At 60.0% G+C, this 57,671-nt stretch carries 44 protein-coding genes and 6 pseudogenes; 32 read left to right on the forward strand and 18 right to left on the reverse strand.

The window, feature by feature from the left end; translation table 11 throughout:
* Positions 1-605: 605 nt before the first annotated feature.
* Positions 606-1,193, reverse strand: coding sequence for a c-type cytochrome (locus tag P3T40_RS38525; protein WP_429272992.1), 588 nt, complete (start codon positions 1,191-1,193; stop codon positions 606-608).
* Between the two features lie 364 nt (positions 1,194-1,557).
* On the opposite strand from P3T40_RS38525, the pseudogene P3T40_RS38530 reads away from it, so the two are divergent.
* Positions 1,558-1,638: pseudogene (locus P3T40_RS38530) on the forward strand (IS5/IS1182 family transposase); the annotation flags it as partial.
* A gap of 67 nt (positions 1,639-1,705) precedes the next feature.
* Here P3T40_RS38530 and P3T40_RS38535 read toward each other — a convergent pair.
* The 3 genes and pseudogenes from P3T40_RS38535 to P3T40_RS38545 all read right to left on the reverse strand — a co-directional run.
* Positions 1,706-2,752: pseudogene (locus P3T40_RS38535) on the reverse strand (GlxA family transcriptional regulator); the annotation flags it as partial.
* A gap of 88 nt (positions 2,753-2,840) precedes the next feature.
* A complete protein-coding gene (locus P3T40_RS38540) occupies positions 2,841-3,050 on the reverse strand; it encodes a hypothetical protein (protein ID WP_429272944.1) in 210 nt (69 codons plus the stop codon).
* Positions 3,051-3,157: 107 nt separating this feature from the next.
* On the reverse strand, positions 3,158-3,424 hold the full coding sequence (locus tag P3T40_RS38545) for a DUF3331 domain-containing protein (protein WP_429272945.1): 267 nt from the start codon (positions 3,422-3,424) through the stop codon (positions 3,158-3,160).
* Between the two features lie 871 nt (positions 3,425-4,295).
* Between P3T40_RS38545 and P3T40_RS38550 the strand changes: the two genes are divergently transcribed.
* On the forward strand, positions 4,296-4,694 hold the full coding sequence (locus P3T40_RS38550) for a response regulator transcription factor (protein WP_429272946.1): 399 nt from the start codon (positions 4,296-4,298) through the stop codon (positions 4,692-4,694).
* Between the two features lie 49 nt (positions 4,695-4,743).
* Here the strand turns inward: P3T40_RS38550 and P3T40_RS38555 are convergent, their stop codons facing one another.
* Together P3T40_RS38555 and P3T40_RS38560 are read right to left on the reverse strand one after the other, a co-directional pair.
* Positions 4,744-5,424, reverse strand: a complete 681-nt coding sequence (locus tag P3T40_RS38555) for a response regulator transcription factor (protein WP_429272993.1) — start codon at positions 5,422-5,424, stop codon at positions 4,744-4,746.
* A gap of 49 nt (positions 5,425-5,473) precedes the next feature.
* The gene (locus P3T40_RS38560) at positions 5,474-11,071 is read right to left on the reverse strand and encodes a trifunctional serine/threonine-protein kinase/ATP-binding protein/sensor histidine kinase (protein WP_429272947.1); all 5,598 of its coding nucleotides are present in this window, start codon (positions 11,069-11,071) and stop codon (positions 5,474-5,476) included.
* Positions 11,072-11,635: 564 nt separating this feature from the next.
* Here P3T40_RS38560 and P3T40_RS38565 point away from each other — a divergent pair.
* Positions 11,636-17,161: a trifunctional serine/threonine-protein kinase/ATP-binding protein/sensor histidine kinase gene (locus P3T40_RS38565; protein ID WP_429272948.1), complete on the forward strand. Its 5,526-nt coding sequence runs from the start codon at positions 11,636-11,638 to the stop codon at positions 17,159-17,161.
* Between the two features lie 142 nt (positions 17,162-17,303).
* Here the strand turns inward: P3T40_RS38565 and P3T40_RS38570 are convergent, their stop codons facing one another.
* Positions 17,304-18,917: a sensor histidine kinase gene (locus P3T40_RS38570; RefSeq protein WP_429272949.1), complete on the reverse strand. Its 1,614-nt coding sequence runs from the start codon at positions 18,915-18,917 to the stop codon at positions 17,304-17,306.
* A gap of 442 nt (positions 18,918-19,359) precedes the next feature.
* Here P3T40_RS38570 and P3T40_RS38575 point away from each other — a divergent pair, with 442 nt between their 5' ends.
* The 8 genes and pseudogenes from P3T40_RS38575 to P3T40_RS38610 all read left to right on the forward strand — a co-directional run bounded on the left by P3T40_RS38575 (position 19,360) and on the right by P3T40_RS38610 (position 24,221).
* Entirely contained in the window at positions 19,360-20,064 is a 705-nt protein-coding gene (locus P3T40_RS38575; protein WP_429272950.1) for a tyrosine-type recombinase/integrase, read from the forward strand.
* Positions 20,065-20,075: 11 nt separating this feature from the next.
* Positions 20,076-21,017: a tyrosine-type recombinase/integrase gene (locus P3T40_RS38580; protein ID WP_429272951.1), complete on the forward strand. Its 942-nt coding sequence runs from the start codon at positions 20,076-20,078 to the stop codon at positions 21,015-21,017.
* Positions 20,969-21,316, forward strand: coding sequence for a tyrosine-type recombinase/integrase (locus tag P3T40_RS38585; protein WP_429272952.1), 348 nt, complete (start codon positions 20,969-20,971; stop codon positions 21,314-21,316). The genes P3T40_RS38580 and P3T40_RS38585 overlap by 49 nt, the downstream gene beginning before the upstream one ends.
* A 32-nt stretch (positions 21,317-21,348) precedes the next feature.
* On the forward strand, positions 21,349-21,702 hold the full coding sequence (locus P3T40_RS38590) for a tyrosine-type recombinase/integrase (protein WP_429272994.1): 354 nt from the start codon (positions 21,349-21,351) through the stop codon (positions 21,700-21,702).
* 63 nt (positions 21,703-21,765) lie between these two features.
* Positions 21,766-22,125 carry a hypothetical protein gene (locus tag P3T40_RS38595; RefSeq protein ID WP_429272953.1) on the forward strand — a complete coding sequence of 120 codons (360 nt, stop codon included), beginning with the start codon at positions 21,766-21,768 and terminating at the stop codon, positions 22,123-22,125.
* Positions 22,058-23,072 (forward strand): annotated as a pseudogene (locus tag P3T40_RS38600) (tyrosine-type recombinase/integrase). Before P3T40_RS38595 ends, P3T40_RS38600 begins: the two are co-directional and overlap by 68 nt.
* A gap of 345 nt (positions 23,073-23,417) precedes the next feature.
* Positions 23,418-23,900 (forward strand): hypothetical protein, encoded by a 483-nt coding sequence (locus P3T40_RS38605; RefSeq protein WP_429272995.1) that lies wholly within the window; start codon positions 23,418-23,420, stop codon positions 23,898-23,900.
* Between the two features lie 48 nt (positions 23,901-23,948).
* The gene (locus P3T40_RS38610; RefSeq protein ID WP_429272954.1) at positions 23,949-24,221 is read left to right on the forward strand and encodes a hypothetical protein; all 273 of its coding nucleotides are present in this window, start codon (positions 23,949-23,951) and stop codon (positions 24,219-24,221) included.
* Positions 24,222-25,120: 899 nt separating this feature from the next.
* Here the strand turns inward: P3T40_RS38610 and P3T40_RS38615 are convergent.
* Positions 25,121-25,364: pseudogene (locus tag P3T40_RS38615) on the reverse strand (DUF1016 N-terminal domain-containing protein); the annotation flags it as partial.
* A gap of 1 nt (position 25,365) precedes the next feature.
* Between P3T40_RS38615 and P3T40_RS38620 the strand changes: the two are divergent.
* The 3 genes and pseudogenes from P3T40_RS38620 to P3T40_RS38630 form a co-directional block, all read left to right on the forward strand.
* Positions 25,366-25,833 (forward strand): annotated as a pseudogene (locus tag P3T40_RS38620) (DDE-type integrase/transposase/recombinase); the annotation flags it as partial.
* A gap of 201 nt (positions 25,834-26,034) precedes the next feature.
* A complete protein-coding gene (locus tag P3T40_RS38625; RefSeq protein WP_429272955.1) occupies positions 26,035-27,387 on the forward strand; it encodes a hypothetical protein in 1,353 nt (450 codons plus the stop codon).
* Between the two features lie 301 nt (positions 27,388-27,688).
* Positions 27,689-27,946, forward strand: a complete 258-nt coding sequence (locus P3T40_RS38630) for a hypothetical protein (protein WP_429272956.1) — start codon at positions 27,689-27,691, stop codon at positions 27,944-27,946.
* Between the two features lie 708 nt (positions 27,947-28,654).
* Here the strand turns inward: P3T40_RS38630 and P3T40_RS38635 are convergent.
* Complete coding sequence (locus tag P3T40_RS38635; protein ID WP_429272957.1) at positions 28,655-29,668, reverse strand: aldo/keto reductase; 1,014 nt, start codon at positions 29,666-29,668, stop codon at positions 28,655-28,657.
* Positions 29,669-29,831: 163 nt separating this feature from the next.
* The gene (locus P3T40_RS38640; RefSeq protein ID WP_429272958.1) at positions 29,832-30,740 is read right to left on the reverse strand and encodes a LysR family transcriptional regulator; all 909 of its coding nucleotides are present in this window, start codon (positions 30,738-30,740) and stop codon (positions 29,832-29,834) included.
* Between the two features lie 202 nt (positions 30,741-30,942).
* On the opposite strand from P3T40_RS38640, the gene P3T40_RS38645 reads away from it, so the two are divergent.
* The 5 genes from P3T40_RS38645 to P3T40_RS38665 all read left to right on the forward strand — a co-directional run bounded on the left by P3T40_RS38645 (position 30,943) and on the right by P3T40_RS38665 (position 34,803).
* Positions 30,943-31,737 carry a carboxymuconolactone decarboxylase family protein gene (locus P3T40_RS38645; protein WP_429272959.1) on the forward strand — a complete coding sequence of 265 codons (795 nt, stop codon included), beginning with the start codon at positions 30,943-30,945 and terminating at the stop codon, positions 31,735-31,737.
* Between the two features lie 51 nt (positions 31,738-31,788).
* Entirely contained in the window at positions 31,789-32,163 is a 375-nt protein-coding gene (locus P3T40_RS38650; RefSeq protein WP_429272960.1) for a DUF2255 family protein, read from the forward strand.
* Between the two features lie 39 nt (positions 32,164-32,202).
* The gene (locus P3T40_RS38655; RefSeq protein ID WP_429272961.1) at positions 32,203-33,015 is read left to right on the forward strand and encodes a shikimate dehydrogenase family protein; all 813 of its coding nucleotides are present in this window, start codon (positions 32,203-32,205) and stop codon (positions 33,013-33,015) included.
* Positions 33,016-33,167: 152 nt separating this feature from the next.
* Positions 33,168-33,926 (forward strand): glucose 1-dehydrogenase, encoded by a 759-nt coding sequence (locus P3T40_RS38660; protein WP_429272962.1) that lies wholly within the window; start codon positions 33,168-33,170, stop codon positions 33,924-33,926.
* Positions 33,927-34,038: 112 nt separating this feature from the next.
* The gene (locus tag P3T40_RS38665) at positions 34,039-34,803 is read left to right on the forward strand and encodes an SDR family NAD(P)-dependent oxidoreductase (RefSeq protein ID WP_429272963.1); all 765 of its coding nucleotides are present in this window, start codon (positions 34,039-34,041) and stop codon (positions 34,801-34,803) included.
* A gap of 177 nt (positions 34,804-34,980) precedes the next feature.
* Here the strand turns inward: P3T40_RS38665 and P3T40_RS38670 are convergent, their stop codons facing one another.
* Together P3T40_RS38670 and P3T40_RS38675 are read right to left on the reverse strand one after the other, a co-directional pair.
* On the reverse strand, positions 34,981-36,213 hold the full coding sequence (locus P3T40_RS38670) for an NADH:flavin oxidoreductase/NADH oxidase family protein (RefSeq protein ID WP_429272964.1): 1,233 nt from the start codon (positions 36,211-36,213) through the stop codon (positions 34,981-34,983).
* Positions 36,214-36,452: 239 nt separating this feature from the next.
* Positions 36,453-36,905: pseudogene (locus tag P3T40_RS38675) on the reverse strand (alpha/beta fold hydrolase); the annotation flags it as partial.
* A 134-nt stretch (positions 36,906-37,039) separates the two neighbouring features.
* Here P3T40_RS38675 and P3T40_RS38680 point away from each other — a divergent pair.
* From P3T40_RS38680 to P3T40_RS38700, 5 genes are all read left to right on the forward strand, one after another.
* A complete protein-coding gene (locus tag P3T40_RS38680) occupies positions 37,040-37,477 on the forward strand; it encodes a MerR family transcriptional regulator (RefSeq protein ID WP_429272965.1) in 438 nt (145 codons plus the stop codon).
* Between the two features lie 175 nt (positions 37,478-37,652).
* Complete coding sequence (locus tag P3T40_RS38685) at positions 37,653-38,552, forward strand: acetoacetate decarboxylase (RefSeq protein WP_429272966.1); 900 nt, start codon at positions 37,653-37,655, stop codon at positions 38,550-38,552.
* A gap of 86 nt (positions 38,553-38,638) precedes the next feature.
* The gene (locus P3T40_RS38690; RefSeq protein ID WP_429272967.1) at positions 38,639-39,091 is read left to right on the forward strand and encodes a MerR family transcriptional regulator; all 453 of its coding nucleotides are present in this window, start codon (positions 38,639-38,641) and stop codon (positions 39,089-39,091) included.
* Positions 39,092-39,164: 73 nt separating this feature from the next.
* On the forward strand, positions 39,165-39,854 hold the full coding sequence (locus P3T40_RS38695) for a type 1 glutamine amidotransferase domain-containing protein (RefSeq protein WP_429272968.1): 690 nt from the start codon (positions 39,165-39,167) through the stop codon (positions 39,852-39,854).
* Between the two features lie 23 nt (positions 39,855-39,877).
* The gene (locus tag P3T40_RS38700; protein ID WP_429272969.1) at positions 39,878-41,302 is read left to right on the forward strand and encodes a coniferyl aldehyde dehydrogenase; all 1,425 of its coding nucleotides are present in this window, start codon (positions 39,878-39,880) and stop codon (positions 41,300-41,302) included.
* A gap of 551 nt (positions 41,303-41,853) precedes the next feature.
* Here P3T40_RS38700 and P3T40_RS38705 read toward each other — a convergent pair.
* The 4 genes from P3T40_RS38705 to P3T40_RS38720 form a co-directional block, all read right to left on the reverse strand.
* Positions 41,854-42,132, reverse strand: a complete 279-nt coding sequence (locus P3T40_RS38705; protein ID WP_429272970.1) for an HU family DNA-binding protein — start codon at positions 42,130-42,132, stop codon at positions 41,854-41,856.
* A gap of 513 nt (positions 42,133-42,645) precedes the next feature.
* A complete protein-coding gene (locus P3T40_RS38710) occupies positions 42,646-43,497 on the reverse strand; it encodes an aldo/keto reductase (protein WP_429272971.1) in 852 nt (283 codons plus the stop codon).
* A 2-nt stretch (positions 43,498-43,499) separates the two neighbouring features.
* Entirely contained in the window at positions 43,500-44,153 is a 654-nt protein-coding gene (locus P3T40_RS38715; protein ID WP_429272972.1) for a flavodoxin, read from the reverse strand.
* Positions 44,154-44,164: 11 nt separating this feature from the next.
* Positions 44,165-45,154, reverse strand: a complete 990-nt coding sequence (locus tag P3T40_RS38720) for an aldo/keto reductase (RefSeq protein ID WP_429272973.1) — start codon at positions 45,152-45,154, stop codon at positions 44,165-44,167.
* A gap of 167 nt (positions 45,155-45,321) precedes the next feature.
* Between P3T40_RS38720 and P3T40_RS38725 the strand changes: the two genes are divergently transcribed.
* From P3T40_RS38725 to P3T40_RS38745, 5 genes are all read left to right on the forward strand, one after another.
* Complete coding sequence (locus tag P3T40_RS38725) at positions 45,322-46,293, forward strand: LysR family transcriptional regulator (RefSeq protein WP_429272974.1); 972 nt, start codon at positions 45,322-45,324, stop codon at positions 46,291-46,293.
* 1,008 nt (positions 46,294-47,301) lie between these two features.
* Positions 47,302-47,505, forward strand: coding sequence for a DUF3303 domain-containing protein (locus P3T40_RS38730; RefSeq protein ID WP_429272975.1), 204 nt, complete (start codon positions 47,302-47,304; stop codon positions 47,503-47,505).
* 748 nt (positions 47,506-48,253) lie between these two features.
* The gene (locus P3T40_RS38735; RefSeq protein WP_429272976.1) at positions 48,254-48,526 is read left to right on the forward strand and encodes an AbrB/MazE/SpoVT family DNA-binding domain-containing protein; all 273 of its coding nucleotides are present in this window, start codon (positions 48,254-48,256) and stop codon (positions 48,524-48,526) included.
* Positions 48,520-48,879 (forward strand): type II toxin-antitoxin system PemK/MazF family toxin, encoded by a 360-nt coding sequence (locus tag P3T40_RS38740; protein WP_429272977.1) that lies wholly within the window; start codon positions 48,520-48,522, stop codon positions 48,877-48,879. Before P3T40_RS38735 ends, P3T40_RS38740 begins: the two co-directional genes overlap by 7 nt.
* 90 nt (positions 48,880-48,969) lie before the next feature.
* Positions 48,970-49,389, forward strand: coding sequence for a DUF7706 family protein (locus P3T40_RS38745; RefSeq protein WP_429272978.1), 420 nt, complete (start codon positions 48,970-48,972; stop codon positions 49,387-49,389).
* A 115-nt stretch (positions 49,390-49,504) separates the two neighbouring features.
* On the opposite strand, the gene P3T40_RS38750 is transcribed toward P3T40_RS38745, so the two are convergent.
* Positions 49,505-51,844 carry a TOTE conflict system archaeo-eukaryotic primase domain-containing protein gene (locus P3T40_RS38750; RefSeq protein WP_429272979.1) on the reverse strand — a complete coding sequence of 780 codons (2,340 nt, stop codon included), beginning with the start codon at positions 51,842-51,844 and terminating at the stop codon, positions 49,505-49,507.
* The gene (locus tag P3T40_RS38755; RefSeq protein ID WP_429272980.1) at positions 51,834-52,397 is read right to left on the reverse strand and encodes a hypothetical protein; all 564 of its coding nucleotides are present in this window, start codon (positions 52,395-52,397) and stop codon (positions 51,834-51,836) included. The genes P3T40_RS38750 and P3T40_RS38755 overlap by 11 nt, the downstream gene beginning before the upstream one ends.
* A gap of 324 nt (positions 52,398-52,721) precedes the next feature.
* On the opposite strand from P3T40_RS38755, the gene P3T40_RS38760 reads away from it, so the two are divergent.
* From P3T40_RS38760 to P3T40_RS38770, 3 genes are all read left to right on the forward strand, one after another.
* Positions 52,722-52,871, forward strand: coding sequence for a DUF7713 domain-containing protein (locus tag P3T40_RS38760; RefSeq protein ID WP_429272996.1), 150 nt, complete (start codon positions 52,722-52,724; stop codon positions 52,869-52,871).
* 463 nt (positions 52,872-53,334) lie between these two features.
* Positions 53,335-54,888: a diguanylate cyclase domain-containing protein gene (locus P3T40_RS38765; protein ID WP_429272981.1), complete on the forward strand. Its 1,554-nt coding sequence runs from the start codon at positions 53,335-53,337 to the stop codon at positions 54,886-54,888.
* Between the two features lie 386 nt (positions 54,889-55,274).
* Positions 55,275-57,479 carry an EAL domain-containing protein gene (locus P3T40_RS38770; RefSeq protein ID WP_429272982.1) on the forward strand — a complete coding sequence of 735 codons (2,205 nt, stop codon included), beginning with the start codon at positions 55,275-55,277 and terminating at the stop codon, positions 57,477-57,479.
* The last annotated feature ends 192 nt before the right edge of the window (positions 57,480-57,671 follow it).

The following is a 57,671-nucleotide window of genomic DNA, read 5'->3' on the forward strand; positions in this document are numbered from 1 at the left end:
CGCTGATCGCCCGTACCATGCCCTCGTGACCGCTATCCACCCAGTCGACCGTGTAGCCGCGACTCTGCAGTTCGCGAACGATCTCATTGCCGGTGGTCTCGTCGTCTTCAATCGTCAGCACGCGCGACATGTTCATCTCGCGTGCTCCCCGGATGGATCACCTTCGTATCGCCAAGGGTCCTGTGACGGCAGCCTTCGCTTTGTAGGCCATGTCTCAAACAGGTGAGCAAATGGCGGACGTGTCGCCGACAACCGGATAACCGAATCAACGTGTACGAGAGCGGTGAAAGACGTCGGCCTGGGCGGTTCATTGGTCTCCCGGTACATTTCCGCCTTTGAGAATACTGCTGGAAGCGCCCCGCACGAGTCCATGCGAAGCACAGCAGTCTTTGCATCGGACGACATACTTGCGACGTCATCATTTAAAGGGCGCCGAACCAACCGTGGTCTACCCGACAAAGTCGCTGTCGTGCGATCGGACCGGCCAACGGGCCACCATCCACTGAACATTTTGCTGCCTCTCCTGTTTATCGGCCTATCGACGCAGGGCTGGCGCGTAGATAAAATCGGCGGCAGGCTCCGCGCAGATTGCCAATTGTCGGCTATCAAGGTTTGGTTACCGAAAGGTAAGCCGCGACCTCTTCAATCTGCGTGTCGCTCATCATCGCCGCGACCGCCGTCATCGATCCTGGCGGCGGCGTTTTCCCCTTCGCGCGTGACTGAAATTCGTGTACGCGGGCGACGACAAACGCCGCCGGCTCGCCGGCGATGCCTGGAAAGCGCGCGCCGTTGCCTTTTCCACCAGCCGCGTGACAGCTGAAGCAGGCCGGAACGTCGGGTCCAGCACCCGTCTCGGCAAGTTGCTTTCCGGCGATCACCAGGCTCTGCGACGGTGGAGTTGCTCCCGCGACAAGCGGGGGATTCTGCTGTGATAAGAAAATCGCCAGATTGTGTATATCGCTGTCGGAAGGATTGCGCGCGACCGATTGCATGGCGCCACTTGCGCGCGTGCCTGCCTTGAACATTGCGAGCGCATGCGCAAGGTAGTCCGGATCCTTGCCCGCAAGTCGCGGGCCGCCGTTGAGCGTGCCTGCGCCCAACCCACGGTGACACGCGACACACGTTGCGATGGATGGCGAATTCGGATCGACGCCGGTGTCCTGAGCTTTCGCTGCGGATTGCGCCTGACAAATACTGACGAAGCCAAGGAGAACCGCAACCTAAATCGAACGTAAGCCGTCGCGCAACTCTCGGGTAGAACGCAAGCTGAACATAAATGTCTTCCCAATATTCTGCCTAAAGGCTGCCAAGTCACCCGCCAGGCATTTTCGAGTCGCCTGCGCGTGCGAGATCGAATATCTCGCTCGCGAATTCGAATGTTTGGTCGTCGAGCTAGCTAGCGGGTGGGGCGTTGCGGACGCCGGACTGCACATCAGTACTCCTCTACATGGGACGGACGGAAAGTGACATTGAACGCTTCCAGTCTATTGAACCTCTGAGGCGCGACTAGTCGCCCAATACGGATGACACAACTCTACGAACCGATGTAGTGAGGGTGGCCTGGGGAGACGTCGCTGGACGGTGGAGCGTACTCACGCATGCCTCCACAACTTTCGTCGTCTTCGCATTCGCTTTGACATTGGAGGCGATACTGCTTAGGCGAGACCCCCATGGATCTTTGAATGACGCATCGCATGCGATCGGCACTTCCAAAACCACACTCATAAGCAACGGTTTTCAAGGGAATTGCAGTGTCCTTCAGCATTACGCGTGCTGCGTCCAGGCGGGCCTTCACGACATATTCGGCAGGCGAAATTCTCGCGTCCCGTACATACGCGCGGGCGAATGTACGAATGCTCATGTTCGCTACGCGCGCGAGAACCTTGACTGACAGGTCACCGGTAAGATTCGACAGTACGTATTGTTGGACTCGCGCAACCCATGGGCTGCCTTCCCCACATGGCGTAAAACGCGAACCCGATTGGGATTTCCCACCCACGCGTTGCATGAATGCGGAGAGCCGCTCGGCAACTTTCAACGCGACTTCACCGCCTTTGTCCAGTTTCAGCAGGTTAAGGGAGAGATCGACTGCTGCCGTTACGCCGGCCGATGTATAGAGGTTGCCGTCCTCAACAAAAGGCCGGTCGACTTCGACACGTGCGGTCGGGCACAATGCCGCCAGGTCGTCGGCATAGCTCCCGTGAGTCGTGACCATTCGTTGATCCAGCAAGCCGGCGCGCGCCAGAATGAAGGCGCCACTGCAGATCGAGCCGAAGCGTCGCGCCTGCCGGCTTGCGCGTTTAAGCCACGCGTAGAACTCGTCGGTGAATTCCCGACGATCCAGTCCGGGGCCGCCGGCCACAAGCACCAGGTCGTATGCTTCGTGCGTGTTACTGAAATGCCTGTCGGCGGAGATGATCATTCCGTTTGAACATCGTAGCGGCCCATGCTCCAGACCCACGACTTCCACCCGATAGTGCGAGTCCGCCAACAGGAAGCGGTTGGCTTCCGAGAAGACATCGAGCGGCCCGCAAACGTCCCGCGACTGGACACCGGGAAAAGCGACCAAGGCGACGGTTCTCATGTTCGTGTGGCTGCTCACATCCCCGAACGGCTGCAGGTGCGACAGCGTGGATGGGCTGATAGCGGTGAGGGTGTTCATGGAAATCTTCCTTGGCGTGGACGCGAATGCCGTAACTGATGTTTTCATCGTAGAAGCGCCGCTTCCAGAATAAAAATATCTGTTTGGCATTCTTCCGATATCAGTTTGATATAGATTTCACCCGGTGAATTGCTTCATCGAAAGTGCCCGGGCCGGCTGCGCAAGCGACGCTGCAGTGCTACTGCAGTTCGAGGGCGTCAAGTCGCACTTGGGCAATCTCGTTCGGGTGTTGCGAGTGGTACGCGTCGAACAGTTGTGAACATAGCGTGGCAAGTGAAGCAAGTCCCATGGCCTGGTCTGCATGCTCGACCTCGCCCGCACCGAGTACGTCATCGAGGACGGGGGCGAGACGGCGCAGTCGCGAAAACGTGGCGGACTCTAATTTCATGCTGAACCTCCTGCGGTCAGATAGTGGAGCGCACCGCTACGGTGGCCAGCACTCTGGCAATGCTTCACTAACGAGTTCGAATCGATATACACCAACCCCGGAGCGTCTCAGGCGCTTCTGCGGTCCTTGACCAGTTCGCTGGCCAGAATCTTCGCGTCGACGTTGAGTGGCCTCACCGGTCCGCGGACTCGGGGACGGTAGACCGGATCGCCGCGGCCGATGCGCTTGCCGGACAGAGCGCAATGCCCGGACGCGCGAGAGACAGACCGAGACCAAACCTGTTCCTGGTAGTTGCAAAGCGTCGGATCGTGCCAGCACAGGGAGAGGAGCGAATTGGACAACTCCTCCACGACCGTCACGGTATAGGTGCGCACGTTAGCGCCGTCCGTCTTGAGTGGACGAAACGCCCCATCACCGCCATGCTGAGGCCCGACCGGGTCTGAAGAAGTTCGCATCGGGTCAGGCGGGGAAGAAAGCTGATGGATGGTTGCAAGCATCGACGCCCATGGGTCTTGTCCTCCAGGCGCTGAAGCGGGTCGGGCCGGTCGATCCGATGACGGGTGATCGACTGCGGTCAGCACGGGATCAATTAACGCATGGTAAGCACTGCTATCTGGCAATGTGTCAGAAGTCGAAATGCGTTCAGCTGTCAACATCGTATTCCTCTCTTTAGCGAAGAGTGAGGCAGCAATCGAACCGAAGATCGGGTATTGACTGACCTGCGGCTACTGGATGCATATTGCGGAGAGGTACGACGGTACGGCGATAGATGTTCCTGCCAGGCCACGGCACGAATGTGTACTCCGCATAGGCGGTGCTGCCGATATCCAGTGGTGCAGGACGGCTGGCACGATTCCGGGAAGAAAAAAACGCGAGCGGGTCAGCCGGGCAGCCCGTAAGGCGATGTTGGTTCGGGCCAGACAGCGAGCTTTGCACTGTCATATCGGTGGGCGCCGCCTCGATGTGAGAAGAGTAGGTTTTGCCGAAGGGCAAATCTATTGGACGCCGGGATAGGCTGATGCTGCGTTGGCGTAACCCGCTTATACAGAGGTATAAGCGCGACGAGGTGGCTTCACGGGCGGTGTCGACCTGCGCGAAACTGGGACCACCGACGATCCTGACCGCGCCGCCGCGCGGCGCACAGGTGGTTCGATACGCCTATACGTTCGTATCATGTTGCCTGGCGCGGTTATAAGTTAATCTGCAGATTAAAAGAGATGCGCGGCACCGACCTCACGCCATCCCTTGAAACGAGAGATCAAGGGGCGCATTTTGCAGATTACGCCTGTTGTTTCGATTGTCGATGATGACCGAGCCGTTCGTCTTGCATTAGGTAGCCTGATCCGGTCGCTGGGTTGGCAGGTCCGCATGTATGAGTCCGCAGAAGAATTTCTTTCCTCAGGGGAGGCCGCGCATACGGCCTGCCTGATTTCCGATGTTCTGATGCCCGGTATGTCCGGTATCGAGATGTATGAGAGCCTGCGTGCTCAGGGGCATGCTCCAGCGACCATCTTCATCACCGCCTGTGCGACCGCGCCGTTGCAGGCGCAAGTGGTGAGTATCGGCGCGCTCGTGTTGCTGCCGAAACCTTACAACGCCGCAACTTTGGCTCACTGGCTCTCGGTCGCTCTTGGTAATCCTTAGCAAAGCGCCCGCACAATACACAAGTCAGAAGCGCCGGACACGATGGCGCTCAGCGATGGGCGCCGCGGGACAGAGAGGGCTCGATTCCCAGCGATTCGGCCTTGCGGACCAGATCCGGCATGGTGCGCGCGTTCATTTTGCGCATGACCTGTCCACGGTGAACCTTAACCGTGATTTCACTGACGTTCATCTCAGAGGCAATCTGTTTGTTCAGCAGACCGGAAAGCACAAAGCCCATCACCTCTTTCTCGCGCGGTGACAGAGACTGGTACGAAGCGCGCAGATCGGCTAACGCGGCTTCGGCCGCGAGCCGCTCGTTGTCGCGCGCCAGCGCCTGAGCCACTGCATCGAGCATGTCCTGGTCTTTGAACGGCTTGGCAAAGAAATCCTGCGCGCCCGTCTTCATTGCCTTCACGACCATCTCGATGTCTCCGTGACCGGTCATGAATACAACGGGAATACGCATGCCGCGATTCACTATTTCCTCATGAAATGCCATGCCGCTCTTCCCGCGAAGTCGCACGTCGAGGATGAGGCAGCTTGGCCCGGCGGCGGGAGGACAGCGGAGAAATTCGTCCGGGGATTCGAACGCTTCGACGCGCAAGCCTATGGAGCGCATAAGCGCGCCAAGGGAAAGCCGGATTCCCTTGTCATCATCGACGATGTAGACGACAGAAGCTTCGGTTGCTGCGGTTTCAGCCGTCGTTCGGCGGGTCGTTCCAGTAGTCATCCGGGCACCTCGCGAAGCCGGAACGCAGCCGCGTTCTGCTGGCATGTAATTATTCTACGCCCCTGAACAAAGCAGGAACTACCCCTGCTTCGCCCCGCCCCACAGGCACGGTGAACTGAAAGACGGCACCTTGTGGTTCATTTGTGCAAGCCCACAACCGCCCCCCGTGCGTCTCGACGATTGACCGGCAGATCGACAGGCCCACGCCCAGACCACTTTCCTTCGTTGTGTAGAACGGGTCGAAGACGCGCGTGATCTCCTCCGGAGGTAGCCCTGGGCCAGAATCCCGCACGGCGATAGACACGCCATTCGATGAATCCGCGGCCGTGCTGATCAGTACCTCGCGGGGACCCGTGCCCGTTGCGCCCATTGCTTCGATGGCATTGACGATCAGGTTGAGCATCACCTGCTGCAGTTGCACGCGATCTCCCAGGACGAGCGGCAAGGCATCCCCGAGTACTGTCAGCACCGAGACTTCGTTCTTCGCCGCTTCGCCCCGCGTCAGTTCGATCACCTCGAGAACCGCCTCGTTGATGTCCACCCTGTCCTTGCGTGGCGGCGCTTTCCTGACCAGATCGCGAATCCCGCTAATGATGCCGCCAGCGCGCGTTGCCTCATCGACGATGCCATCGAGCGCCTGCCTGACCTCATCAAGGTTCGCCGGTCTGGCGCCCAGCCAGCGCGAGGCGGCCGAAGCATAGGTTGATACCGCGGTGATCGGCTGCCTGATCTCATGGGCAATCGAGGCTGTGAGCTGCCCCATTGTCGCAGCCCGGTTCGAGTGCGCGAGCGCCATCTGCACTTCGCGGTAGCGCCGCTCGCTCTCGCGCGCTTCGGCTTCCGCCCGCTTGCGCCGGCTCAAATCGAGCACGAAGCCGACACCTTCACTCTCCCCTGCTTCGAACATCGCCACGCCGATCAGCACCGGCGCGCGGCTGCCGTCCTTCCTGAAGTACTCCTTCTCGAAGGGCTGTAATGTCCCTGTCGTCCTTAGCTCTGCGATTTGCTGGTTGTCGCGGTCGAGCCATTCGGGCGGGGTCAGGTCCGTCCAGCGCATCCGCCCCGACACGAGGTCGTCGCGGTCGTATCCCACGATCCGGAGAAACGCGTCATTGGCCTCGAGAATCCGGCCTTCGAGATGGAAAATGAAGATCCCCACAATGTTGGCGTCGACGAGACGCCGGATCCTCGCTTCGCGTTCGGCCAGATCGCGGTACAGGCGAGCATTCTCCAGGGTGATCGCGGCCTGCGAGGCCAGCAGTTCAAGCACGGTCACGCGCTCAGGCGTGAACACGTGGGTGACCAGCCTGTTCTCCAGATAAAGCAAGCCGATCAACGTGGAACGGCGCATGAGCGGCAGGCACAACACGGACTTCGGCTGCCAGCGGCTCAGGTATTCGTCTGCTGAAAAGGGATTCGGTTGTGTCGCATCGTCCAGCAGCACCCGCTCCTGGCAGCGCTGGACGTAATTGACGATGGAGCCCGGCAACGCCGGTTCAACCGTGCCTGATCCCGGTGGTGCCGAAACGTGCGGCAGCGGCTCGTCCAGATGCTGCCGCACGTGAATCGTCTGCTGCTCCACGCGTGCTTCGGCCGCGAGAGCCAGGCGAGCGTTGCGGGCGAGCAGCAACTGGCCGGTTTGAGCGCCGGCATTTTCGAGCAGGATGTGCATCAGCGTGTCGATCAGGTCCTCCAGCACGATCTGCCCCGAGATGGCCTGCGAGGCCTTGGTGACCGACAGCAGATCGAGCTGGGCGCCATCGCCCGGCGACTTGGCGGCGCGTGAGCCCGAGGCTTCGCGCAAGGGCGGCATGCGTGCGTCGAGTTGCCTGACCTTGCCGTGGGCGCCCCAGCGTGCAAAGCAGTTGCGCGCTTCGTCAAGATGGGCGTGGCTGGCGGTCGTCCATCCGCGCGCTATACAGAATCCCGCGGCCAGTTCATGTGCGATGCCTTCGTTATGGACGAAGCCGTGCTGATGAGCCGCTTGAATCGCTTCTTCGTACAGCCCCATGGCGTCAGGGTACCGTCCTTCGATGCGGGCGATCTCGGCCAAGACCAGGGCATGCTTGTCGGCAAACGTCGGCGGATAGGTGTCGGCCCATTCGCGCAGTTGTTCGCGGTGCTCGGCCAGCAGGTCGCGCGACGTAGCCTGCTCGTCGGTGGACGCGTTCTCGTAGAGTGCAGCTGCCGACAGCGCCGTGTAGTACATGTAGTCGAGCGACTGGAACATGCCGACTACGACTAACAACTGCGGTTTGGCCCGTCGGGCGGCGTCAAGCGCCGCGACGTAGTCGCCCGCCAGAAACCGTGCCTGCAGTTTCATAGTCCAGTAAGGGCAGCCCAGCAAGCTCATCCGGCTGCCCGTCAGCAGCGCCTCGAACTCCACCTCGTCGAACTGCGAATCGCTGAACGTGGACAATTTCGCGGTCCGGCCCTGCATGGCCGCAATGAAGCGCTGGTTGCACACGATGCCGTCCGCCATGTCGTGATAGCGGGCCTTGCGCACGAAGTCCAGAGTCTGCTCCGACTCGTGCCAGACCGCGTCCAGCGGATCGCCGCGCAGCAGGGGGCCTCTGGATAATTCGAACGCGCTGTAGCAAGCGGTCGTAAGATCGCCGGTCCCGGTCGCGGCGCGAAAAGCTGCCCGATGGAAGTCGATCGCGGTTGCGATCGGCTGCGTCCAGGCAGCAACCTGTCCCATCGTGTAATACACCTTGGGCTGGTAGGCGACAAAGTGATGCTTCTCGACCAGGTCGCATCCGAGCCTGGCAAAACGGTAACCGTCGCGATACCGGTGAAACACCGGGCCGAGGACGAACCCGACACCGGTCCAGGCGGACGAGGACGGGCCGCTCGCGCCGTGCTGCAGGCTGATGTGCACCTCCCGGCACAGGAGCAGGCAAAGCAACTGGAAGTCGGTAAAGTAGGCGGCTTCTGTCAGGATTGAAAGAAGACCCATCGCGGCGAGCAATTCCGGATCGGTGGTCAGCGGCAGGTCGATCAGGCTCTCGATCGGGCGTCCCCCCAGGTCCCGCCAGACCGCTTCAAATTCGGCCTGGACCTGCTCCTGGGAGGGGTGGGGCGGGAAGTCCATGCCGAACAGGCGCAGGCACGCAAGCGCGCTGTCGACGGCCTGCTGCTTCTCCGATTTCACGATATGTAACTGGACCTTCAGGTGGCAGATGGCGGCCTGATCGACTTTCGACCCGCAGCGCCGCAACAGCGCCTCGATCAATTGCTCAGCCTCGTCGAAGCGCCCGGTCAGAAACTCGCACTCCGCGCGTTCGAGCCGCAGGTTGAACATCAGGTCATGGTGGCTGCCCCAGTCGCTGTCGTCGAGCAGGCCCGTGCCCGCCGCCAGATACACGCACGCCGACGCATACGCCGTCGAGGACTTGGCCTGGCGCCCGGCCCGCAGGTCGAGCGCCGCCACCTGCGCTTTCTCATCGCGCCCGATGAGCAGGGTGGCGCCCCGATTGAACTGGTTCGCAACATCGAACACATGCCCGGCGAATTCGTCTGCAGTGAGGTTCGCCAGCAGCACGCGACCGATGTGCAGGTGGACACGGGCACGCTCCGCGTCGGGAATCAGCGCATAAGCGGCCTGCTGGATCCGGTCGTGCAGGAACTTGCCGCTGCCGTCGGTGCGCACGATCAAACCTGCACGCACCGCCGCCGCAAGCCCTTCCTCAACCTCGGCCTCGTTCAGGCGCCGCCGCCCCGGGGTCTCAGAATGCGCGCTGACCAGCGCGAGATGGCGCACGTCAAAGGTGTTGCCGAGGCATGCGGCGAGGCGCACCGCTTGCTGCGCTTGAACCGGTAACTGACTCAACTTGCCCACCACCAGCTCGACGACGTTGTCGGCAAAGTTCTTCGTCCTGATCTGATTCAGGTCCCATTGCCAGGCGCGGTGTTGGGCATCATGCCGCAGCAGTCCCTCCCGGTGCAACGCATTCAGGAACTGGATAAAGAAGAACGGGTTACCCTCGGTACGCTCGAAGACCAGCCGCGTGAGCGACTCGCAGGCGGCAGCAGATGGCGCATGAAGCGTGTCGGCCACTAGCCGGTTCAGATCCACGACCGACAGCGGCGCGAGTTGGAGGTTCATCACCGGCGTGCCACCGTGGCGGATGGTCTCGAGGGCGGTCATCAACGGATGCGCCGCGCTGACTTCGTTATCGCGATAGGCGCCGACCAGCAGCAGATAGCGTGTGTCCGCGTGAGTGATCAGGTCCTCGACAAGCTTCAGGCCGGCCGGATCGATCCACTGCAGATCGTCGAGGAAGAGGACCAGCGGGTGAGCCACGCTCGTGAACACGGTGGCGAATTGCCGGAACACCATGCGGAGCCGGTTTTGCGCCTCGGTTGGCGGCAACGCCGGCACCGGCAACTGCGGGCCGATGATCAACTCGACCTGGGGCAGCAGATCGACAATCAGCTGACCATTGACGCCGACCGCGGTCTGGATCTGTTGCCGCCAGCCGGCGATGCGCACCTCACTTTCCGCCAGCAGTTGCCGCACCAGTTCGCGAAACGCCTGCGCGATGGTGGCATATGGAATGTCGCGCTGATACTGATCGAACTTGCCCGAAATGAAGTAGCCACGTCTGGCGACAATCGGTCTGCGCAAAGCGTCGACCAGCGCCGACTTGCCGATGCCGGAGTACCCGGAGACGGTCGCCAGCGTTGCCTGACCGGTGGCCGCCATCCGCTCGAAGGCGCCGAGCAGCGTCGCTGCTTCGTGATCCCGTCCGTACAGTTTGTGCGGCACCTGGAAGCGCTCCGGGATATCTTCCGTGCCGAGCCGGAACGGCTCGATCCGGCCCGAGGCCTGCCATTGCGCGAGACAACGGTTGAGATCGGCCTGCAGCCCGTGCGCACTTTGATAACGGTCTTCCGGTAGCTTGGCCAGCAACTTCATCACGATATCCGACACCGGTCGCGGCACCTCGGGCGTGATTTCAGTCGGCGCGACCGGCATGAGGGCGATATGGCAATGCGTCCATTCCAGCGGATCGTTCGCCTGAAATGGCAACTGGCCCGTCAGCATCCGATAAAGCAACACGCCCATCGAATAGCAATCGGTCCGGTAATCCACCGGCCGGTTCATGCGGCCAGTCTGCTCCGGGGACACGTAAGCCCAATCGCCTGGGGGGGCGGCGACGTGCTTCGTCGATACGGTGCTGGCTTCGTTCGCCGTCGCCATACTGAAATCCACCAGCAGAACCCGGCCAGTCTCAGGCTCGGCGAGGATATTGGCGGGCCGGATATCGCGATGGATGACCTGCGCGGCATCGATGCCTGCGAACGTATCGGCCAGATACGCGCCGATGCGCAGGCAAACACTCAGACCCATGCGCGGCGTACGACCCAGAACGGCTTCGAGCGACTCGCCTGCGAAGTCTTCCAGGACCAGCACCGGCCCCCCTCGCCCGGCGATTAACGTGAGCGGTTTGGCTACGCCGGCGACACTTAACGATCGCAGCAGCAGGTATTCGCGCTTCAGAAGAGCGGATTGGGTGGAATCGGCGTTTTCCGCAGCGAACTTCAACATCACAGACGTTCCATCCGTCAAGAGGCCACGGTGGAGGTCGGAGCCCGCTGTCGTGCAGATCCGCTCAAGAATCTGACAATTCGCGATGGTCATGACCCCTCCTTTGTGACGCCTGCGACTTGCCTGCCACCTTTACGTTGTGTTTCCGCTATTGCCTGAAACGCAGGTCCGGGTGCGTGTTGGCCAATATTATCGCCGCGTGATCCGCAACGACTTGAAGACAAGTTTAGACGGTCGCAAATCAGATGCCGGTCTCGCCCCAGTCGCTAGTTGACTACGCCATGCGCTACTCCAGAGCAGGGTAGTATCCGTGCACCTATATCGATGTCGCACGGATATTCCGCGACCGTCCGTATCTGAGGTTCCTCAGCTAACAGTTGACCAATCCGGGCGGACAGCCGCTTAGACAGGCGCAGAGCGACGGTGCAACCGCGAAACAGACGGCCGGCCGCTATTGGAGACCGGTCTGCATGCGAACCAATACGGGTTCCTGAGAGTCGCCCGGAAACATCGAACCGTTCCCCTTCAACTGTGGCAGACTAATTTCCTACGGTTCTGATCTGCTGACGCGGATAACGCGCCTTCTTCGCTTGGCGTGGCAACTGGCTTGACGGCGGAGACCAGCGGTCGAACCTGATTTATGGGGTCGGTGCAGTCATGGATAGCAGCTTCGAGGCCTTGGGTAAGGACGGCGACCGTGCCTTATTCAGGCGGCGGCACGTAAACGCCGACGGCACGCAAACTTCCGTGCTAGCGACGTGGTCCATTGGCGAGCCCCCGACAGCTGCCAGCCAGAATCGACTGTCGCACGAATACGGCTTAAAGGACCAGTTGGATAGTGCATGGGCGGTGCGGCCGCTGGAGCTTGTGCGTCAAGGCGATCGGACCGTGCTGCTATTCGACGATCCGGGCGGCGAGCCACTCGAGCGGCTGCTGGGTGCGCCGTTCGAAACGGACCGCTTCGTGCGGTTAGCGATCAGCATTGCCGCGGCGCTCGGCGAGGTCCATCTGCGCGGCCTTGTCCACAAGGATCTCAAGCCGGCTCATATCCTTGTCGGCGAATCAATGCAATCAGTGCGGCTCACGGGGTTTGGCCTTGCCACACTGCTGCCACGCGAGCGCCAATCGCCCGCACCGCCCGAGACCATTGCCGGCACGCTCGCCTACATGGCGCCAGAGCAGACCGGCCGGATGAATCGCTCAATCGATGCGCGCAGCGACCTTTACTCGCTCGGCGTCACGTTCTACCAGATGCTCACGGGCTCGCTGCCGTTTACTGCATCTGAGCCGATGGAGTGGATCCATTGCCATATCGCGCGAAAGCCAATACCACCGAGCGAGCGGGTTGAACACGTTCCCGCGCAAGTCTCGCGCATCGTCATGAAGCTGCTCGCCAAGACGGCCGAGGAACGCTATCAAACGGCGATTGGCCTCCAGCATGATCTCCAGCGTTGTTTGACTGAATGGGAAGCGGGCCGCCAAATCAAACCATTTCCGCTGGGCGAGCGCGACATCCCCGATCGCCTGCTGATCCCCGAAAAGCTGTACGGCAGAGAGCGCGAAATCGCGACCTTGCTCACCGCCTTCGATCGTGTTGTCAATGAGGGTACTCCGGCGTTGGTGCTGGTCTCCGGCTATTCCGGGATCGGCAAGTCATCCGTCGTCAATGAGCTACACAAGGTGCTCGTGCCGCCACGCGGGCTCTTCGCATCGGGCAAGTTCGACCAGTACAAGCGAAATATCCCTTATTCGACGCTGGCTCAGGCCTTCCAGAGTCTTGTCTCACAGATTCTCGGAAAGAGCGACACGGAGATGGGCCAGTGGCGCGCCGCATTGCAGGAGGCGCTGGGCCCGAACGGACAGCTCATGGTCACGCTCGTCCCGGAGCTGGCTCTCGTCATCGGTGAGCCGCCGCCGCCACCTGAGCTTCCGCTACAGGACCAGCAGGCTCGGTTCCAGACGGTATTCCGGCGATTCCTCGGCGTGTTCGCCAGGCCGGAGCACCCTCTCACGCTGTTCCTCGATGATCTGCAGTGGCTGGACCCGGCAACCCTTGATTTGATCGAGCAACTGATTTCGCATCCTGACGTGCGCCACTTGCTACTGGTCGGGGCCTACCGTGACAACGAGGTCGGTCCCGCGCACGCGCTAGCGCGAACGCTCGCCAGACTCCGCGGCGCTGGCGGGCGGGTGCGGGAGATCGTGCTGGCGCCCCTTCGTCTGGAGGATGTGGCGAGGCTGCTGGCGGATGCGCTGCACATGGAGCCAGGGCGCGTACGACCATTGGCTGAACTGATGTTCGAGAAGACGGCTGGCAATCCGTTCTTCACGATCGAGTTCATGCTCGCCCTCGCCGAGCATGAACTACTGACATTCGATCCCGGCATGACGGCCTGGACGTGGGACCTGCCCCACATCCGCCTCAAGGGATTCACCGACAACGTCGCGGATCTCATGGCGGCGAAGCTGAGTCGCCTGGCCCGAGTGACTCGGAAAGCTTTGGGACAGCTGGCTTGCCTCGGCAACGTCGCAAACGCTGACACAATTGCCCTGGTGGACGCGGAGACAGAGGAGGCGACGCACGCGGCGCTTTGGGACGCGGTGCGTGCCGGCCTCGTCCTGCGCTCGGAAAGCACCTACAGATTCCTTCACGACCGTATCCGGGAGGCGGCGTATGCGCTCATCCGCGAAGACGCGCGGGCGATGGCGCATCTCCGGATCGGCCGCGTCCTAGCGGCCCGGACGCGCGCAGAGGACCTCGAGGAGAACATCTTCGATATCGTGAACCAGTTCGGACGCGGCGCGGAACTGATCGACACGCAGGACGAGCGCGAACAGGTAGCCCATCTCAACCTTAAGGCCGGCAAGCGTGCGAAGGCGGCAACCGCTTACGATGCGGCACTGCAGTATTTCACCGCCGGCCGCGCGTTGCTGGCACAGACCGGCTGGGAACACTGCTACTGGCTCACCTTCGACCTCGAGCTCAACTGCGCCGGGTGCGAATACCTGATCGGAGAATTCACATCGGCAGAAGAACGGCTCACCATGCTGTCCATTCGAGCACAGACCATGGTTGATGCTGCGGCCGTTACCTGTTTGCGCATCAATCTCTACACAACCGTGGACCGGAGTGACAGCGCGGTCGGGGTCGGCGTGGAATATCTCCGCCGAGTTGACGACGGGTGGTTGCCGCACCCAACGGTGGAGGACGTTCGCCAAGCCTATGATCGACTATGGCAACAACTGGGGGAACGCTCGATCGAAGCACTGCTTGACCTGCCGCTGATGAGAGAGCCAGAGCGATGCGCGACCATGGATGTGCTTACGATGCTCACATCGCCGGCCCTGTTCACGGATTTGAATCTGTTCAGGCTTGTCGTCAGTCAGATGGCGAGCCTCAGCCTGCAGCATGGCAACAGCGACGGATCATGCCTCGCCTATGCATGGTTGGGCGGCGTCATGGGGACGTACTTCGGCGAATATCATGCCGGGTTCCGCTTTGGCAGGCTTGGCCTTGAGCTGGTGGAGAAGCGTGGGCTGGACCGCTTCAGAGCCCGGGTTTACCTAGTCTTCGCCGTCCATGTTGCTCACTGGACTCAACCCTTGCAGACGTCTCTCGGCTTTTTGAGGCGTGCCTTTGAGGCGGCGCTAGAGGCCGGTGACCTGTCTTATGCGGCCTACAGCTGCATCGACGTGATCACAAACCGTATTGCCACCGGGGATTCGCTCAGCGACGTCGAGCAAGAGGCTGAGCATGGGCTCGAATTTGCGCGGAAAATAGGGTTTGGTCTCGTGTGTGACTGCATCACTGCGCAGCTCAGGCTCATCCGGATGCTCCGCGGACAGACGCCGGACTTCACCTCCTTCACTGACGCGGAGTTCGACGAGCATCGCTTCGAGCAACGCCTGGAGAACAATCCGCGGCTGACCATTGGCGCGTCCTACTACTGGATTCGCAAGCTCCAGGCTAGCATCTATGGCAGCGACGAGGCATCTGCCATGTCGGCTGTATCAAAAGCGGCTCCGCTGCTCTGGACGACTCCAACTCAATTCGAATCGGCTGAATATCATTTCTATGGGGCATTCGCCTGGGCGGCGTACTGCGATTTAAACGGAGCTGAACAGCGACCTCAGCACTTGGAGGCGCTGGCGGGTCATCACAAGCAGCTCGCGGTCTGGGCAAAGAACTGTCCCGCAACGTTCGCGAACCGCGCAGCATTGGTACGCGCCGAGATTGCTCGGCTCGAAGGACGGGACCTGGACGCGATACGCCTCTATGAAGAGGCTATCAGACTGTCGCGTGCGGATGGTTTCATCCAGAACGAGGCCTTGGCCCACGAACGCGCGGCAAGGTTTTGTACGGCGCGCGGCTTTCCGACGATGGCTGACGCGTTTCTGCGAAACGCCCGGCGTTGCTACCTGAGCTGGGGCGCCGATGGAAAGGTGCGACAACTTGACCAGCTCTATCCTCAACTCCGCGAGAAAGAGCCTGTAGCCGGGCCGACGAGCACGATCCGGGCGCCGGTCGAACATCTGGATCTCGCGACCGTGCTAAAGGTGTCGCAAGCCGTTTCGAGTGAGATCATGCTGGACAAGCTGCTCAACACGCTCATGCGCACAGCTATCGAGCATGCTGGGGCAGAGCGAGGCCTGTTAATTCTCTCCCAGGGGATTGAGCAGCGAATCACGGCGGAAGCCATAACGAGTGGCGACAAAATCGTCGTACGGTTGCACGACCAGCCCTTGACCACAACATTGCTGTCCGAGGCGATCGTCCAGACCGTCCTGCGTACGCAGGAAGCCATGATTCTCGACGATGCCGCGGCCGATCCCGCGTTTGCCACGGATCCTTATATCGGGCAGCGCCAGGCTCGGTCCATTTTCTGCCTGCCCCTGGTCAACCAGAGCAAGCTCATCGGGGTCCTCTACCTGGAGAATAGTCTGACTCCGGGCGTTTTCACACCGACCCGGATCTCGGTGCTGCGGCTGATCGCCTCCCAGGCAGCGATCGCGCTAGAGAACACGCGTTTGTATCACGACCTCGCAGAGCGCGAAGCAAAGATTCGCCGCCTGGTCGATGCCAATATCATCGGAGTTTGCTTTTGGGACATTGAAGGTCCGATTCTTGGAGCCAATGAGGCGTTTCTCCGGATCGTGGGATACGATCGCGAAGATCTCGTCGCGGGTCGCCTGCGCTGGACTGAGCTGACGCCCCCAGAATGGCGCGATCAGCATGAACGCAGGTGGACTCCAGAACTCAAGACGACTGGGAGCCTGCGACCCTACGAAAAGGAATACTTCAGAAAAGACGGCAGTCGTGTGCCCGTGCTCGTCGGCTCGACGAGCTTTGATGAAGTCCGAAACCAGGGTGTCTCGTTCGTGCTGGATCTGACCGAGCGCAAGCGCGCCGAAGAGGCGTTGGGCATAGTGCAGATGCAACTGGCGCACGCGAACCGTGTCGCCACCATGGGTCAACTCACGGCCTCGATTGCTCACGAAGTAAACCAGCCCATTACCTCCACCGTCTCCAACGCCGAGGCTGCGCTACTCTGGCTCAACCGTCAGCCCCCGGATCTGGATGAAGTCGGCCAGGCGCTCGCGCGCATCGTCGACGATGGGCATCGCGCGGGTGAGGTCATCGGCCGGATCCGTGCCCTTATCAAAAATGCGCCGCCTCTGAAGGATCATTTGAAAATCAATGCGGCGATCCGCGAGGTAATTGAGCTCACCCGTGGCGAAGCCGTCAAAAACGATGTCTCGGTGCGGACGGAGCTCGCCGAAGGGTTGCCGCTCATTGACGGCGACCGGGTCCAACTGCAACAAGTGCTCCTGAATCTGATCGTCAACGCCGTCGAGGCCATGACCGAGATCAGCGAGCGCGCGCGCGAGCTGTTGATCCGGACCGGGGAAGGCGAGTCGGGCTATATGCTCGTGTCGGTGCGGGATTCGGGCCCGGGCCTGGACCCGAAGCGAGTGAAACGCCTGTTCGAGGCCTTTTATACGACCAAGGACAGCGGGATGGGCATGGGCCTGTCGATTTGCCGTTCGATTATCGAGGCTCACGGGGGCCGGCTGTGGGCCTCCGTGAATGAACCGCGTGGTGCCGTCTTTCACTTCACCCTGCCTGTAGGACGGGACGAGGTCCCTCACCCCGAGCACGGCCGGCCAGATGCTGCGGTATGACGTTGCGATCCCGAGCGTGAGCCCGGTCCGTTTTCGTCGCCGCGCTCGAACATTCGAATCTCGCTCTGCCCGGTAGCAGATCCGGCGTGTGCCGCGCGGACCGCAACCGCGCAGGAGGCTATCGCGCCACGTGGCAACACAATCAAACATCTGGATGGACAGGCAGCGTGAACTGAAAAACGGCGCCGCAGGGCGGGTTCGCGCCTGCCCACAATTGTCCGCCGTGTGCTTCGATAATCGAACGGCAAATCGACAGGCCCATCCCCAACCCGGTGGGCTTCGTGGTGTAGAAGGGTGTGAAAAGGAGCTCGGCGCGGTCCAGAGCAAAGAGTGGACCCGAATCGCGCACCGACACGAGCACGTAGCCACAGTCAGCATTCTCGGTGCTGACTAGCAGTTCGCGCACACCATCGCTGACGCCGTTCATTGACTCGATCGCGTTGATGACGAGGTTGAGCATCACCTGTTGCAGCTGTACGCGATCTCCCAGGACAAGCGGCAAGGCATCCCCGAGTACTGTCAGTACCGAGACGGCGCTCTTCGCCGCTTCGCCCCGCGTCAGTTCGATCACCTCGAGGACCGCCTCGTTAATGTCTACCCTGTCCTTGCGTGGAGGCACTTTCCTGACCAGATCGCGAATTCCGCTAACGATGCCGCCAGCGCGCGTAGCCTCATAGACGATGCCATCGAGTGCCTGCCTGATCTCATCGAGGTTCGTCGGCCTGGCGTCCAGCCAGCGCATAGCGGCCGAAGCATAGGTTGCTACCGCAGTAATCGGCTGCTTGACATCGTGGGCAATCGAGGCCGTGAGCTGACCCATGGTGGCGACGCGATTTGCGTGCGCGAGCTCCGTCTGCAACTCGCGATAGCGCCGCTCGCTCTCGCGGTGCATCTGCGCGTAAAGCCTCGTTATTTCATACAACAGGACAAACAGGACGAGGCTGCCGGATAAGAGGCTGCAGACCTTGCCAGCATAAAAGCCGGTGCTGAAGCGGGCCGGAACGGGATACGAGATGAGGAATAACTCTGTGACGTAAGCGAACATTACCACCATCAGCCACAGATCAAGTACCGAACGCCGCCGGATCCAGAGCGCAATGAGCGCAAGGACGCTCAACAGCGCCATGGACCCGGCGGCATAAAGCCAGAGGGTAGAAAAACGGACCGTATCGAGCATCATGCGCGGCAGTAGCACATTTCCCGCTGTGACAAGAAAAGTCGCTGCACACACGACGGCCGCCGTCAGCGCGACACTCGAAAGGATGGCCGCACCTACGGAGCCCCGCCACAATCGCTTCGCCGGATCAGCGTCCTTCAACAGGGCATACGCGGTGACGAACATCGCAAACCCGGCGTGCCACAGAATATAGAGCCAGTTTGTGCTCTGCAGCCCGGCGCCAAGCAGGCCACCCGGCGTGACGACGCCTGGAAAGGTCAGCATCCACGGGAATAGCATGAGCGCTGTGAAGAGGTACCCACTTGCGATCACAAGGATGGCACGCGAGCGCAGGATGGAGAACTGGGCGAATAGCAGAACGGCGGTGATCGAATCGTTCACGATCATCGCCGTAGCATAAGGCGGGATTACGTCGAGCCTTCCCGGCTGGAGAGTCGACAGTGGCCCAGTCGTGATGAAACAGGAGACCAGAAAGGCCAGCACGACGGCGAAGGCAAGCCGTCTCTGCGCCCGGCCGGGCGACAAGTTCAAGAGGATGAAATGCTGCTCCTCGGGGACAACGGCGGCTATCTTCACCATCGGAGCGACTTTTCGCAGCGCCTGGAACACGCGACACCAAGCTGGTACGTTGCGCCACGCTTGTCCCAAGGCGTCTCGCGACCAGTTCTGCCCATTGGGCTCGCCTGACGACGAGCAAAACGAACACGCGACCTGTGAAAAGGTGGACTGAAAGGATTCGTGCATCGACGCATGTGACCGCGTCAGTGACCGACTTCAGAACACTGGCCTCAATCCATTGTTCCGATTCTCCCCGGTCCGACCAGTCACCCAGCGTGACATTAATGTATCTCGTTTGATGGCACTTGTCTTCATCTACGAAGCGACTGGGCGTGGCTACCCGGATGCCGCTTGTGACGGACCGATTCTAGCGATGAGGATAGGGGTAGGAAACGGCTCCCTCCGAACCCGGTGTGAAGTTTTCCCGCGACGGGCTCTCCAGTCAGTTGTTTCCACATCGGGATTGGCGCGCCAATCGAAGGGCCTCGGACATCGTGAACCGGAGCGCTTCTTCACGCAGCGCCTGGTGGAAGAGCGTCAGGCGAGCCCTCACACAATCGGTGCCTATCGCGATACCTATCGTCAATTGCTTAAGTTCGTGCAGCAGCGCCTGCACAAGTCCCCGTCGCAGCTAAACCTCGAAGACATCGATGCTCCTCTGATCGTCGCGTTCCTGGACGAAATTGAGAAGAACAACGGCGTTAGCGTTCGCATCCGAAATCTGCGCCTCGCGGCGATTCATTCCTTCTTTCTCTACGCCGCTTACGAAGCACCAGACCATTCCGCCCAGATCCAACGGGTGCTTGCCATCCCCAGCAAGCGCTTCACCCGTACGCTGATCCACTTCCTGACGCCTCCAGAAGTCGACGCCTTGCTTGCCGCGCCTGATCAAGGCAGGTGGTCTGGCCGACGCGACCACGCCTTTCTATTGGTCGCAGTACAGACCGGTCTGCGCCTGTCCGAGATGACCGGGCTCAATCGCGATGACGTGGTGCTTGGCACCGGCGCACACGTGAGGGTCATCGGAAAGGGACGAAATTATGGCGATGTCGCGATTATGCGCAGCGCCACACCTCAAACACCCGTTGCTGGCTGCAGGCAGGTTTTTGGTCACAGTAGACTGCGCATAATAAGAGTGCTTTCCTCAGGAGGCAGTTCGGCTTTTTGAGGAGGGACATCATGGACAACGATGTCGTATTACTGCAGCGGACCCGGGCATGGTTGATGGACGGCGTGCTCGAACCCAGTTATCAAGCGTATTTGACGTATCTGATTGGGCGAGGATATTCGTCGTGGAGCGTCCGTAAGTATTCGTGCTGCGTCGCGCACTTTGCGTATTGGCTGCGCAAGCGACGCGCCAAACTCAGTCAGATTGACGAAGCGTTGATACGCTACTTTCTGGATGAACACCTGCCTCAGTGCGACTGCCCATTGCGCACACCACGATCCAGGAACCATGTTAGGCAGGCCTTGAAGCATCTGCTTGTCGTGCTGCGCCAGAGGGCGGACATATCCCGTCGGCCTGATTTCACGCCCCGTTGGATACAGGAGGAGATCAGGGAGTTTGACGCACACCTTGACCAGGTCTGCGGGCTGGCCTCATCGACGAGGAGGTTGCGCACGCGCATCGTACGGACATTTCTGTCGGAACGGTTCGGCGCATCGAGAATCAATATGGCGCAGGTCAAACCGGAACACATTCATCGATTTGTCGTGAGTCACCTCGAAGGATGCAAGCCGAGCACCGGCAAAGTCCTTGAGATTGCACTACGGAGCTACTTGCGTTTCCAGGGTATGCACGGAGATCGCGTCCTGAGCCTTATTGCCGGGATTCCGCAACTCGCCCAGTGGCGGTTCGAATCGTTACCAGACACGCTATCTGAGGCGGAGCTGGAACGGTTTCTCAACGCATTCGATCGCAAATCCGCGATCGGCCGCCGAGACTACGCGATGGCCCGGTGTATGGTCGACCTGGGACTACGCGCCGGCGAAGTGGCTTCGCTACAGCTGGACGATCCAAACTGGCACATGGGACGTTGCGGTTACACACAGGTAAGGCACGGCGAACAGATGTGCTTCCATTACCGCCCCGGACGGGCCGCGCAATTGCTCAATACCTGACTGACGGCCGCCCGGTCTCCGATAGCCGGGCGGCATTTCTGCGGCATCGCGCTCCGCTCATTGAACCCGTCGGTTCGAGCGTCGTTCGCAATACTGTCCGTGCCGCTCACGCCCGATGCGGCAATGATCCACGTCGGCGGGGAACCCATGTTCTGCGACACAGCGCAGGAGGGCGATTGGTCCAGGCAGGCGTTCCCTTGAAGGAGATCGCAGATATCCTTCGACACCGCTGCCTGGATACTACCGCGATTTACACCACGATCGATATCAGCAGCCTCGCCCGCGTCGCGCTGCCCTAGCCGGGGAGAGCATCATGAAGCGTACAGTCAGGATGGTATCGCTCGCTGAGGACTACCTTGCATCGAGACGTCGTCTCGGTTTCGACCTGCGGTGCTCGGGACGCCGGCTCCTCGACTTTGCCCGCTTCTCCGACCGGGCCGGTCATCAAGGCCCGTTGACCGCACCTTCGAGGGCATGGCTGCAGCGGCGGCGAGTAGTGCCCGGATCTCCCTTGTTCGGGCTAATTGCAGCCACCGGACTGCGGATTTCTGAGGCGCTTAATCTGAGACGCGCAGATGTCGACCTGGATCACGGCTTGTTAATGATTAGTGAAACGAAATATCGTAAATCCCGCGTCGTCCCTCTTCATCCAACCGTCGTGCAGGAACTCGGGCGCTATGTATAGCTACGCGATCACGATTGGCCCGTCACGCTAAGCGATCACTTCTTCATTGTGTACGGAAGGAGTATGAAGATCAGCACGGTTGAGGATGTCTTCGGGTCCTTGCGCTCCCAACTGGGATGGATCGCCCGTGGTGATCATCCGGCTCCACGCATCCACGATCTGAGGCACGCTTTTATCTGTCGACGGGTGTTGCTCTGGTACCAGCAAGGGGTGGACGTCGACAACGCAATGGTCATGCTATCGACTTATGTAGGGCACGCCAAGGTGACCGACACCTACTGGTATCTGACTGGCATCCCGGAACTGATGGCGATTGCAGCCCAGCGCTTTGAGCACTTTACGGAAGGAGTCTGTCATGTCCAAAAGGCAAGGTCATTCTTCGTCGTCAAACTTCGCCGCGCTACTACAGGAATTCTTCGTTGAGCGCCTGATGCAACAGCGGGCAGCCAGTCCGCAGACGATAGCCAGCTATCGGGACACGTTTCGACTCTTCCTTCAGTTCGCCCAGGCGCGTCTCCGTAAGTCACCTGTCGACCTGGCGTTAGCGGACATCACCGTAGATCTCGTGCTGGCCTTCCTTCGTCATCTGGAAGACGACCGACATAATTGTGCGCGCACCCGCAATGCGCGGCTTGCTGCCCTCCGTTCATTTCTGAAGTACGCGGCACTCAAAGATATTTCTGCGCTGACTGCTATCCAAAGCACTCTGGCCATCCCGATGAAACGCTTTGACCGACGGCTCATCGGCCACCTCTCTCGTGACGAGATCGAGGCACTACTCGCCGCACCCGACCCCAACACCTGGTGCGGGCAGCGGGACCGGGTACTGTTCGCAACTCTATACAATACTGGCGCACGCGTTTCCGAACTGATCCGCTTGCGGGTGGGGGACGTCGTTCTGGGTAAAGCACCCTGTGCCCATATCCACGGCAAAGGCCGGAAACAGCGCACGGTACCTTTGTGGCGCTCAACTGCGAGCCAAATCAGAAACTGGTTGCAACGGATTGGGGCATCGCCTGACCAGATGCTGTTTCCCAATCGATCAGGAAATCCGATGACGCGCTCCAACGTAACGGATCGGCTCAAACTCGCCGTCCGGACGGCCACTGAGCAATGCCATCAACTATCAAGCCATCCTGTTTCGCCGCATGTCATTCGACATTCAACCGGCACTCATCTGCTGCAATCGGGAGTTGACCTGAGCGTCATCGCCCTGTGGCTTGGACACGAAAGCCCGGCCACAACTCGCATGTACGTCGAGGCCAACCTCGCGATGAAGGAGCGCGCTCAATACTTTGCAGCCACCTCAGAGCAAAATCTCGCGGTATCGACCGCCCGACCGCCTGATGCAGTTCCTTGAAAGCCTGTAATTATGCGCAGAATCCACGCCACGACCTCACTGCATGGCCAATCGCGGCACGGCGAACGGGTGTTCGTGACGTGGAACTGCACATAATCGCGACATCGCCATAATTGCTGCCCTCACTACTCGACGTCCGACACGCTATGGGCAGCAGCACGTGTCGCACAATCAGCGTTTCCCTAGTGGTAACAAAATTACTTGCACCCACGATACTGGACAGCCTGCTCGACATGATCGCCTGCATGCGATCAACGTATTGCGCTCTACGCAAGCCCCGCACCTCGGACCGCTAGATTAACGCCTCGGCGCCCTTCAAGTGCGCATGCATCCACCCACCCCCGAGCTTCACACCATAGCCCGCATTCAGCTGCAGTTTCCCGAAGACCAGTTTTACTACTCGACGCATCTCACGGTGCGCGTCACCGATATCAACGGCGCGAACCACCTCGGCAACGACTCGATGGTCTCCATGATTTCCGAGGCCCACGCACGCTTCCTGTTCGATGTCGGCATCGAGGGATTAATGTGCGCAAGACGTCCGCATAGCTACCCGGCAGGCGACGGGTGGGCGGACGGCGCATCGAACAACAACTGCTTCGTCGAGGGTGCTCAGCTAAAAGTGTCAACAAACAGAACGAAGATCTGTTTGCGCCGGAGCACGGCGCCTTTACAGGTGAGGGTTTGCGGGATCAGAAGAGTCGGCCGGGCGGAGATAGGTACGCGCGGTTTACCACGAACACCCGTTTCCGCGATACGGGAAATCGGACGGACCTGTGTGCGGTTTGCAACAGTTGACACCTGCTATTTACCACACGTCTATCCCAGACTTTGGTAGCCTTTGACGTAGCAGAGGACGAGCATCCAACGACAGGAGGACTTCGCCATGCTGAGGTGGATCGCAAACTGGGCTGTGCACAACGCACTCACGCCTGAGAAGCAAGCCGAACGAGCGCTGCGGCAATTGCGTTTAGAGCTTTTCCAGGCGGAGCAGCGAATCCTTGATGCGCAATTGCATGCGGACTACTTCCGCGCTCGCCTGGCGTTTTGCGAGGAAGTCATAAGGAACGGGATCGAGCAGGTGGCCGACCAGCGCAAAGGCCAACTGGAGACCGCGCAGGCGTCGCGACCCGGACTAAAACTCACAGCGGCGCAATAGCGATTCGATCAGCAAGACACACGGTGCGCGTGAAAACGTCGCCCTTCGGCGCCGCATTGCTGCAGGTGGGACCCTGCTTACGCCGCAGCGACTGCCCAAAACAGGCGCAGTTCGCGCCGCGTGCCGCGAGCGGCATCCTCAGTAAGCGCGTTGATTGCGCGGAATACACTGGTGATCGCTTGCACGTCACCGCGCCGGGACAGCTAAGCCCAACGTGTCCTGCGCTAGGTTGACGAAGCGACCAGCAAGTGCCGTATAGGACTCGAAACCCATACCGGCTACTCCAGAGCGGCAGCGATGCGCCGCTGCGGGTGCTCGCCGGTCTCGCTGATGACGTCGAAGCGAGACGCCAGACCACAACGAATGTTCGAGTACCGCAATTTCGCATCGAGCGCCCGGCGTGCGGCAATGGCTCGCCGGGCGGGTCAGCCATAGCATCGGCGCGTGGGCGAACGGCGACAGTTCAGCGCAACGTGGAACACATGACCTCGTCGAATCGATACGAACTCAGTCCAGTTTCCGTAAGGTAGTCACAGCCCGACAAAGCAGCAAAGCATTACGCATCGGAAATATCGATAGTCATTCGAGTGAGTCCTGCATCGGTCAACCACGGCCTTCGATATCGCGCAATACCGCGACGTCCAGCCACCATTCAGCTCCCTCCGCCGCATCAGCCAGCACTTCTTCGGCCTGTTATGCTGTTCCGGAAGCACGTCGACATTGACGGCGAATCGGTGATCGCAGGCCAACATTTCCGCGCAGCCTGGTCGTCGGCCGCCATGCAGGATCGACACGCGCTCGATGGTGCGAAAACGCGGCTGGCGGCGCTGAAAAAGTACGATCGGCGGTACAGACAGACGCAGGAGGCCTGTGTGCTAGTTGTCGCGCGCAGTGCATCATCACCACCTGACGCGACCAGCCGTGCTCGAGCGCGTTGCCGGCATACCAGTCTCGCTGCTCTAGACCCTTGACCTTGTCAAGCAAGGTATAGCGATGGAACCATGGTAATTGTGCAGCAGGCTGCTGCACAAACTCCGCGTCAGGCCAAGCCTGCGCCAGTGCGCGCATATATTTCAAGTTGCGTGGGGAAAATCCGCGCATGTCTGGAAACGCTGCTTTCAGGTCTCGAGCAAGCTGGTCTAATGCGTGGCGGGTTGACGAGACGTATGCGAAGATTCGAGGCAGTGAGGTCTGCCTTTATCGTGCAGTTGACTGGGCAGGAAGGACGGTCGATTGCAGGCTCAGCGCCAGGCGCTGTTGCCGCAGCAAAGGTGTTCTTCGCGAAGGCGATCGGAAGCCAGGGACTCGCTCCAGAAACGATTACGCCCGACGGCTTCGCAGCGTCCCATCGTGCGGCGCGCGAGATGAAAGTAGAAGGACTTCTGCCTGAAGAGACAACGCTGAAATCATCCAGGTACCTGAAAACCGGATCGACCGGAATCATCGCAACGTCAAATCGCGGGTGGACGTCATGCTCGGCTTCAAACGCTTCAGGGACTACTCCACCGTTACGATCTCCGGGATCGAACTGATGCATCGCATTCGCTAAGGCCCACTCGGTCTGACCGACGTGCGGCTCACAGAGACTACCGCGCCTGTCGTCTGGATAGCCAGGCGTTCAGTTTGCGGAGTTGACGCGCAAACTGCGGCTTCTCGCTCGCTTTCGCTATTGGCGCCACAACCGACTGGAACAACGCCGTGAGCGTTTGGGTCACCAGAATGGCTCGTTGGCTAACGACAAGCCGGGCGTGAGTACCCCGTCGCTTATAATCCCCGCATTGATAGTGACTTCACCGGCGGAGAGCTCCACTTTATGAGTCAGCCACATGGGCGATATCCAGGACCTCGAGACAAGGCCCCGCGTCAATCGCGCCAACCATCGACTTCTCATCGACAGAACAGGCCATACGTAAACGCGCCACCTGCGCGGGATCCAACCCAGACGGCATCCATTTTCAAAACGCGTTCGTTTAAATGGCTGGTCGATGCGGTGGGCGCAGAGAATATTGCACTGGGACTCGATTCCAACCTGGCGCGCGTGGCCGAATTAATAAACGGCGAGAGATTCACACCCGAGACGGCCTTCCACATTGAAACGACGCTCGGGCTACCCGATGGCTTTTTCGATCAACCCAACCCCGCCCTCACATCCGAGACCATCAGTCGTTTGAGGGCGCCGCTTGACTTTATTCGCGGTAACGCTGAACCGGAATCGGTGGACGAGCAGGCATCGGAACCGGCTCCTGCAATACCAGCGAACCACCACCCCACCCCCACTGACCGTTTGCCCAGGGAACCAGAAATGTCAAAGAGAACCGAGGGCGGCTCACCACAGGCCGTCGCGAAGAGCAAGCCCACGGCGGCAAGGACTGCCACGGTTACTTCGTCGAAACCAGCATCAGCGAAGGCTAAAGCGTCCGTGAAGTCGGGGGCCCAGCAATCCTTGCCGTTGAACGACGTGGCGGCTCTGCAAAACATTCGTCGCGCCAACCTGCACGTACTCACCTCCCGTAAGGGATCGAAGGTGCGACTCGGCGCGGTAATGAGTATCAGCGCCTCCAACCTGGACAATCGTCTGTATGGGCAGAAGCGCATGGACGACGCCGAAGCCAGCCGTTTCACTGAACGCCTCGGGTTACCAACTGCCTGGCTGGACATTCCGCGTTCAGTCACGGACATTCCGGAGTCGGTGTCGGCTCTGCTTGATCCACAGTCGGGTCGACCTGCATCTGATCAACAGGAGCTATCAGCTGAGATAAGGCCGGAAGCTGCGGTGGCAAGAAAGTCCGCGGGCAAGAAGGCGAAAACCGCGAGCGATCGACACGCCCAACCGTCCGGGGCGGATCACGTCAGCGACGCCGTCGTGACGAAGGCAGTCGTGGAGCAACTCGATCCAGTACTCCCGCCTACCTCCGATCTGGCGATTCGGCAAACTGTTGACAACGATGTCCCTCCGTCCGCCTCTCACCAGCAGCCTGCGCCGGCCTCCGTCACGGAGGTCATTGCGGAGCCGCGTCGTTCTGCTCCCGTGACGAGTTTGGGTGATCTGATAGGCATTGAACCAATAGCAGAAGCGCTGATCAAGACGCTCGCGGGGAAAGCACGGACTGGGCGGCTGGATGAGATTAAAGCGCTGGAACTATTGCGACAGATCGTGGCGCTCTGACCTGAATCGACAGTTCAGCAGAATTCCGTGGAGGCCGGGCTACCCGCGGAACGGCGCGTCTTTTCAGCAGCCGCTACGTCCCCGGTTGTTGAGAAGAGAAATCTGCCTCTTCTCATCGCAGCCTTGATTGCTTGCGCCGGCAGGAGCTGAGCTCTGGAAGCTGTGGGCAACTCGCGTGGCGTCGTTTCTTCGTCAGTTGCACTGGTCAGATCGCGAAGTAATTTGGCCAGCACGAAAACTTCAGTATCGTTACGCGAGCTGCTGCAATTGTACCTTTCGTGCGAAATATGGCGCGTTGCCCTTGTGCTGCAGTGTCTGGATCCAGCGAGGTATCGCCGGTGCGCCTGAGGCTGGCTCGGCGCTCTTCGTCGGCGTGGTCCAGGTGGCGGTACGCTCGTCCGTTGGCGGAGGCATCGACGATATGGCCGGAGGCCGTGCCGACTTCACGTTCGGCTGCGCGCTCGCACTGCTCGGCTTCGCGGCGTTGCAACGGCTCGCTGCGCGGGAGCGTCAGCGCACAAAAGGGCCTGCTTACCGATGCTCGCCTTCGCTTGACTGACTGGGGCCACCCTCGGCCAGTGGAGACGGCTTCGGACGTCTTCGCGAACGGCCGCTTCCAGGTCGTAAGCGCACGGTCGATGCGGCGGAACTACGCAAACAATTTCAGTAGTATTGTGCGGAAGCATGTCCGCGTGTAAGTCCGAAGGGTCTCGAGACGAATCGTGAGCAAAGGATTGCTATCGTCCGCAGGGGTAGACGCCGACCGCAGAAATCCAACGGGCGAGATATTCCTCACCCTTGCGTTCAATTCGAGATACCGCACTGCGAAGGAGGACGCGATGATGCGTCGGAAGCCGCTCTTGACGCGGCCTTACAAAAAGGTGACTGGCGCTCCGTGACACACCTGCATCGCACCGGTGATCTGCCAGATGACCGATGCTGGTTCCGTGGAGGTCGGTGGGCTTTGGCCGACGCCTAATAGAGCTCAGCGTGGTGCTTGGCACTTCGGTACGACGCCCGAACGTCCGGAAATGACAGAGCAGCGGCCCGTCGCGATGATAGGGTCGACCGGCCGCAACGGGTCCAGAGTCGGTCGCCATCGACTCAGTGCCAGAGGCCGGCACTGGACTGCTGATGGCGAATGGCCGCTGCACGCAATAAATGGGACATGCGTGATCGGCGACAGATTCAACTCGCTTTGTTGAGCGCTAGAGCCGCCGAGCACCCGCAGACGCGGAGTGCTTGCGGCTCCTTACGAACCGGCAGGTCAACCAATCACCCGACGTCCTTCGACCGGATAGTTCGGGTCCGTATAGCCGGGCGTCGACGCATGCCCCGGAGGAACCAGACTGTCGACAAACTTTTCGTCGTCAGGTCCGAGTTGCAGTGGCAGTGCATCCATGTAGCTGTCCCAATGCGCTTCCGTGCGCGGACCGGCGATAGCGGAACTCACGAGTTTGTTCTTCAACACCCAGGCGATAGCAAACGCGATCGAAGTCGTACCGCGTTCAGCAGCATGCGCCGCGACTTTCTGCGCGATGGCGAGCGATTCCGGTCGCCATTCGGTCTGCTGGATGCGCTTGTCGCCTCGACCCGCACGCGAATCGGGAGGTGGGGCACCGTCGGGCGCATACTTGCCAGTCAGCACGCCGCGTGCGAGAGGGCTGTAGGGCACCACACCGATGCCGTAATGTCCGGCAACAGGCATCAGTTCGACCTCTGCCGTGCGATCCACCATGTTGTACACCGGCTCGAGCGCAACCGGGCGATCAATGCCGAGCTGATCGGCGAGACGCACAACTTCCGCAACGCGCCAGGCCCGGAAATTGGATAAACCAAAGTAGCGCACCTTGCCCTGACGGATGAGGTCGCCAATCGCACGCACGCCTTCTTCCAGAGGCGCATCGTTGAGCGAGCGATGGAAGTAGAGAACGTCGATGTAATCGGTTCTGAGGCGCTTCAGGCTGGCATCGACCGTCTGGTAAATCCATTTGCGCGACTGCCCCTGTTCGTTGGGGCGAGCCGTCGCCGACGCAGGGTAACCAAACTTGGTCGCCACGACCCAGTCGTCGCGTCGCTGCGCAATCGCGCGGCCGACGATTTCTTCGGACCGGCCGGCGTGATACACGTCGGAGGTGTCGAGGAAGTTGATGCCCTGCTCGAAAGACTTGTCGATGATCCGGCGCGACGTGGCCTCATCCGTTTCGCCGCCGAACATCATCGCACCCAGACAGAGGGGCGAAACTTTGAGGGCGCTGCGACCCAGATATCTATAGTCCATCATCATCTCCATGCAGGGCTGGGCCTGCAGTTGCGAAAGCGCTGCATACCTGATGGAGGAAGCGCGCGCGGTGGTCGTTAGAGATAGATGATAGATCGTCGGTAACTAGTGATAAATCCCTTGAAACCGCAAGCTCCCATGAGCCGGGTTCATGAATCGCACGTCATGTCTTCGATTCGTCATCGCGATAGCGGATTGCGTCGATTACTACCGTCATCGCCCTGGAGAACTCACGGCGGGTTGCGTAACAGGCGTGCAGGCCTGGAAAGACGGGACACCAGTCCTCCAGTACCTTGACGAGACGCCCCGCCTCGATATGCTCCTGGGCCAGATCTGCCGGAATGTACGCGAGGCCATATCCCGACAGCGCCGCTGCCAGCATCTGGTAGGTCCCGTTAAAGGCGAGTTGCCCATCGACGCGAACCTGCACCTCTCGGCTCCCCTTCTTGAGCTCCCACGGATAGAAGCCACCCAACGTCGGCAAACGCAGATTGATGCACTGGTGTCCGGTCAGATCCTGAGGCTTCTTCGGCCGTGCGTGCTTCTTGAGGTATCCCGGCGCACCGACAATCGCCATACGCATTTCCGGTGCGAGGCGCACCGCGATCATGTCTCTGGCGACCTGATCGCCATGGCGAACGCCAATGTCATAGCGATCCGCCACGATATCGGAAAGGCCATAGTCGGTTGTGATCTCGACCTTGATATCCGGATAGTCGTGTAGGACCTTCGACAGTCTGGGCCACAGGACCGTTTCTGTCGCGTAGTCAGTCGCGGTAATGCGAATCGTGCCTGCGGGTTTGTCCCGGAATTCGGTGACGGCAGCCAGTTCCGCATCGATTTCCTCAAAGCGGGGAGCGATGGTCCGAAGAAGGCGCTCGCCCGCCTCGGTCGGTGAGACGCTGCGCGTGGTTCGGATCAGTAGTCTCATCCCGAGACGGGTTTCGAGTGAGCGAATGGTGTGGCTCAGAGCAGATTGCGATACGCCGAGTTGTGCGGCCGCCCGGGTGAAACTGCGCTCACGCGCGACCGCGATCAGCGCCAGTAAATCGTTATAACTTTCGCGACGCATTAATGAACTCGCTTCATATGTGTTTGCTGATTCTAACGCCTAGTCGTATATGAGTGAGTGCATTACATTGCAAATTAAATGATCGGCGCCGTACGTGGAAGTCAGATTTGCAGACAGGCCGCCGATCGGGTACGTGCCTTCGGAACAACACAACCCAGCGCGGCGACTCTCAAACGTGCGAGCGCCGGTGAGGAGCCGACCAATGAGATTACTCGCAGCGATACTGGCGCTCTCGTTCGGCGTCGCTGCCTGTTCGCAAATCGAAAGGAAAACTGATATGGAAGGTCAGGATCACTCCTCCTTCGTCAACATGGTCGACGGAATGCATACCGTTTCGCCCGCCCTTGAGCACTATACGACCGATGTCGTGCTGGGCGACCTCTGGAAGCGTCCGCAACTCTCGGCGCGGGACCGAAGCGTCGTTACGCTCTCGGTGTTGATCGCGCGCAATCAGAGCACTGAGTTGCCGTTCTATCTCGATCTCGCGCTCGACAGTGGCCTCAAGCCCAGCGAGATTTCGGAGATCAACACGCACCTTGCGTTCTATACCGGTTGGGCCAACGCGACCGCAGCTGTGAAGATAACTGACACTGTATTCAAAAGACGTGGAATTACGCCAGCGCAGCTCCCGCCGGCGTCCGTTGAACTTCTACCACTCGACAAGGCAGCAGAAGCCCAGCGCGAGACCGCGGTGCAACACAACTTCGGCGCGGTCTCGCCAGGCGTCGTTCAATTCACGCGAGACACGCTGTTCAACGACCTGTGGCTGCGGCCAGGGCTGGCGCCGCGAGACCGGAGTCTCGTGACGGTCAGCGCGCTGGTTGCCACCGGTCAGGTCGCACAGCTGACTTACCACCTGAACCGGGCAATGGATAACGGACTGACGAAAGAACAGGCCTCGGAAGTCATGACGCAACTGGCGTTCTATGCAGGTTGGCCGAATGTCTTTACAGCACTTCCAGTCGTCAAGGACGTGTTTGAAAAGCGCCCCGGATGATCCGCTCCCCAGCACTGCGGCGGCCGATTGAGAACCTGGAGATGTAGACGGATGACATCGCGGTCTGAAGATGAAATCAAAGCGATCGCTGTGAGCGACGACCTGCATGTCTCGCCGTTTCGCGACGATGGCGTCACCTGTGGAACCCCGACGTGGATCTGGTCGGTTGTCGTCGATGGCGACCTTTACGTGCGCGCGTACAACGGCCACGCCTCCCGCTGGTATCAGGCTGCAATGCGGCAACGGGGCGGCCGGATCAGTATCGCCGGAATGACGCGAGACGTGAGCTTCGAGCCTGTCGTGGATCAACTCAATGTACGTATCGACGCTGCTTACCGAGCGAAATACCGCACCAGCGCTTATCTGAATTCAATGACAGGCACACGGTCACGCGCCGCGACCGTCAAAATCCTGCCGCGCGCCTGAACGCCGGAAACCCTGTTGAATCAATGCGAGAGAAACCGGATGCCTGAAAAGCTCGATGGCGCCACGCGTCTGTTCCCAATCATCGGCGACCCGATCAGGTTTGTGAAATCGCCGCAGCAATTGACCCGCAGTTTCGAGGCACGAGACTACAACGGTCTATGCATACCCATGCTGGTGGCCAAATCCGATCTTGAGCAGGTGATGCGGGCGCTGACGTTGACAGGGAACGTCGACGGCCTGCTGGTAACGATGCCGCACAAAGTCGCGGCGTTCGCCTGCTGTGCCACCAGTTCCGATACTGCCCGATTGCTTGGTTGCGTCAGTGTCATGCGTCGCAATGCGGACAGTACATGGCACGGCGACATGCTCGACGGCCTCGCGTTCGTGAAAGCGCAAACGGATCACGGCGCGCGGGTGAAGGACGGCCGCGCGTTGCTGATCGGTGCCGGTGCGGCGGGCAGCGCGATCGCCATCGCGTTGCTCAACGCGGGGGTACGCGAACTGATCATTCATGATGCAGACGAATCTCGCGCAACGCATCTAAAGGCTCTGGCCTCCAGCCTTGACCAGGGCCGTATGCGGGTCGGCCCGGCGGATCCAGCTGGATGCACTCTGGTATTCAACGCGACTCCGATGGGATTCGCCGAAACCGATCCGCTTCCGGTTTCTGCCGACCTGCTGGATTCATCCATGTTCGTGGGTGACGTGATTGCCGGGCACGGCGTGACGCCGCTCTTGAAGGCGGCTCAGTCAGCAGGTTGCAAGACCGCGAGCGGCGTCGAGATGGTCAATGCGGTCCAGGAAATGATGCTTGATTTTCTGCTGGGTCAGAACACCGTCCGCAGCGTGTAGCAGACAGCTTCGCGTCAAGCGCCGATCGCTAAAGTTCGACGAGGCGTACATCGTCCGGGTGGTTATTGGTCGTTATATCGCACCGCCCAGGCCATCGGGGACGGTAACACCGATTGTGCTGACAGCACCCTCAACCTTCAGGAGTATTTGATATGGACCCCACTTACGATTTCAAAGGTCAGGTCGCGCTTGTTACGGGCGCCAGCTCGGGAATGGGGCTGGAAACCGCAAAAGCGTTCGCCAAAGCAGGCGCTGCCGTTGCGCTGGTGGACCGGAATGCCAAGACGCTCAATGCTGCTGCCGAGATGTTGACGGCCGCCGGGCATCGCGCCATTGGCATTGTCTGCGACGTATCCGATGAAGCGCAGGCGAGGGCCGCAGTCGAGCGCACCGTCACCGAATTCGGTCGCCTCGACATGGCCTATAACAACGCCGGAATCCTGGGCCCGATGTGCGAAATGTCCGCCGAATCCGCCGACGGCTATGACGAGGTTCAGGCTGTGAATCTGCGCGGCATCTGGACTTTCATGAAGCACGAACTGCTGCAGATGAAGAAACAGGGCAGCGGCGCGATCGTGAACTGCTCGTCGCTCGGTGGCCTTGTCGGCCTGCCGGGACGCGCAGCCTACCACGCCAGCAAACACGGCGTGATTGGCCTGACCAAGAGCGCCGCCCTGGACGTCGCCGCACGCGGCATACGGGTGAACGCGATCTGCCCCGGCTGCATCGACACACCGATGGGCGAGGAGATTGATCCCGAGGCGATGAGAGTGTTCCTCAAAGATCAGCCAATTGGTCGAATGGGCAGGCCCGAGGAAGTCGCAGCAGCAGTGCTGTGGTTATGCAGTCCCGGGGCCAGCCTGATCGTTGGTGTAGCGTTACCAGTCGATGGAGGCTTCGTCGCGCATTGAGCTCATGTGAATTGAGCAATCGCATGGCTCCGATCCCCTCTGCTAGTGGAGCGAGCCGTGGCGTGAGAACCCCTGAGGGGGAATCGCTTTGCCAGAACGGAAGGGGAATTGCATGTCTGATGATTTTGGTGGGAAAGTGGCATTGGTCACTGGCGCTGGTGGTGGAATCGGTCGGGCGACAGCCAAAGCTTTTGCAGAGGCCGGAGCATCTGTCGTCCTTGTCGACCGGAATGAGGAGCTGATCGGCATCGCAACCGATGACCTGCGCTCGGCCGGACACAATGTGTGCGGATTTACATGTGACGTCTCCGATGCGTCACAGGTCAAGGCAACGTTCGAGCAGGCAATCAAAACGTACCGCCGACTCGATGCGGCCTTCAATAACGCGGGCGTGAATTGCGACGCCGTTCCCTTGCTCGACGCCAGCGATGACGAGTACGAACGCATCATGGGCGTCAACCTGCGCGGAGTCTGGAACTGCATGAAATGCGAACTCGCACACATGGTGCCCCAAGGCTACGGGACCATCGTCAATTGTTCGTCGATTGGCGGCCTCGTGGGTAGCCCGGGCCGCTCGGTCTATAGTGCAAGCAAGCATGCGGTGATCGGGCTCACCAAAAGCGCCGCCCATGAATATGCAGCCCAGGATATTCGCATCAATGCGATTTGCCCTGGCATCTTCAGGACGCCGATGTGTGAAGAGGTCACCCATCACTATGATCCGGAGATTGTTGGGAGAATGTTGACGCGTGCACCGATCGGACGTTTCGGTGAGCCGGAAGAAGTCGCGGGCGCAGTACTCTGGCTTTGCGGGCCTGCATCGACATATATCATCGGACACGCGCTAACGGTAGATGGTGGTTTTCTCTCAAGGTAAGAGAGGCATACGTCCGCTCATTTTTCGGCCAACTACGGCCACTCGTCCCTATTCTCGCAGCACCATCCGGTAGTCCGATAGCGGACGGTTAGCGGCCAGTCGGAAAGAGCATTGCAAGAACGGTTCCTGACGATGCCAGCCCGCAGTCATAGGTATTAGTTGGTCCAGTCAGCTCGGTCACATTACCCGTTGCGCCATCAGGCGTCTGTACTTGCGAGTTCGGCATGCATCAGTTGTTTGCTGCAGAATCAACGCGCGCAGCGGCGACACCTTCGGATCGGTTTTCAGGCCAAGGCTTAGCTTGCGCAACTGGAACTTGACGGTGGCCATGTTCGCCAGCGAAGCCAGTGTCTTGTTCTTCCAGGTGATCGGTGAAAGTTCAGGAGCCATGTCTTTTCCGCCTTGCCAGGCCCGGGGCAAATCGGGTTCGATCGCGAGAGCGGTGCCCACTCCGACCATGTCCACACCGCTGTTGACCACCTGTTCTGCGATCTGCCGGCGGCGGATGCCTCCCGTGACCATGATTGGCATCTCCGCCACCTTCCGGATGTCGCGTGCGAACTCAACGAAATAGGCTTCGCGTGCCAACGTGCGACCGTCACGTGCTTCCCCCTGCATGGCAGGCGCTTCGTAGCTGCCGCCGGACAGTTCAACCAGATCCACTTTCAAACCGTTGAGCAGTTTAACGACTTGCCGGGCGTCGTCGGCAGTGAAGCCGCCGCGCTGGAAATCGGCTGAGTTCAGCTTGACAGCAACGGAGAAGTGCGGCGAAACCACGGCACGAACCGCCTTGACAACCTCCAGTAGCAGACGCGCGCGGTTCGCAAGCGTTCCTCCCCATTCGTCCGTTCGCCGGTTCGTGAGCGGCGAAAGAAACTGGCTCAACAGGTAGCCATGGGCAGCGTGAATTTCTACGCCTGTGAATCCCGCCTGCTCTCCGAGTCGCGCGGTACGGGAAAATCGTACGATTACGTCGTCGATGATTTCCTGCGTCATCGCGAGCGGCGTAGCGAAACGTTTGGACAGCTTGCCCAGGTCGAGCGGTATGGCAGAAGGCGCCCACGTCTGCTGGCCAAGATTGGCTTGCATCTGACGACCGGGATGATTGATCTGCAGCCAGAACTGTGCGCCTCTGGATCTGCCGATCTGCGCCCATCGCGCGAATTTGGTCAGTTGCGTGTCGTCTTCCAGGACGACGCCGCCCGGTCCCGTCATGGCGCGGCTGTCGACCATCACATTGCCCGTTATCAGCAGGCCTGCGCCGCCGTTTGCCCACGCCTCGTAGAGCCGCATCAATTTTTCTGATGGACCCTGGCTGGCGTCCGCCATGTTTTCTTCCATGGCGGCTTTGGCGATACGGTTGGGGACGACCGAACCGTTGGGGAGAATCAGCTTGTCGAACACGTTCATAGGAACACCTCAATTGATCGTGTTGCAACTCTAAGTTTTAGGTTAAGTTCAAGGTCAAGCAATTTTTGATTCGCACGAGTTTTACCGGCGCGCGATTGGCGGGCGTGCAAGACCTCTGGTTTCCGGGAAGCGTCGTGCGTCTTTGACAATGGGTTCAAAACGGAACGAGCCACCCGTGGGTAGCTCGTTGATTTGCCTGTACGCGTCAGCAGCGGCGCGATCGCACGCTGTTGACGGCTTTACGACTCCTTGATGAACGCGAACAGATCGGCATTGATCGCGTCGGCGTTGGTCGTCGGCATGCCGTGAGGAAAACCGGGGTAGGTCTTTAGCGTACCGTTTTTCGCCAGCTTCGCCGAGAGGGGCCCCGAATCCGGATAAGGAACAATCTGATCGTCGTCACCATGCATCACCAGAACAGGAATGGTGGTGCTTTTCAGGTCTTCGGTGAAATCCGTCTGCGAGAACGCGACGATACCGTCGTAGTGGGCCTTCGCGCTACCCATCATGCCCTGCCGCCACCAGTTCCAGATAATTCCATCAGAAGGCTTCGCATTGGGCCGGTTGTAACCGTAAAAAGGACCCGCGGGAACGTCATAGTAAAACTGCGCCCGGTTAGCCGCGAGCTGCGCCTGAAGATCGTCGAAGACCTGTTTGGGCAGGCCGCCCGGATTACTTGCTGTTTTGACCACGTGCGCCTGGTCGCGGCCGGTCAGGCTATCGTACGGCTCTTCAGTCTGCGGAAATCCATCGACGCCTTGCTTGACCGTCTTTTAACTGTAGGATTAAAGTGAACTTCAAGGTCAACACTTTTTAAAAGTGCCACATGAAGATCGGCGAACTGGCAGAACTCAGCGGCCTCACCGCGTCCCGCATCCGCTTCTACGAGGCGACGGGCTTGATCGCGGCCGTCGAGCGGACGGCAAACGGCTATCGCGACTACCCTGCGGAAGCGCTGTCGATGCTCGAAATCATCGCCAGTGCCCAGCGCGCGGGCTTCTCTCTCGAACAGATCCGGCAACTGCTGCCAACGGGCCAGGGCTCGTGGCAGCATGGCGAATTGGTCGATGCGCTGAGGCATAAAGTGACCGAGATCGAAAAGATGCAGGAACGCCTGAATCAGAACAGGGCGCAGCTACTCGTCGCCATTGAGAGCATCGAAAACAGACCAGCAGGTCTGAACTGTCCAGACAGAAAGGAGTGGGTTCTGGGCCGGCTTCGCGAAAGCGGGGTCGTGCCGGAGCGAAAGAAAAACTCACGTTGATGAACGGGCGGGACGTTTCCCGCCGGACGTATGTCGGCTATTACGAGGTCGTGATGAATTAGCTGCGCTGAAATGCTTGACCTTGAAGTTGAGTTGAATCTTAGAGTATGTCCTGCAGGGGCGATCCGTTTATCACGACCTTGCGCAGGTCAACCATCTAGAAAGGTCAAGGGATATGGACAGGCGGTTCACACAGATCGAGTTTGGATCACACAAGGTTGAAGTGATCGAAGGTGGATACTACGACCGTTTCCGCATGAATCCGAACCTCGACGAAGTGGCGCGCGATCCCGCTGCCGGGAACATCGATTTTTTCCGCAGAATTCCGAAGCATCAGGTCGAGTCACGGGTCGGCCCGATATGGGCGCCGAATTTCTACTACCGCACGAGCAGTGTCCAGGTCCTGATGCTGGCCCCGTTGGAGCGATTGCGGTCCGCGCTGCCGACGCCTCTTGAGCCCTTGCATGCATTTCCCGGCTACGGGTTAGTGGCGCTGACTTTCTTCTCGTACTCCGTATGCGATAACGATCCCTACGACGAGGTCTCGGTTGCAGTCGTTATCCGCCGCCCGGGCGCGCGTGGGGCGCAGCTGATCGAATTGCTTGACTCGATGCGGCGTCGCAGCTTTTTCGCGCACGTCCTGGCCCTCCCGGTCACCACCGAGATAGCGCGAGTGCGTGGGGTGTATGGTTATCAGCTTCCCAAATGGCTGGCTGGCATCAACGTTGATCTTGGTACGAGCGCCGAAGCCAGCATATCCGCCCTCGACGGAAAGCCGGATCTCGTACTGAGCGCGCCGCTGCCCGCACTGCAGAGCGTCACGCCGCAATCTCACATGGGAACGTCAACAATGGTGCACGTCATCGACGGTGAATGGCATCAAACTTCGGTCCAGACCAACGCATTATCGTTCGCTCAACGCGTTCTCCCGCGCAACGTAAAGCTGGTGCGTAGCGGCGGCCCGTTGAGCCAGCTTCTCGACGGACTGGGTGTCTCGACAATTGTTCGCTTCGACGTGGTCAAGGACGCGCAAGTGGTTCTGAATCTGCCCGTGCGTCTGAGGGCCTTTGATTGAGCTGGAAGCAATATGCAGGTCTGCGGAGATCCGCAACGAGCGTCACGCAGAAGCGGATTTCGACATCACGATGGAGTATCGAGCCTATGAAGATCGGGGAACTCTCGGAGCGCACGGGACTGACCCCGTCACGCATCCGCTTTTACGAGCGCATTGGACTGCTGAAGACTGTCCAACGCCAGCCAAACGGCTACCGGACCTATCCGGCCGAGGCCCTACTGGTACTCGATCTGGTTGCGACGGCGCAGAAGGCCGGCTTCAGCCTCGATGAAATTGGCATGCTGCTGCCGCCCGATCCGACGCAGTGGCAACACGGGAAGTTGCCCGAAACGCTTCGCCTCAAGGTGCAGGACATCGAAGCGTTGGAAGCACGACTGGCGCAGAGCAAAGCGCATCTCGTCTCGTTGATCGCGGAGATCGAATCCAAGCCAGCAGAGATCGATTGCGCGACTAACGCGACGAGAGTGCTGTCGAGAATGCGCCGCGGCGAGATGGCAAGCCCGACCCTCCTGTCCGACGATGTCAAGGCGCTGGGATAAGCAAACCGCCGGCGACCGGTAAGGTCCCGCTAGGTCAGCGTCACCTCGCCGCACAGTGAAAGGATGTTTCAACATGACAAAACGCATACTGCATGTCGTCACCAACGTCGCCAATTATGCCGACCAGACTGAGCCTACCGGTTTGTGGCTGTCGGAGCTGACGCATGCATGGCACGTTTTCGGCGAAAAGGGATATGAGCAGCAGATCGTCAGTCCGAAAGGCGGTGTTTCGCCGCTCGAGCCGCGCTCCCTTAAGTGGCCCCTTGCCGATGCTTCAGTGAAGGAATGGCTCAACGACAGGAGCCGGCAGCCGCTGCTTTCGGCAACCACGCCTCCCGACCAGATCGATCCGGTGGACTTCGATGCGATCTATTTCACAGGCGGCCACGCCGTCATGTGGGACTTTCCCGACGACGAGCCTCTGCAACGAATCACGCCCGACATCTACGAGCGTGGCGGAATCGTCTCGTCCGTCTGTCACGGTTATTGCGGTCTGCTGAACACAAAGCTCTCCAACGGCGCGCTGCTGGTGGCCGGACGCCGGCTTACCGGCTATTCCTGGATCGAAGAAGTGCTTGCGGGGGTCGCCAGCAAGGTGCCCTACAACGCTGAGCAGGCAATGGTCCGCCGCGGCGCATTGTACGAGAAGGCGTTGGTGCCGTTCGTCTCGAACGTGGTCACCGACGGGCGCCTCGTGACCGGTCAGAATCCACAATCGGCCAAGGCGACGGCAAGCCGGGTTGCAGCACTTCTTGATAACTGAATCCTTCTCTCAGCGAGTTCATTGTGTCCACTTTGAATGGCGTCAGACGTCACAACTTCGACCTCGATTTAGAACCCGTTCACGGCGCCGACGCACAGGCGCTCCTGGACCGTCAGCGTGCCGCCTTCCTGACGGAGGCGCGACCGGACCATGGCCAGCGCAAGGCGCGCCTTGCGCGGTTGCGTGCGGCCGTACTGGCTTACCGCAGTGAAGTGGAAGAAGCGATAAGCGCGGATTTCGCGCATCGCTCGCGACACGAGACGGGCATCATGGAACTCGTCGGCGTCATTCAGGCAATTGACTATCTGACGCGTAACCTGCGTCGCTTCATGAGACCCGAACGCCGGCAGGTCGGTTTTATCTATCGCTCAGGTCGAGCGTATGTCGAGTACCAGCCCAAGGGCGTCGTCGGTGTGATGGCACCGTGGAATTACCCCTTTTCCCTGACGTTCATTCCGCTCGCTACGGCCCTTGTTGCGGGCAACCGCGTGATGCTAAAACCCTCGGAACTGACCCCTCGCACCAGTGACGTGATCCAGCGCATGCTTGCAGACACTTTTCCGCTCGAAGAAGTAACGGTTGTGATCGGTGGCCCGGATGTCGGCGCGGCGTTCAGCGGTTTGGCCTTCGACCACCTGTTTTTCACTGGCAGCACCCAGGTTGGGCGCAAGGTTATGAAGGCGGCAAGCGAGAACCTCGTACCCGTAACCCTTGAACTCGGCGGCAAGAGCCCGGTGATAGTGGCGCGCGGCCATGTCGACGATCGAACCATGAACAGTATCGTCTTCGGCAAGCTCGCCAACGCTGGGCAGACGTGCGTCGCGCCTGATTACGCCCTAGTCCATGAGCACGACAGAGAGGCATTCGTCGCGCAGTACGAGGCGACGGTGGCTCGCTTCTATCCGGACGGACCCGCCTCGGATGACTACACGTCGATTGTCAGTGACGGACACTATGAGCGCCTGACACGTCTTGTTGAAGATGCCCGGCACAAGGGGGCGAGCGTGATCGCGGCGGGCGTCAAACCGGAAAGCGCCGCTGGGAGGCCGCGCACCTTCCCTCCTACGCTGATTGTCGGAGCACGCGACGACATGATGGTTATGCAGGAGGAGATTTTTGGTCCGATTCTCCCAGTGCGCACGTACCGGACGATGGGGGAGGTCATCGATTATGTGAATAAGCGGCCCCGCCCGCTAGCGCTTTATTACTTCGGGGCCAGGGACGCTGAATGCGAAAGTTTGCTCGAACGCACTATATCCGGCAACGTGGGTATCAATAACACCATCATGCATGTGGCGCAGGACGATCTGCCGTTCGGCGGCGTTGGGGCGAGCGGAATGGGGGCTTACCACGGCCGGGAGGGCTTTCGTGCGATGAGCCCATGCGAAGGGGGTGTTCATCCAGGGGCGATGGAGCTTTGCGAGACTGCTGCATGCGCCGTTCGGTAAGCTGGCAAATCTGGCTCTTTCTGCGACGCTCGGGAAGGCGCGTGGTCGGCCTACTGACTATTCGTCGAAAACGAGCTTTAAGAATGGAAAGGCGCTGCCGTACCGCAAGAGCAAGCCACGCGCCGATTCGCCGCAAATGTGAGCATTTGAATCCAGACCAAGTGCAGTCCGCGCATCGGCACCATGTCGTAAAGGCTGCGCTCGCAATGTTCTTCAAGTGAACGTCCGCTTCGCCTATCGTAAGAGTCGGTGGCGCTTCGCCGTCATGACACTCTCTTGTGGGTCGACAAGAGGCGTAAGGTCTTCCCGATGGCGGCCATTCGCGAGGCCTGCAAGGTGCGGAAAAACTACGTTGCGGATGCACAGCTCACCGCGTTCCTCATATCGCATGAGTCGCTTTTTTTGTGTATGACTGGCGCGAATCGTAGAGGCCGCGGCACGTCGCGGCAGTACTCCACCGATGCTTCCAAGCGGACATAGCCCGGGTCCAGGCCTCTGCACAGATACGTCCGTACCGTCGGCGCGAACCGGCCGACGGCGTGTGCCCGGTCTCAGGCGCCGTTCACCGCATCCTTGAAGGCCTTGCCCGCCGTGAACTTGACCGTCTTCGCGGCAGGGATCTGGATCTCGGCGCCGGTCGCCGGATTGCGGCCGACCCGGGCGGCCCGAGCCCCCGTTGAAAACGAGCCGAAGCCGATCAGCTGCACGGTGTCGCCCTGCTTCACCGCGCCGGTGACCGCGGCAATCAGCGCATCAACCGTCTCGGCGGTGACCGCCTTGCTGCTGCCGGTTGTCGCGGCGACGGCATCCACCAGTTCCTGCTTGTTCATCGCGATTTCCTCCATGTGATTGTTGATGGCGCCACACTACCGCATCGATGCGCGGTTGCGCAATCGAAACGGCTGCAGATGGGACGACGGGGGAAGCGCCGGAAAGCAGACTCTGCTCGGCCCCTCGGTTCCCCACCCGCAGCTCGGCCAGCTCACCGCGAATTAGATCCCGTACCTGTCGCTCCTGTCGGCCAATGAAGGGGATGAAAGCCACAACTTTCGTACCCTTCCCGACGGGATCGATACAGATGTCCAGAAACGAAGGGGTAGATAGCCGTAACTATCTACCCCTTCATTTTTACCGTGAAAAGAGTATTTTTTACGACCCCGGCCGGTTCACCGCCGAGTACGGCGCTCCGACCGATCCCCGATGAAACCAGCATGCGCGGCCAGCCCCTTCGTCTTGCGCGCCCGGCGTATCTGCCCAGACCCGACCGTATCGGACAGTACGGTTTCCGTATCTGATGAGGCCTTGTGCATGACGAACGCGATTGTTCAAGATAGATACGCGCGTCAAAGGCCAAGCTTTCGTTCGCCCATCCACTTCACGATCGCTGGATCGCGATGGGAGAAGAAGCTGCTCTTGCCAGTCTCCAGCGTTGCCATTGCCTGCATGTCCTCTTCGGACAACTCGAAGTCGAAAACGGCCAGGTTTTCCAGCATCCGCTCTTTCCGCACGGACTTCGCGAGAGCAACGACGCCGCGCTGAACCAGCCATCGCAGAACGACTTGCCCCACGGTCTTGCTGTGGCGCTCGGCAATCGCCACGAGACGTTCGTTCTGGAACAGATCGTTCCGTCCTTCGGCGAAGGGCGCCCACGCCTCCGGCTGCACGCCAAGCCCGCGCATGAACTCCACGCTCGCGGCCTGCTGGTGAAAGGGGTTGACCTCGATTTGATTGACGGCTGGTGTGACCTCGTTGAAAGCCGTGATGTCCATGAGGCGGTCCGGCTGGAAGTTGCTCAATCCGATCGCACGCAGCTTGCTGGCGCGATGTGCCTCCTCCATCGCTCGCCACGCGCCGTGAACATCGGAGAACGGCTGATGGATCAGGAACAGGTCCAGGTAATCCAGATCAAGTCGCTTCAGCGACTTGTCGATGGCCACGCGAGCACGTTCATAGCCAGCATCCTCAACCCACAGCTTGCTGGTGACGAAAAGCTGGTCGCGGGGGACCCCGCAACGCTTGAGGCCACGCCCGGTCGCCTCCTCGTTCTTATAGGACGCAGCGGTGTCGATGAGACGGTAGCCTGCCTGCACCGCGTCCACGACGCAGCGTGCGCATTCCGCTTCGTCGGCGATCTGGAAGACACCGTAGCCGAGGATCGGCATCTTGATTCCGTTGTTGAGTGTCACGTCTTGCATAGTCAGTCCTTCATGTTGAAAGTCGATGGCGGCGTAAGGTCTGCTCGAGGTACGCCTGACAATTTGTTTAAGCCGGTCTCGTCAAGCCACTCGTTTACGAGATTCATTGTCCCGCGCTCCTGTTCCGCCTCCATGACGAATGGCTGCTTGTCCTTGCCCGCGGCGCGTGGCTGGCGAGCATGGACAGGCTGTTGCCGAGGCCTTATCCACCATGGGTTACGAAAGGCGTGAGCGTCTTGCCCGTGAGGTCGTGGGTCGCCCACCAAAAACGAACGAACCACCGGTGGCGCCGTCTCTTCCCCGATCGGAAAGCCAAGGTAGACGGTGTCGTACGTGCCGATGTCTGAGGGACGAGCCGCCAGCGCCGGCTCGAATCGACTGTAGCGTTCCTGCCGGGCCTGTTCGACGGTCGCAAGGTACTCCTCGGGATACGGGTTGGCCGGGCGAATCTCGAACCTGTCCGCCTTGAATGCCCGCTGCAACAGTCCAGCGACAACCCGCGTGTTGCCCGAGCGCGAAAAGTAGGCGACCAGAACCCGCGAACCCGTCATCCGAACGGTGTCGCTGCCGCCCTCTTTGCCCAGCGCGCCGCTCAGAGGTAGTGCTGCGACCGCCGCCGCGACGGCTCGGCGCTTTCGTTCGTCGGTGGTCAGCATGTTCGTCGCAGTCAACGGCCGACACGAGCCTTCAGGGCGGCCGGGTAGCGATCACCATGTATCTCGACGTTTGCGAGCGCCTGGGCAATGTGCTGGAGGTCAGACTCAGTCAGTTCGACCAATGCTGCGCCCAGGTTTTCGTCCAGGCGATGCACCTTCGTCGTACCGGGAATCGGAACGATCCAGGGCTTTTGGGCGAGAAGCCATGCTAATGCAACCTGAGCCGGCGTCGCTCCTTTGCCCCTGGCGATCGCCCCAAGTGCGTCGACGAGTGCCTGGTTCGCCTGGAGCGCCTCCGGCGCGAAACGAGGGACGATGCTGCGGAAATCGTCCTTGCCGAACGTCGCGTTCCTGTCGATGGCGCCCGTGAGGAAACCCTTGCCGAGCGGGCTGAACGGCACGAACCCGATGCCGAGTTCCTCCAGTGTGGGCAGGATTCTTTCTTCAGGCTCGCGCCACCACAGCGAATACTCGCTCTGAAGCGCCGTCAGGGGTTGCACGGCATGCGCCCGCCGGATGGTCTGCTCGCCGGCCTCCGACAGGCCGAAGTGCTTCACCTTGCCCGCCTGGATGAGCTCCTTGACGGTGCCGGCGACGTCCTCGATGGGCACGTCCGGGTCGACGCGGTGCTGGTACAGCAAGTCAATAACGTCGGTCTTCAGGCGCTTGAGCATGCCCTCGACCACCCACCGGATGTGATCCGGCCGGCTGTTGAGAATCTGCTGCTTTCCGTCGTCGCCGAAGGTGAAACCGAATTTGGTGGCGATGACGACCTGGTCGCGAACGGGCGCCAGCGCCTCTCCGACAACCTCCTCGTTTAGATACGGCCCGTAGACCTCGGCGGTATCAAAGAAGGTCACGCCTCGGTCAAAGGCGGTGCGGATCAACTCCACGGCCTTGTTTCGATCCGTGGCCGGGCCATAGCCGTGGCTCAGTCCCATGCATCCGAGGCCAATCGCCGAAACTTCGAGTCCCGAACGGCCGAGTTGTCGCTTGTCCAAGATGCGCTCCTTACAGTAGACGACGAGGGCGGTGGCCCGATGTCCGTTACTTTAGGCGTCGCAGTTTCAAGCGACTAGTCGATTACCCCTTGCACCAGTAACAAGCTCAGGTTGATACTGGATGGGTCGTGCGACGCTTCCGCCGCACTTCAGCAGAAGAATCGACCATGCCCACGAATGATTTCAAGGCCATCGCGACGTTCGCCAGAGCCGTCGAACTCGGTAGCATCCGGAAAGCCGCGCTGGCCCAGGGTGTCACGCCCCAGGCTGCCAGTCAGGCCATTGCGCAGTTGGAACAGCATCTTGGCGTGCGGCTGTTGCATCGGACGACGCGCAGCCTCGCCCTAACCGAGGAGGGCCAACGGTTCCTGGAGAACACGCAGCCCGCCCTGGCGGCGCTGGACAGGGCCCTGGCCCTGGCGCGCGAGTCCAAGGATGAGATCGCTGGGCCGCTGCGCATCGTTGGGCCGAAATCGTCGTTCGCCGCCATCCTCATGCCGCTGCTCGACGAGTTCTGTCGGGAGCACCCCGGTATCCAGCCGGACGTCCAGCTCGATGATGGTATCGGTAACTGGGTGCTGGATCGCGTCGATGTCGGCTTCAGGATCGGGGCGTCGCCCAGCGAGGGCGTGATCGGTCGGCAACTCTTCCCGATACAGATGATCATGTGCGCCGCGCCCAGCTACCTGAAAGCATACGGCGCGCCATCGACACCCGATGATCTTGCGACGCATCGCTGCAGTGTGTTCCGCCATCCGGTCACCGGCAAGGTAGCGCCCTGGTACTTGACCGTGGATGGCAAGCTCGAACATCGGCAGTTGTCCCCAGCGTTCGCGACGAACGATACGGAGCTGGAATTGCAAGCCGTGCTCGCGGGGCAAGTCATGGGTCAGCTCGCGGGCTTCTCGGCGGCGACCCACATCCGGGCGGGCCGACTGGAGCCAGTCCTCCTGCAGCATATGAGCGCGCACATCGGTTTGCACATGTACTACGGCAGCCGGGCTGCTCAGCCCAAGCGAGTACGAGCGTTCCTGGACCTCGCCTTCGGTCGTCTGCATGATTGCAGCGACTACGTGCTCGCCGACAAAGAACTGGCGCAGTTCAGGTCGCGATCAACGCGATCCCGCCGTGTTCGGTAGTGCCCTTGGTTCGTCAAGGATGAAGCCTGCGCTCCCAAATTGAATGGCCGCGATCGGCTGTGAAGCCGTCGTTCACCGTGATCGGTCCAGGGTCGGCAACGGGTCGACTTCGGCCGATCGTGTATTCCCCCGAAGTCGGTCCCAGAGCAGTTTCGAATACCCCTCGTCTAGTTTAGAAGGCTACCCTACCCAATCAGTACTGGGTCGCGCAACGAGCGCGCGGGCGTTGCGGCTCATCGGAGGGGGGCGCAGGTGCCCCGCCTCCCGTACCCGCCCACCTTTGGGATTTCATCGCCGGCACCGGTGCCAGTGCTGAAGAGTCGCGGCACGCCGTGCGTGGTAGGGGCAGCCAGCGGGTCGGATTCCGTCACAGTTACCTCGATGCCCCTGCACGCGTGTCACCGGCGAGGGCGCCGTGAGGCGCAAACGGTCGAATGAAGGGGCGACGGGCCAGATGTCCAGAAACGAAGGGTCGGATAGCTGCAACTATCCGACCCCGCGTTTTTCAGCGGTCAGCAATTCGCCGCGTATGAAAACCGATGCCGATATCGACCGGCGCCCGGCGGAGCTACGAGCTCCGCGACCCGGCCGCCGAGGTCAGCCAGGCTGAAACCAGGCGTGGGGTCGATGCACAGGATGAGGTCACCGGCTTCCCTCTGGGCGGGCGGGACCGGGCTTCGGAGGCTGGGCGCGCGACACACGCGAATGTCGTGTCGTGTCCGGCCGCGATCGGGTTTTTATGTCAAGTGGCTCGTCATCGCTACAAAGGCGATCGTGCGACTGACCTGGTGAATCTCCGCACGCTGCGACGTTAGCGACCATGCGCTCACCTATGATGGTTAGGACGCCTCGTGGTTTTATGCCGTTCGCGGATAGCACGCGGCTATCCAGACAGCATCCTGGCGCGGGAGGGTGGCCGCCGCCCGGTATGCAAGCGCGTCGCACAATGCGAGCGGCGATGACGACGCGCCACGAACCGGCACCGTCAATTCATCCTGGAGACACGCAATGAAAATCATCGTGCAATGGAATGGCCTGCCGACTGCGGAAAATTACGTCATCGAGCGCTTCATGAAAACCGGTAGCCAATCGCCCGAGTGTGTCAAATTGGTGGGGCGCTGGCATAGGCCGGTTTTGGCAGCCATAGCTTGCTGCTTACGGTTCACTGACACACAGCCTTTAGCTGCTGTTTGTCGCCTATACACGGCCTGAAGTCGTCGAACGAGGCGGTCGAGATCCGCTGATTCGCCACCCTGTTGCTGGGGCAACTCCACTTCGTCGACCAACGTCATGCAGTCGAATAGGTCTCCATGCGCAATTAGCGTCGTCGTACCGTTGCGCACCCACGCCCGCGATACGCGAGCGCGTCCGGGATTGCCTTTGCCGGAAAGGTCAGCTTCAGCCCTGCTGTTGTTGGTCGCAGATTGCAGGTTCCAGGTCGCCTTGCAGCCGAGCTAGCGCAAAGGAAAGTTTCGGCGGAGTCGATCGCGTCGGGCATGGTCAGGTTCGAAACGAAATCGGCCGTTCCCACCGGACCCCGGCATTTGAGAAAGCACGGTACTTTTCCGAGATCAGCACGTAGGGCAACGACCCTCCACACCCTTGCAACAAAAACGATGCTCTGCCTGAGTACCGTCCTGATTCAAGGTTTTTGCTTATCAGCAGGCACGCGCGCCGTTGGGGCTGAAGCGCCCGGATGACGACGATTCTGGCGCTGGACCCGGCGCACTGTGCGCCTCTGGCGCAACCCAAGTATCAGCTTCTTCACCATCAACCACTCCCGTTTGGAACACACGTTTTACCCCAAATCTGTGTCCAAAAAAACCGGAGGCGCCGCAGAAAGAAGATCAACCATGGCTGCCAGTAAGGGGGGCTGGAATGTATCTACAGTGTGTAGGCGCCGGTAGAACCTGCCGGTCTTCAGATAGGCAACCTGAGCGCCAACGCAATGGAGTCCGGAATGACAACGCAGACGGTAAAGCGGTGGGGCAACAGCCTCGCCATGCGGATTCCCGCGGGCATCGCGGAAGAATTGAATCTGCAGGAGGATCAGGAAGTCGAGGTCGAGGTGCTGAACGGTGTTCTCACCGCGACACCGAAGATCAAGACGTTTAATTGGGATGAGTATTTGACCCAGCTCGCTGAACGGCCCGATGCGGTGCATCCCACCATCACGCGCGGCAAGGCAATCGGATCAGAACTCGGAAATCCGACCGGAGAGAATGATTGGTAACGAGCAAGAAACCGAGTCGGCCACTGGTTCCCGGCTCCGTCATTTGGGTGGATCTGGAACCCGTGGCTGGTCATGAACTCAGTGGTGAGTATCTACGACCGATCATTGTGCTGACACATGAAACGCATAACCGCGTGACCGGCAGAGTGTCAGGAATCCCCTGCACGAACAAAGCGCGTGGATTCGCGACCGAGGTGCCAATCGCATCTTTGCCTCGCCCTTGCGTGGCGGTGCTCGATCAGATAGTCGCCGTCGACTATGGATCGCGACGCTCCGACGATCGCGGCCAGAGCGTGACGAAGGCCGAACTTGACGCGGTTCGGTCGGGCTTGAAATCGTTCTTGATGCCGTAGGGCGCAGTGTGCTGATCCGGTCGCGAAGCGGACTTTTAGAAAGACAGAGGCGTGGACGATTGGCGAAGTGGCCATGCGGTCCGTGCCGGAATGCTCGGCGTCGACACCAGTGCGCTGCGCGCGATCTCGGCGCCCCAGTCTTTCAGCCCGAATCACCCGCCTGTTACAGCGACGGAATTCGGTGCACTGTTCGAAGAAGCGAAGCCGCTGGCCGGGTACCTAGATAACACCAAAGCGCGGGAGCAAGCGATCACCGGAGTATTCAGGCCCGAAGAGATTCCCCAATGTGCCGAGCGCCGGTGTTCCGCGACGAGCTGGTCACGAAGACGACATGGAAAGCCAACGAGCGAAGAAAACGCCGTTGAACCGAAGTGGGTCGAGATTTCCGTACGCGTGACTGAAGAGGTCGCGATCCAACTTGCGCAGTTTTGCAAGCGCTCGATGTTCGACCACTTTTATGAGTTGACCGAGGCGCACCTGCCTCATGAAGAGCGACGGCGCCGCGCGTAGAGTCGCACGAGCCCCTGGCCGTCATCCTTGCGGCCCGCGTTTGGACGCAGGATCTCGCCATTTGATCCGCGCCCGTCAAAGCGCGACACGCCAGGTCTGCGATGTCGGATATGGTTTAAGCAACGTCGGTAATTCTGTAGCCCATGGCGCGATAGCCGCGTTGCCGCTTCTCCCACATTCTCTGCAATGCCGGATGTCCGACGTCGACAATATCTGTGATCCGGACATCCGTCTTTGTCGCGTGCTCCCGATGAAGGCGGCCTGCGTACTGCTGAAGTGTGCCTTTCCAGGAGATTGGCATCGCGAGTATCAGCGTGTCGAGCGCCGGGTGATCAAACCCCTCGCCAACCAGCTTCCCGGTCGCCAGCAACACTCGCGGACTATCTGTCTGCAGCGCGTTCAGCGCATCAATTGCCAGAGCGCGCTGCTTCTTTGACATGCGGCCGTGCAGCGTGAAAATCTTTTCGACCTTCCCCGCTAATGCGTGCGCGATGGCCTCCAGATGGTCGGTGCGTTCGGTCAACACGAGAATTTTTCGACCATTCGAGAAAGCCACTTCAACTTCTTTCGCGATCGCCTCTGTCCGGTCGGCATCGCCCGCGATATGACGGAAGACATCCTGAATCCCGGCGTCGTCGGGAAGCTCTATCCGCGCCGATCGAATCTGTGACACAACTTCCAGATCGTCAGGTGCCGTGTCGGGTCTGGCCGCGGTAAATCGAATCGGCCCGCACTGCATGAAGATGATCGCGTGCTGGCCATCTCGCCGTATCGGTGTCGCCGTCAGACCGAGCACGTATCGGGCTTTGACCCGCTTCAGCAGTGCCTCGAATGACACCGCTGAAAGATGATGGCACTCGTCGACGATGACGTGCCCATAATTCTCGACCAGCTCGCTCGTCTTGCCTTGGCGTGACAGGGATTGCATGACAGCAATATCGATCTTCCCGGTCGGCCTCGCCTTGCCGCCGCCAATAGTGCCAACCATTCCTTTTCCGACGCCCAGAAACGCCTGTAGCCTTTCCTGCCATTGCTTCAGCAGCTCGGTACGATGGACCAGCACCAGCGTATTGACGCCGCGGCGGGCTATCAGCGCCGCTGCCGTGACAGTTTTGCCAAACGCAGTAGGCGCACAGAGCACGCCGTAGTCGTAGCGCAGCATCGCCGACACGGCGGCTTCCTGATCGAGGCGCAAGGTGCCGGCGAACGACACATCGAGCAGTTCGCCCGGAATGCGTTCATCATGAACCTCGCAGTCGATATCGTTTTCGCGAAGGAGGTCCTTCGCTGCGTCCAGACAACCTCGTGGCAATCCGATGTGCCTTGGATAGTTCTCCGCGCAACCGATTACACGTGGCTTGTCCCAAACAGGAAAACGCATCGCCTGTGCCTTGAAGAACTCCGGGTTCGGAAAAGCGGCCAATCGAATCAGCCGGTTGAGCAGTGACTGCGGGATCCGCTCCTTCTCAAGGTACACAAGATTCGCCAGGGTAACCGACAGCGACTTCGGCATCGGACCGGGCAGCTTGTTCCGGACCAGAGGCGGCGTCCGCCACGGCTCTGCCTGATCATCGTCAGTGGTGAATGCTACGTCGAGCGGGTGTGCCCCTGCGGTGCAACGAAGGATTGCCGATTCGATCTGCTCGGGGGGAAGAGGCTGGAGTGCCGCAAGGAATCCCCACTGATCCGCGTACGGTTGCAATGCGTCGTCCGCAAAGACGCTATTACCCTGCTCACGAGGCTTCTTTTGCAGGGGCAACGCAATCAGATTCCCGAATCCGCCCTTGGGCATCGAGTCCTGATTGGGAAACAACCGATCGTAGGATGTCAGCTTCAGTTGGCGCGTCTGCGCACAGGTGTGGCTGATGATTGCGGTGCCCAGGCGTCGCGCCTCCCGGGCCGGGACCCTCGATTGAAAGAAAATCCATGCGTGCGCGCCGTTTCCCGAGCGCGAGACTTCCAATGCCGCCGGGATATCCAGCTCCCGGCAAGACCGGAGAAAAGCGCGCGCATCGTCCCGCCAGTCTGCATCATCGAAATCCACGGCGAGAAAGTGGCAGGTGTCATCGGCCATCAACGGATAGACCCCAACGGTGTGCCGGCCCGCGAGATGGTCATAGATGACCTGGTTGGATAGCGGAATCAGCAGGCGGTTGCCGCAGTCCGAACACTTGATGCGCGGTTTCTCACAGACCCCGGCGCGCCATTCGTTCGCACACGCTGGCGAATAACCTGACTTGCCTGCCTTACTTTCCCACCGTATCGGATATACATCGGTTCGCCCCTGGAAGAGGCGTCTGAAAAGCACGATTTTCTCATCCGTGCTCAATCGAGACGGCTCGGCCGTGTGCGAAGCGAGGTCCGGGGGAGTCGCGTCAATTCCGTGCGCCGCGAGCAGTGCTATGAGCCGGGTGTTCTCCGCACGCAGTTGGTCCAGTTCGCGATCAGCGGTCATCGGAAACGTACTCCGCAAACAGCGTGTTCATGTCATCGCTGACGCCGTAGCCGAAGTTGCAGCTGACACGGCGTACCGCGTCGAGCCGCGCAACAGGAGCATCGCGTTCATCATATGGCAGCGCGACCGCCGACTTCAGCGCCTGTTTATACATGCGCGCCAGCGCCACCAGGAAACCTTCGACGTCCATCCCGATGTCATCAGCCCGCTCGCAGTAAAACACCTGGAGCTCCGCCAGTTCCTCTTGCCGCCCGATCGCCTTCCTGTAGCCCGAGATCGCTTGCTTCGCCTTCGAGACTGACGGGGTTTGATTCTCACGAGCATCCGGCCACAGGTACCTGCCTATTATGCTCTTGTAAGGCTTCAGGAAATCGTCGCCGATCCCGAAGCGCACGTGCAGGAACGCCGGGTTGTTCTTGCTTGCGGCGTACAGGTTCTGAAGCAGGCGCGGCAAGCCGGCACGATCGAACGCCGAAAGCTGGCCCTTGATATCGGCCCGAGAGGGAATGGTTGTCTTTTCGATGGGTACGCTTCCCCTCAGTCTTGCCAACAACGGCCGGCGTTCGCGTAGACATCCGCATTGTTGCGCCTACTTCGGGAATAACCAGAATGCCGTGTGTGCGCTGATTGCCCCCGGCGTCGAGATATGGCGAACTTCAACTCGACGCCGCCCGCCGTCGAGTTGAACTTCGTGCCGACCGGCTCTGCAAGCGTAAACTTCGGCCTTTCATTCAAAGCCGGATTGCCGCTGCGTAGCAGCGGTCCCATGGGAAGGATAAATTAAGACCGTTAGTTGCGTTTCATCTCGCGGTCAGACTACCGGGCCAGACCACGCAGTAGGTCACCCCTCATCCTGCTCCGAAAGCTTGTGCAGAAGATGAGCGGGATGGAGTTGAAGACGGTCGCCTACCCTGTGTCGTCATCGACGGTGGGGCGTGTGGAATGGCACGATCTCAGCGCAATCCTGATGGCGTTCCAAGGAAGGCAGTTCAGGCTCGAACTGCTCGATCCGACCGACGAGGTGTGATTCTGCAGCTACCGACCTGCCCTGCTTTACAGACGGACCCCAACCGGGATCGCTATATCGGGTCCAAAGGATAACTGTAAAGGCGCAGCAGACACGACGGGCGCCGACGGTGTAGCGGACGCGGTACGTCAACGTATTTTCCTGCCATCCTTGCCGCCTGTAGCAGGTTCGCCAGTTCTGCATGCATATTGTCAGCGTCGACGTACTCACCCGTGCGATGGGCTTCGTTTCGCGCGGCCAGCCCCCGTGCAACGAATTCCCGCTGGAGTCGGCGCTTCGCAATACTTTCGCGGAGCGAGAGGGTGGGCGGTACGTCGCATTCTAGCGATAAAAAAGGGACGGATAAACCGCGGCCGCGGCACGTGTTTACACCAATCAAGTAAATCGGTTTGTTCTCCGTATATACATGAACGCCCGCCCTCAAGGTGGCCAGAAAAGTAGCGCTCATCGTATGAGCAACATCATGTCAGGCAAGACATCCATCCTCGATTGCATGCTTGCGACTCCGACGCTCGGCGATAGCGACGTCACGGTGTCCATCCGGTCGTCGCTGGTTTCTTCGCTGTTCGAAAACGTGCGGCCTGTGTTCATGGCAGGTGCCGCCAGCGCATTCGTTGCGTTCGTCGTCTTCGTCCGTCTGCATGTGGTGTGGGCAGCGCTATGGCTCGTGACTGATATAGCCATCCTTACCGCGCGGCTCAGCATCGTTCACGCTTTCGTTACGCGTAGCCGTACCGATGTCGTTCATCCCGGTCCCTCGGCTCCCGGATACGCGGCGGCCTCGCTGCTCGCCTGCCTCGTGCTTGGCACCGGCACGATGGCATGCGTCATGTGTCCGGACGGCGAAGTGACCTCGCTCGCTGTCATGGTGACGGCCGGGATTCTGGGCGGAATTGCGTCAAGAAACGCGGCCTTGCCTCGGCTTGCAATTACACAGATTTGTCTAGGGGCCCTGCCTATCGCACTAGGTGCGCTACTTGCGCCACGCGCCGGGTCGTGGATTCTGGTGCCTCCGCTATTCGCCTATATCGCGGCGATGGTTTCGGTTGTTCGCCGGCACTATCAGGGGCTTGTGGCACTCATGACTGCCGAACAGGCGAATGCAGAACTCGCTGCGCGATTCGACGCGGCGTTGTCCCATATGCCGCACGGATTGTGCACGATTGATGAAGCGGGAAAGGTGATTATTGCCAACCGGCGGACGGCGGAGCTGTTCGGCGCAACCGTCGAGATGCTGAAGCTCAATGTGCCGCTGCCGGAATTCATTGGCCATGTGGGACTGGACAAGTTTGGAAAAACGCTCAGGCAACAGTTGGTCGAGCGGTGCACCGAGTGGTTGTCCGCGAAACGCGGCCCCCTCGACCTCGAACTCAATGACGGCCGTCGGCTCGAGATGACCAGGAATCCAGTTCCCGATGGTAGCGCCGTCATCATTATCGAAGACGTTACGGAACGCCGGGAGTCAGAAGCGAAAATTCTTCACCTCGCGCATCACGATCCGCTTACCGGTCTTGCCAACCGTCGAGACCTCTGCGACCGGCTTGAACAGATGCTGGCCCGTGGCGCCGTTGGGGAAGGGTCCTCCCTGGCGTTGATGTACCTCGACCTGGACGGCTTCAAGGAGGTCAATGACCGTCAGGGCCACCACACCGGCGACCTGGTATTAAAAGCCGTTGCAGACCGCCTGCGAAAGACGTTGCGAGGTAGGCAACTGGTGGCACGCCTGGGTGGCGACGAATTCGTCGTGGTTGTTGAGAGCGCAACGACTGCTGACGGTGCGGCAATGGCACAACGGCTTATCCGGCAGGTTTCCAGTCCGTATTCGTTCTCGCCTGGGACGACGGTAAGCGTTGGTGCTAGCATCGGCATTGCGTTTGCCACGAATCACGATTCTCTCGAGTCGTTGATGAAGCGGGCTGATACGGCCCTGTACGACGCAAAGCTGGCGGGTAAAGGAACGTTTTGCTTTTCGACCGTGGAGTCTGTGACGACCGACAATACTGCTGAGAGTCGCTAACAGAGCCGACATCCGGAGCCCACCGCGAGCAAGACGCCAAAAAGGAAAACTGCTGCGCGGCTAGCCGCAACGACCGATGTCGATAAGCGTTGCTTCTGGGCCGGCGATGCAGCGTCGCATATCTTTCCAGGCGTATGCGTTCAAGTTAATTTATTTGCCGTCGTAAACGGTTGTGCAAAGCGGAAAAGAAATAGCAGAGATATCTGCCTGCGGCGCGACCTTCAATGTTGGCAACATTTGGGAGATGGCCGTTCCTAATCGGCGGACCGATACGGGGCGGCTGCAAAGACGGGATAAGTCGAGTGCTATATCTGAGGCGTAACCTATTGAAGGACCTGATTGAGCGCTTGATGCGCGCACCGAAGCCCTGCAGGTGGATTGGATATATGGATATGCTCGCCGCATCGGCCACGACGGCCGCATGCGCCATATCAGGCGTCGCCGTGGCGCTTTGCGGGGGACCTGCCATGGTTGTGGGCTTCTCGTCATTCGGCTTTTTCGCCGGGGGCTATGTGGTGGTCCGGCTGCAGCTGTGCAGGCGCATGACTCATACGACAGCAGAACTGACGCGTGGATTGTTAGCAGCAAACCGGGACTGCCTGAAGCTGCTGGACTGCGACGGACGCATACGCTGGATATCCGATGTCGGTCAACAACTGATGCACGCGAATACTCCGGCACAACTACTTAACGCAGACTGGCTCGGATTCTGGACAGGCAGTGAGGCTCGGGAAGCTTTTGAAGAAGCGTGCACCGGATTGCAGACGTCGTTTTTCGCTTCTTGCCCTACCTTATCGGGTCAAACAAAGTGGTGGAAGTCGGACCTTGTTCCGCTTGAGGATGGAAAAAGCGGAACGACGGCGATTCTGTGTGCATCACATGACGTGAGCGCTGAGGTCGAATCGAACGCTGAGCTTCGGCGAAGTGCTGGAATACTGCAGCAGATGGAGGACCACGTACAGGCCGTATTCTGGCTGACGAGCAGCGATTTCCAGATTCTGCATCATGTCAGTGCGGGTTTCGCCAGCGTATGGGAGATGCCGCTTGCCGCACTGCATCAGAACCCGGCAGCCTGGCATATGCGTGTCCATCCGGACGATTTGAGGTCGCTGCTCATCCGGATGAGAGCGGTGGGACGCTCGAAATCGGAAGCACACTGGTTATTCCGGCTCGTGATGCCGGAGGGCCCGCTGAAATGGATTCGCGCGGACGTTTATCCGGTAAAGGGTGAAAAGGGAACTGTTGCGCGTCTCGTAACTGTATGCGTCGACGTTACTGAAGAGCGGACGCGCCTGCAGCAACTCGATACATTGGCGCAAAGCGACGGGTTGACCGGGCTGCTTAATCGCAGCGCGATGTTGGAAGCACTATCGGAGCGTTGCCAGGGCGCATTGCCCTTTGCGTTGCTGTACATCGATCTGGACCGTTTCAAGGAGCTCAATGATACGGCCGGTCACTCTTGGGGCGATAGCGTAATTAGAGAACTTGCCAAGCGTGTCCGCGAGACCCTCCCTGACAATGCAGTGACATCGCGACCAGGCGGCTGCGATGAATTCACCGTTATCGTACCGGGTGAATGGGAGCGCCGGGATATTGACGGCCTGTGTCAGCGCCTCGTCGCTTCCGCCCGCCACCCATTGTTAGTAGCGGGCAAGACCGTTTCCGTAACAATTTCGGTTGGAGCGGCGCTCTTCCCGGAGCATGGAGATTCGCCTGAGGCGCTCTTTACGAGTGCGGACCTTGCGATGTACGCAGCGAAGCGGGCCGGCCGTGACGCGTATCGGCTTTTTGGGGCGGAGGAACAAGGCGACCGTGACCGTCTGCGACTTGAAAGAGAGTTGCGCGAAGCGGTGCGGCATAAGCAGTTCGTGCTTTTCTATCAACCGCAGTTCTGCGTCGGGTCCGGACGGCTTACAGGGATGGAAGCCCTCCTTCGCTGGAATCATCCGAAGCGGGGTCAGGTGTCTCCTGGTGCATTTGTTCCGCTTCTCGAAGAGACGGGCCTTATCATCCCTGTCGGATACTGGGTAGTCGTGGAGGCTGTCGGCGCGCTATCCGAGTTTCGAAGGACAGGTGCGCATGACATCTCTCTATCGATTAACGTTTCGGCCAGACAATTTCATGATACGGGGCTTGTTGATGCCATCCGGAGTGCTCTGCAAAAGAACGGCATTGATGGCTCGCAACTTGTGGTTGAAATCACCGAATCTACGTTGATGGAGGGTCTCGAACGCGCACAGGAAATCCTCGCGCAGCTCCGGCTCCTGAATGTGCGCATCGCCATTGATGACTTTGGCACGGGGTATTCAAGCTTGAGCTACGTCACCAGGTTCCGACCGGATGTCTTGAAGCTGGACAAGTCGTTTGTGGATGAGGTAGCTACCGACCATGCGGCCAACGCCGTGGTCCAGACTGTCATCGAGCTGGCGCACAAACTCAACATAGTGGTTGTTGCTGAGGGGGTAGAGACGGAGGCCCAGTTGGAAATTTTGCGGTCGGCAAATTGTGATGAAATTCAGGGATACCTGCTAGGCAAGCCTGAACCCTATCAAATTTTATCGGCGCGCTTTTCGGCCAAGGACAACGCGTGACGACCCCGGCTTATCGTATGCCGCAGAAGCAACTGATTCTGGATAGGAACTGATTGACCGGACGTCGTTCTGCTGGGAAGCAGCCCGGCGTCGACGCCGACACCTTCAGCGGTTTCAATGCGCGTCCAGACTTGCCGCGTTTCCGCGTCGCGATTGCAGTCGCGTCGTATGATGCCGCCGAATCGAAAAATT

This window comes from Paraburkholderia sp. EB58 (assembly GCF_050436665.1).
Taxonomy (GTDB): domain Bacteria; phylum Pseudomonadota; class Gammaproteobacteria; order Burkholderiales; family Burkholderiaceae; genus Paraburkholderia.

Coding starts and splice junctions, on each gene's coding strand:
- P3T40_RS38745 (WP_429272978.1), top strand. CDS start 48,970: ATGCTCGGCGTCGACACCAGTGCGCTGCGCGCGATCTCGGCGCCCCAG.
- P3T40_RS38690 (WP_429272967.1), top strand. CDS start 38,639: ATGAAGATCGGGGAACTCTCGGAGCGCACGGGACTGACCCCGTCACGC.
- P3T40_RS38645 (WP_429272959.1), top strand. CDS start 30,943: ATGAGATTACTCGCAGCGATACTGGCGCTCTCGTTCGGCGTCGCTGCC.
- P3T40_RS38770 (WP_429272982.1), top strand. CDS start 55,275: ATGGATATGCTCGCCGCATCGGCCACGACGGCCGCATGCGCCATATCA.
- P3T40_RS38765 (WP_429272981.1), top strand. CDS start 53,335: ATGTCAGGCAAGACATCCATCCTCGATTGCATGCTTGCGACTCCGACG.
- P3T40_RS38710 (WP_429272971.1), bottom strand. CDS start 43,497: ATGCAAGACGTGACACTCAACAACGGAATCAAGATGCCGATCCTCGGC.
- P3T40_RS38685 (WP_429272966.1), top strand. CDS start 37,653: ATGGACAGGCGGTTCACACAGATCGAGTTTGGATCACACAAGGTTGAA.
- P3T40_RS38570 (WP_429272949.1), bottom strand. CDS start 18,917: ATGGTGAAGATAGCCGCCGTTGTCCCCGAGGAGCAGCATTTCATCCTC.
- P3T40_RS38610 (WP_429272954.1), top strand. CDS start 23,949: ATGCTGAGGTGGATCGCAAACTGGGCTGTGCACAACGCACTCACGCCT.
- P3T40_RS38705 (WP_429272970.1), bottom strand. CDS start 42,132: ATGAACAAGCAGGAACTGGTGGATGCCGTCGCCGCGACAACCGGCAGC.
- P3T40_RS38590 (WP_429272994.1), top strand. CDS start 21,349: ATGGTATCGCTCGCTGAGGACTACCTTGCATCGAGACGTCGTCTCGGT.
- P3T40_RS38560 (WP_429272947.1), bottom strand. CDS start 11,071: ATGACCATCGCGAATTGTCAGATTCTTGAGCGGATCTGCACGACAGCG.
- P3T40_RS38750 (WP_429272979.1), bottom strand. CDS start 51,844: ATGACCGCTGATCGCGAACTGGACCAACTGCGTGCGGAGAACACCCGG.
- P3T40_RS38625 (WP_429272955.1), top strand. CDS start 26,035: ATGAGTCAGCCACATGGGCGATATCCAGGACCTCGAGACAAGGCCCCG.
- P3T40_RS38715 (WP_429272972.1), bottom strand. CDS start 44,153: ATGCTGACCACCGACGAACGAAAGCGCCGAGCCGTCGCGGCGGCGGTC.
- P3T40_RS38735 (WP_429272976.1), top strand. CDS start 48,254: ATGACAACGCAGACGGTAAAGCGGTGGGGCAACAGCCTCGCCATGCGG.
- P3T40_RS38660 (WP_429272962.1), top strand. CDS start 33,168: ATGGACCCCACTTACGATTTCAAAGGTCAGGTCGCGCTTGTTACGGGC.
- P3T40_RS38760 (WP_429272996.1), top strand. CDS start 52,722: ATGAGCGGGATGGAGTTGAAGACGGTCGCCTACCCTGTGTCGTCATCG.
- P3T40_RS38640 (WP_429272958.1), bottom strand. CDS start 30,740: ATGCGTCGCGAAAGTTATAACGATTTACTGGCGCTGATCGCGGTCGCG.
- P3T40_RS38695 (WP_429272968.1), top strand. CDS start 39,165: ATGACAAAACGCATACTGCATGTCGTCACCAACGTCGCCAATTATGCC.
- P3T40_RS38650 (WP_429272960.1), top strand. CDS start 31,789: ATGACATCGCGGTCTGAAGATGAAATCAAAGCGATCGCTGTGAGCGAC.
- P3T40_RS38555 (WP_429272993.1), bottom strand. CDS start 5,424: ATGACTACTGGAACGACCCGCCGAACGACGGCTGAAACCGCAGCAACC.
- P3T40_RS38565 (WP_429272948.1), top strand. CDS start 11,636: ATGGATAGCAGCTTCGAGGCCTTGGGTAAGGACGGCGACCGTGCCTTA.
- P3T40_RS38540 (WP_429272944.1), bottom strand. CDS start 3,050: ATGAAATTAGAGTCCGCCACGTTTTCGCGACTGCGCCGTCTCGCCCCC.
- P3T40_RS38635 (WP_429272957.1), bottom strand. CDS start 29,668: ATGGACTATAGATATCTGGGTCGCAGCGCCCTCAAAGTTTCGCCCCTC.
- P3T40_RS38730 (WP_429272975.1), top strand. CDS start 47,302: ATGAAAATCATCGTGCAATGGAATGGCCTGCCGACTGCGGAAAATTAC.
- P3T40_RS38655 (WP_429272961.1), top strand. CDS start 32,203: ATGCCTGAAAAGCTCGATGGCGCCACGCGTCTGTTCCCAATCATCGGC.
- P3T40_RS38580 (WP_429272951.1), top strand. CDS start 20,076: ATGGACAACGATGTCGTATTACTGCAGCGGACCCGGGCATGGTTGATG.
- P3T40_RS38595 (WP_429272953.1), top strand. CDS start 21,766: ATGAAGATCAGCACGGTTGAGGATGTCTTCGGGTCCTTGCGCTCCCAA.
- P3T40_RS38725 (WP_429272974.1), top strand. CDS start 45,322: ATGCCCACGAATGATTTCAAGGCCATCGCGACGTTCGCCAGAGCCGTC.
- P3T40_RS38670 (WP_429272964.1), bottom strand. CDS start 36,213: ATGAACGTGTTCGACAAGCTGATTCTCCCCAACGGTTCGGTCGTCCCC.
- P3T40_RS38680 (WP_429272965.1), top strand. CDS start 37,040: ATGAAGATCGGCGAACTGGCAGAACTCAGCGGCCTCACCGCGTCCCGC.
- P3T40_RS38665 (WP_429272963.1), top strand. CDS start 34,039: ATGTCTGATGATTTTGGTGGGAAAGTGGCATTGGTCACTGGCGCTGGT.